The following is a 57671-nucleotide window of genomic DNA, read 5'->3' as shown; positions in this document are numbered from 1 at the left end:
ATGCGCCTGCGTATCCGTTCATGGTGCAAATCGTCTTGGTGGTAATTCATTACTGGATTTGGTGGTGTTTGGACGGGCAGCTGGTTTACATGTTGAAGAGCTATGGCAATCCAATCAATTGCCTGATATGCCTTACATTAGTGAAGATGATATCGCGGCATCAATGACTCGATACGAGCGTTGGGAGCATTCAACAGATGGTGAAAGTCCTGCAACGATTCGGGATGAAATGCAACGAGTCATGCAAGAAGATTTTGGTGTATTCCGTACTGGCGAAGTAATGGCTTCAGGATTAAAACGGCTACAGGCACTACGTGAACGACTGGCTCATGCTAAACTGGATGATAAAAGTCATGTATTTAATACAGAACGAGTTACTGCGCTGGAGCTGGATAACTTAATGGCAACTGCTTATGCTACTGCGCAATCTGCCATTGCCCGAACTGAAAGCAGAGGAGCTCACAGCAGGGAAGATTATCCTGCTCGTGATGACGTCAACTGGATTAAACATACGCTGTATTTTGAGGAAGGTGAGGTACTTGATTATCGTCCAGTGAATACATCACCAAAATACGTCGAGCCCTTTGAGCCGAAAGAACGCGTTTATTAAAGAGGATATATAATGACTGATAGTAGAAATGTGACCCTGTCGATATATCGTTATAATCCCGAGGTGGATGACAAACCTTATATGAAAGATTATGAGATAGCGATTCCGGTGAAAAGCGATCCAATGATACTTACCTTGCTTGAGCGCTTGAAAGCAGAACAGGATCCTTCAATCACCTATAGACGCTCTTGTAGAGAAGGTGTATGCGGTTCTGATGGCATGAACATTAACGGAACCAATGGACTGGCATGTATTACGCATTTATCTCAGTTAAATACTGATAAAGTAGTCATTCGTCCTTTACCCGGATTTCCTGTAATACGTGATTTAGCTGTTGATATGAGTCAATTTTATCAACAATATGAACGTATAGAGCCCTATTTACAAAATGATGAAGTGGCTCCCGCTCAGGAACGTTTACAATCTCCTGAAGAGAGAGCACAACTTGATGGACTGTATGAGTGCATATTATGCGCTTGTTGTACCAGCTCTTGCCCATCGTTCTGGTGGAATCCGGAAAAATTTGTTGGCCCTGCCGGGCTTTTACAGGCAAGACGCTTTTTAGCTGACAGTCGTGATACAGCAACGCAACATCGTTTGGATAAATTACAAGATCCATTCAGTGTATTTCGTTGTAGAACGATTATGAATTGCACTAATGTGTGCCCGAAGGGACTCAATCCATCGCAAGCGATTGCTAAAATTCGCACGCAAATGTTGACACAGGAAACTTGATATAAGAATCACCTCAGAACAGTTTAACTATTTGCTTTGAATGCAGATTGAGCGCTTAACAACATATAAAATAAGAGTATTTGGATAAGTTGTTAATCGTTCAATCGGATTCAATAGGCGTGTTAAAAAAGACTGGGTAAACCCTTTGGAGAGAACAATGAGCAGTTCCAATCTGCAAAATGAATGGGCTTCTTCCTATTTATCTGGTGGAAGTATGGCTTATGTAGATAGCCTTTATGAGGATTATCTTGCTGATCCGAACTCGGTATCTGCCGATTGGAGAGCAATCTTTAGTGCATTGCCTAAAACCAATGGTGCTGATAGCGACGTATCTCATAGAGATATTCGCGAATATTTTTTGCAGAATGCTGATAAGAAAGTAAGTCATGTCATTCAGTCAGCGGATAGCCAACAATATCAGGTTGCCAACTTGATCAATGATTTCAGATCTTTGGGGCATCTGGCAGCAGAGCTTGATCCTCTTGGTATGGTAGAACGAACTCATGTTTCTCGATTGGAATTAGCCTATCATCATCTCGCGGAGGTAGATAAGAGCCGCTCCTTTTTTGCAGGTACCAGTTTTAATGGTCCCGAAATGCCATTATCCGAAATTTATAAAGCGCTTCGTGACACTTATTGCCGAAGCATTGGAATTGAGTACATGCATATTTCGGATAGCGAAGAAATTGAATGGCTGCAACATCGTATGGAGTCTGTTCGCGGGCGTCCCGATTATAATCCGCAAAAAAAGGTAGGTATCTTAAAGGATTTGATTGCTGCTGATGGTTTGGAGCGCTATCTGGGCACCCGATATGTAGGTCAAAAGCGTTTTTCTCTGGAAGGTGGTGATTCTTTAATACCCATGATGAAAGAGATCATTAATAACGCTGGCAGAGATGGAGTCAAGGAAGTTGTAATTGGAATGGCACATAGAGGCCGTTTAAACGTATTGGTTAATGTTTTGGGCAAAGAACCAGGACAATTATTTCAGGAGTTTGAAGGGAAAGTTAAATACGAACGAACTGGAGATGTAAAATACCATCTTGGTTTTTCGTCAGATATCAAGACTGAGTCTGGGTCAGTTCTGCATTTGGCTTTGGCTTTCAATCCATCTCATCTGGAAATTATTGGACCTGTTGTTGAGGGTTCTGTTCGCTCACGTTTAGAGCGACGTAATGATTTGTTGGAAAAAGATACGGTAGTTCCAGTGGTACTTCATGGTGATGCTGCTTTTGCAGGTCAGGGCGTCGTGATGGAGACCTTTAACTTTTCTCAGGCCAGAGGTTATTCCACAGGCGGTACTATTCACATAGTAATCAATAACCAGATTGGATTTACCACAAGTAACCCATTGGATGCACGCTCTACTTTATATTGTACCGATGTTGCGAAAATGGTTCAGGCCCCTGTACTCCATGTTAATGGAGATGATCCTGAGGCCGTTGTTTTTGCAACTCAAATCGCTTTTGATTTCAGAATGAAGTTTAAACGCGATGTAGTCATCGATTTGGTCTGTTACCGACGTAATGGACATAACGAAGCAGATGAACCTGCCGTAACTCAACCAGTAATGTATAAAAAAATTAAATCGATGCGTCCATTGCGTGAGATTTATGCCGATCAGTTAATCAATGCGGGCATACTTACCAAAAATGATGTAGATAAATTTGTTGATGCTTATAGAGATGGTCTGGATCACGGCAAAGCTGTTGTTGATGTGGTTCATGAGGATTATGAAGGGAAATATTCTATAGACTGGACTCCTTACATGAATGCCAAGTGGACGGATAAAGCCAATACAACGATTAGCAAAACCGAGTTACAGAAACTGACCAAAAAACTTAATGTTCTTCCTGAGGGCTTTGAGTTGCATCAAGTGGTTCAGCGTTTACTCGCTGAGCGTGAGAAGATGTCTACTGGTGAAATTCCCATGAATTGGGGTTATGCTGAAACCATGGCTTATGCCAGTTTATTGCAGGAAGGATACGGAGTGAGATTATCCGGCCAAGATTGCGGTCGTGGAACTTTTGCTCATCGACATGCGGTGTTACATGATGCTGCAACGGGTGAAACTTTTGTTCCTTTAGAGCAGATTTCTACAGATCCTAAACGTACGTTCACTGTTATTGATTCAGTATTATCTGAAGAAGCAGTTTTAGCGTTTGAATACGGTTTTGCTTCATCTGAGCCAACACAATTGGTTATTTGGGAAGCTCAATTTGGCGATTTTGCTAATGGAGCTCAGGTTGTTATTGACCAGTTTATAAGTTCAGGTGAACAAAAATGGGGGCGTTTGTGTGGCCTTGTGATGCTGCTACCTCATGGTTATGAAGGGCAGGGTCCTGAGCATTCATCTGCACGTTTAGAGCGCTATATGCAACTGTGCGCCCAGCATAATATTCAAGTATGTACTCCAACAACTCCCGCACAAATCTTTCATTTGTTACGTAGGCAAGTGATTCGTAATTTCAGAAAACCCTTGATTGTTATGACTCCAAAGAGTTTATTACGCCATAAATTGGCTGTTTCTCCTTTAGAGGATTTAACAAAAGGCAAGTTTTATACGGTCATTCCTGAAATTGATGATTTGATAGCACCCAAAGTAACAAAAGTGGTGTTATGTTGCGGTAAGGTTTATTATGATTTATTGCAAATGCGACGTGATAAAAAGCTGAATCACGTAGCCATAGTGCGTATTGAGCAACTTTATCCATTTCCCAAAAAGGCATTAATGGCCGAATTGGATAAATATCCACATGCCAATGATGTGATTTGGTGCCAGGAAGAGCCTCAAAATCAGGGCGTTTGGTTTTCATCTCAGCACAATATACGGGATTGCTTACGTCCAGAACAAACATTGGTTTATGCAGGTAGAGAATTTGCCGCCGCTCCGGCAGTGGGCAGTCCTGCTCTGCATGCTCAACAACAAATTACTTTGGTTGAGCATGCTTTATTAGGTAATAAATGAGTTTAAACACTATAAAATGAGAAGGTATAACCATGTCTATTGAAGTCAAAGTACCTGTTCTACCCGAGTCTGTAGCTGATGCAACGGTAGCTGCGTGGCATAAAAAAGTGGGTGATAAAGTAGTTCGCGATGAAAATTTGGTGGATCTGGAAACAGATAAGGTAGTTCTTGAGGTTCCTGCTCCTGCAGATGGTGTCCTTACTGAAATTGTGTTTCAAGTGGGTGACACTGTTGGCTCCGGTGAGCTGCTTGCTAAAATTAGTTCAGGTGCAACTGCTGCAGCTGCTCCTGCTCCAGCAAAGGAAGCAAGTACTGCGACAAAAGAACCTGTTAGTGCAAACGAAGATAAATCGACCAGCCCAGTAGTTCGTCGCATGATGGCAGAAAATGATTTGCAACCCGGCCAAATTCAAGGTACTGGTAAAGATGGACGGATTACTAAAGAGGATGTCATTTCTTATATAGAATCCAATAGAGAAAAATCTGCTAAATCTGTTGAGCCTAATAAAGAGCAGCGTGCTTCCGCTGTTCCCATGGGGGCTAGAGAAGAAAGACGTGTTCCTATGACTCGACTACGAGCCAAGATTGCTGAGCGTTTACTACAGGCACAACATAATGCTGCCATGTTAACCACATTTAATGAAGTAAACTTGAAAGCAGTAATGGATATGCGTGCTCAATATAAAGATAATTTTGAGAAGAAGCATGGAGTAAAACTGGGTTTCATGTCATTTTTTACGAAAGCTGTAGTTGAATCTTTGAAGCGATTTCCTGCAGTAAATGCTTCTATAGATGGTCAGGATGTTGTCTACCATGGATTTTATGATATTGGAATCGCTGTATCTACTGAAAGAGGATTAGTAGTGCCAGTGATTAGAGATGCAGATCAAATGAGTATGGCTGAAATAGAGCTGGCCATTAATGATGCTGCAACCAAGGCCAGATTAGGTAAATTGTCAATGGAAGAGATGCAGGGCGGTACATTTACTATAACTAATGGTGGCGTATTCGGTTCATTACTCGCGACACCAATCATCAATCCACCACAGACGGGTATTTTAGGAATGCATAAAATAGAGGACCGTCCTGTTGTAGAGAAAGGACAAATTGTAATTCGTCCGATGATGTATGTTGCTTTATCCTATGATCATCGTTTGATTGATGGTAAAGATTCAGTACAGTTTTTAGTAAGTGTTAAAGAATTGCTGGAAGACCCGGCCCGTCTTTTACTTAATGTTTAACAAGCGCATTTAACTGCATGACCCGTGTAGACGGGTTTTGCTTTTTTAGAAAGGTAATCACAATGAATTTACATGAATATCAAGCCAAGCAATTATTCGCAAGTTATAATTTACCGACTCCTCGTGGTGAAGTGGCTTATAATGTGGAAGATGCGTTACAGGTAGCATCACAATTATCTACACCCAGATGGGTAGTTAAAGCCCAGGTTCATGCTGGCGGACGGGGTAAAGCGGGTGGAGTTAAACTTGTTTCTACCAAAGATGAGTTGGCAGCAGTAGCCAAATCATTATTAGGAACTCATTTGGTGACTTATCAAACTGATGCTAAAGGTCAGCCCGTTAATTCAGTGTTAGTCGAAGAAACTTGCGATATTGCACGAGAGCTGTATCTTGGTGCCGTAGTTGATAGAGCAACTCGTCGCGTTGTGATTATGGCTTCCACTGAGGGTGGTGTTGAGATTGAAAAAGTTGCCGAAGAAACACCTGAAAAAATATTTAAGGTAATTGTAGATCCTTTAGTCGGCGTTATGCCGTTCCAATGTCGTGATACTGCTTTTAAATTGGGTTTAGAAGACGACCAAATCAAGCAATTTACCCACTTAATGATGGGATTAGGTAAAATGTTTGTAGAGTGTGATTTAAGTCTGCTTGAAATCAATCCATTAGTTGTGACTAAAACAGGTCAGTTAATCTGTTTGGATGGCAAAATTAATATTGATGGCAACGCGCTATATCGACAGCCTAAATTGAAAAGCATGCGGGATACAACCCAGGAAGATGAACGAGAAAATCGCGCCAGTGACTGGGAATTAAATTATATTCCTCTAGACGGAACGATTGGATGCATGGTTAACGGTGCGGGATTAGCTATGGCAACCATGGATGTAATTAAACTGCATGGAGGCGAGCCTGCAAATTTCCTTGATGTTGGCGGTGGCGCTACCAAGGAACGCGTCAGTGAAGCGCTGAAAATCATATTATCTGATGAACAGGTAAAAGGTATATTGGTTAATATCTTTGGCGGTATCGTTCGTTGTGATCTGATTGCGGATGGGATTCTTGCTGCAGTGAAAGAAGTGGATGTAAAAATACCTGTAGTTGTTCGGCTTGAGGGTAATAATGCTCAATTGGGCGCAGATATTTTAAATAAGAGCGATCTGAATGTTATCGCTGCTACGAGTTTGACCGATGCGGCCAAGAAAATAGTGGCGGCTGTAGCTTAATAGAACAACTTTTACTGAGTTTAATATAAAATTTAGAGTTACTGCATCAATAGAACTGAGGTTGGGTTTATTACCCAACCTGAACTGGTGATGATAAATAGTATTCATGATTGTGACGCATTGGGCCGGGTTTCTAATCAGCATTTGAGAGTACTATTGATGCGGTAACACCACAAAATTACGAGGTTAACAATGAGTGTATTAGTTAATAAGCAAACCAAAGTGTTGTGCCAGGGATTTACGGGCAAACAGGGAACTTATCATTCCGAACAAGCTCTCGCTTATGGTACGAAAATGGTTGGGGGTGTTACACCTGGAAAAGGTGGACAGCTTCATTTGGGATTGCCTGTATTTAATACCATGCGAGAAGCAGTTGAAGTAACCGGGGCTGATGCCAGTGTTATTTACGTTCCTGCTCCATTTTGCAAAGACTCTATATTAGAAGCTGCCGAAGCTGGGATTAAACTGATTGTATGTATTACTGAAGGTGTACCTGTATTGGATATGCTGCAGGTAAAAGTTTATCTGGAAAATAACACCGATGCTCGTTTAATTGGACCTAACTGTCCCGGGATTATTACTCCTGGAGAATGTAAAATTGGAATTATGCCGGGTTCAATACATTTACCTGGTAAAGTCGGTATTGTTTCTCGTTCTGGTACTTTAACTTATGAAGCAGTGAAACAAACTACAGACAAAGGATTTGGTCAAAGTACCTGTATAGGAATCGGTGGCGATCCCATTCCTGGAACTAATTTTATTGATGCCTTGGCTTTGTTTGAACAAGATCCACAAACACAGGCAATTATCATGGTTGGTGAAATTGGTGGTTCTGCTGAAGAAGAAGCTGCTGAATACATCAAGGCTCATGTTCGTAAGCCCGTAGTTTCTTATATTGCCGGTGTGACAGCCCCTGCCGGTAAGCGTATGGGTCATGCTGGAGCAATTATTTCTGGTGGTAAAGGTACTGCAGCAGAAAAATATGCTGCGCTTGAAGCTGCTGGAGTAAAAACGGTGAGATCTCCTGCTGACTTGGGTGATGCAATCGCTGAAGTTACTGGTTGGTAAATACATTTGGTAGTAACTTAATATTAAGTTGCTACCATTTCCCATTATGTTCAATTGTAACCATCTGTAGCTTTTCATCAGCATTTTAAGCCATGGTGCACGATTACAAAAATTCATTTATTAATTTCACAATTTCTTTTCTCGCAAATTATTAATTCCAGAGCGTATAATTGTTTCCAATCTTAATTGGAATGGTGTTTTATGAGTAACTTTAGAAGTCTTGCGGATATAAGACGGGATTATGGTGAATTGAGTTTGAGTGAGGAATCAGCTCAGCAGGATCCTATTGCTCAATTTAAACTTTGGTTTGAAGATGTCTTGCAAAATGAAAAAAATGATCCCACGGCAATGGTGCTGGCAACTGTTGATGAAAAAGGATGTCCAGATTCTCGAGTGGTTTTATTAAAAGGTTTGGAAGATGGGAATTTTGTGTTTTACACGAATTACCATAGCGCAAAAGCTCTGCAAATGAACAACAATCCTTATGCGGCACTTAATTTTTATTGGCCTCAAATGGCAAGACAGGTTCGTGTTCGAGGACGAGTAAGAACAGTGAGCAGGGAGCAATCTGATGCTTATTTTTCCTCTCGACCTGTTAAAAGTCAGTTTAGCGCGATAGTATCGCCGCAAAGTAGGGAAATTTTAAATAGAGCCTCCTTGGAAAATGCATTGAATGAATTAATCCAGCAACATGGTCAGGCGCCCATACTCAGGCCTGAAAACTGGGGTGGATATATGGTTATTCCCGACGAAATCGAGTTTTGGCAAGGACGTGACAATCGATTGCATGACCGAATCCATTATTATCGCGACGGAACAAATTGGATGCTTAGAAGGCTTGCCCCATAACCGGCAGAAATTGCCGGAAGCTGGAACATTTTATGTAGAGGTAAATATTACTCTAAAGTTATAGTGTAAAAGGTGCTCAGCAATCCCCACAAAATTGAACAGGCATACCCATGGTACTGCAATAAGTAAATTGGATTGCTAACCTTTACACGTGTGAGCTGAGGTATCCCCTCATAATTCTTCCGAGGAGGATTATCTACTATTCAGTATCAATTTTCGTCTTCGGTTTTATAAATGAAGAGGGGATTACTCAGTTTGAGCGTGCAGTGAAGCTCTCGGGCTTCTTTTCAAAATTCCTCGCCTGTATTCTTTGGATTTTACCGCGTTTGCGCAGGTAGTCAGTCACTTTGATTGTTAAATATACTTGAGCAAGTTTTCTGATAATTGGGTTTGTAATTCCTGCTAAATGTCAAAATAAACAACAACTTAAAAAGTTGGCCTGATAGTTGCTTATTATAAATAAAATCAAACAATATTTGTAATCGTTGATTTTTATTTTCAGGATAAATAAAAGATTTTTGTCAAGAAAATGTAAATAATTTATCTTCGAAAGCAGGGTGTATAAATAAGTCGTAAAATTGATTTAAGTGTGAGAATTCCATGTTTGTAATTCATGTGAATGAGGCACATAGTTTTAATATAAACAACTAGGAGTAGACGGAGTTGAAGATAGTACATTATATACTGGATACATAGCGAGGGGATTATTATGAACGACACAACAGCCTTATTACCACACATTAAATTACGATTTAACATTGAACATCCAAGTTATGAAGAGTGTTATATCTTTGGTTATGAATGTGCACTTTCAGAGGTCGAAGAGGAAGATAATCCGTTCCGTGCAGGCTCTCAAGAAGCAGAACAATGGCTAGAAGGTTGGTGGGCCGGAGCGTATGGAGAAAAGCCATTATTTGATATGGCTAGTTTGGATGATGGGGATATAATTCTTGATAAAGAATTAGCTGCAAACGATCAACAGTATTGTCACAAACATAGTTTTTTATCTTTAGTCTTTGAAATTAGCGGTGCGATAGCTGCTTCAGCAATAGTTGGATACCAATTACTTGAACTGGTAGCGTGAACGTTCGCATTCAATTGAAGAGCATGAATTAATGCTTCTTCAATTGGATCAGAACTTACGAAAAATGAACTTATTATAAATACTTTTGGTTCGTCTTTGGGGTTTTTCGTATACCTTGCGGAGATGAATTTAATCTTTAAATAATTTTAAAATCATTGATCGCATTCGTGCTGTTTCAGCAGGAATAAATTCCTTATAGTGTTCACTTCCAATATCAAGACAAACGGTCACATTCTCACCAATTCCTTTGAGCAAATCTACTCCCGAAAGTTTAAGCAATTTTATACGGGTACTTATTTCTGCTGCCCAGGCATCCAGATAGCTCATTTCAGTGAACACAGGAAGAAAGGTTTGATTGTTTTCTACCAGAAACAATACCTCTGGACTTTCGTCCTCTGAGTCATGTTCTACAGGTATAATAAAGTTTGCTTTTATAAATTCGAGGTAGGCTTTATTTGCCTCTTTCATATTGCCAGAAGTATCTAGTGCCTCTTTAATTGCTAAGTTCAGACTATTCATTTTAAATTTCATAAAAAAAAAATGATTATACCTGACTCTGGTTTGTATCGCTAATAACAATAAAATGAAATCAAACTATGTGTTGAAATAACTTACAACAACAGTATAATGTACGTTTGATTTTGCTAATTATTTGTCCAGTGTTGAAATAATTATGGCATTTGATTGTTTTCTTTTGGTTCAATATGAAACATTCAAATCCTGATGTAACAGGATAATAATCAGATTTTTGGCTAGCCCTTACGGGTATCAGGAAGAGTATTTGCAGCCTGCTATTTTAATGTTGACAGTTAGAGATGACTCAATCCCGCTTGATACCATTGGAAATTGCACTGGACTGTTATAAGTAGAGAGCTTATGAACAAAATGAATGCATCTAAAGTGGAACTTTATAACCGTAAAAACTATTTGGGATTCGCCTGGTTAGTTTGGGGCTTGGCTGCTGCTTTTTATTTTTCTGATTATTTAGCACGTGTTGCTCCCGGTGTAATGCACCGCTATTTGCAAATTGATTTTGGGATAAATGAAGCCGGTTTTGGAATCCTGACTGCATCTTTTTATATACCCTACATATTTATGCAGATCCCTGTTGGATTAACAGTAGATAGATTAAGTATCCGATGGCTATTAACCGTAATGTCTCTGGTAACGGCTTTTGGTTGTTGTGTTTTTGGTCTTGCAGACGGTTTGATGATGGCGTCAATAGGCAGAATGTTAATTGGTTTTAGCGCTGCCTTTGCGTTCGTGTGTTCACTTCGTTTGGCGACTTCATGGTTTCCTCCTACCATGTTGGGGTTATTAGCCGGTTTAACCCAATCTCTGGGTATGCTTGGCGCTGCAGCTGGAGAAGCACCTGTTTCATTTTTAGTGAGCAATGTTGGTTGGCGGCACAGCATGTTAATTATTGCTTTTTTATTTATTGCACTGGCTGGGTTGTTATATCAATTTGTGCAAGATAGACCAGGCTCCCAACGGCATGAAGTGCGATCAGTTAATAGAATCAGCATATTACAAAGTTTAAAAATTATTCTTTCGAGTCGTCAAACCTGGCTTAATGCTTTGTATGCGGGCTTCTTGTTTGGGCCAACGGCAGTAATAGGCGAAGCGATTGGGCCTGCTTATTTGCAATTTGGCCGGGGATTGGGAGCGCACGCCGCAGCTTTTGCAACGGGTCTGATTTTCATTGGCTGGGGTATAAGCGGTCCTTTATCCGGTTGGTTATCAGACAAAATGGGACGGCGTAAACCTTTGATGATTCTATCTGCTGTGTTCGGAGTGATATTTACTTCCCTGTTTGTTTTTTATCCTGATATGAACCAAACTACAGCATACTTGTTATTTTTTGCTTTCGGATTGACCAATACTGGTGTCGCCATTGCCTATGCGGTATCAACTGAGTTACATGATAGAAATGTGGTTGGTACTTCTATAGCGTTTACCAATATGACGTCGATCTTTGTTGGCGCTCTGTTACAGCCTCTGGTTGGTCGATTAGTGGATATGGTTTCCGGATCACGAGCGTACAATGTGGAATCTCTGTTGCTTACTGATTTTCAGGCCGGCCTAAAATTATTACCCATATGCTCTCTAGTAGCGTTAATTTTATCGTTTACAATTAAGGAAACCTATTGTAAGCCAGTTCGATAAAAACATGTTTATAACCAATTGCTCCAGTACATGTATTTGAATTAATTTATTCACATTCTAGAGTATCAACTATCTAAGTCCATTGATTTTATATAACAAAATCCACCTGCGTATTTGCAACTTCCTTTCCAATTTATGTTTAACTAAGCGATGCTGAATAACACACAAGTTCCTTGTGAAAAAATGGAGATATGTAATGAATGGAGTTACACTGATTTAGAGAACTCATTGCTACTTTGTGCTGCATTTGTGGGAAAACGGGAAACCTCAAGCACTGGCCTATCCAATTGATTGAGACGTGGGGGAAGGATTGTTATATGTTTATCCAAAGGAAAAGGACGTCACGCAATAGCTTCACGAGATACTCGAAAATTCATTTCATATTGATAATGAGTTTTTCTTTGATAATACAGAGTCCTGTATATGCTAGAGAAGCAAGAGCTAATCAACAATGCTTTATTAAGGCTTATCCTTCAGCTGTTGATCAAAATGGTGAATTTGTTCAAACCATGTCTGGTAAAACTCTGGTTTGGAATGACGGAAAATCAAAATCATTTACTGAGATGCTGAATTCACCAGATTTGAAGGATATGCAAACTCTTGCTTATCCTGCATTTCGTTCCATCAATGTACCCCCTGCTTATAATGAAGATCCAGGAAGAATTCGTAATGAACCACTGTTGAAATTAGTCTATGGCAATACAAGAGGAGAAGTACGTAATAACCTGATCTCCATCAATTGGGTTTCGAATTCCAATGTAAAAGGGGTTCAATTTAACAAACAAAACGGTGCTGCCCAAGCCTTAAAACAGGTGGTTCATGCGTTAGAACAGTTGCCTGCCCCCTATCACAAGTATTTTACAAATATCGGTGGAACCTTCCTCTATCGCAATATTGCTGGCACTCATCGTTTAAGTCCGCACTCTTTCGGTATTGCAATCGATTTGAATGTCGATTTTGGGGATTACTGGTTTTTTACCCAAAATAATTCATTAGCTTCCAGGATTCCTTACAAAAATCGAATGCCCCAAGCCATCATCGATATTTTTGAACGCCATTGTTTTATATGGGGCGGCCGTTGGTATCACTATGACACCATGCACTTTGAATATCGCCCGGAGCTTTTTTGCGGTCGTTGCGTGATGTAGCGCCGCGTCTTTTTATAGGTCTTATTTTCTGGTTTTGAATCACAAAATAATCGTGATGAATTTAACTTTTGGGAGAATCAAACGGAAGTATAAAATTTTTACTTATATTAATCATTTCGTTATGTTCTTCTGTGCAAAATTTAAACAGGTGTCTGCTATAATGTAGTCTGTAACATTGATTTGAATATGATATTAATCATTTCATGGAGAACTCAAATGGATACATTGAAGATACTGTGTTTAAGTATTGGACTGGCATTTTGTTCAATTTCAGTCAATGCCCAGGCTGTAACCAACCTCAACGATCTCTTACAATCATGCGTGTCTGATGAATCGAACGAGCAAATTTTTTTACAGGGTATCCAGCTGGCTCATGATACAGGATATCCGCATTATCATGGCAATCAAAGCAATACATACAACGCTAGTGGAAGAATCCATAGCTATGAGTATTGCAGTAAAAATGTATTTGAACCGTGCAGACGAGCAGGCGGATCCTACTGTTATTGCAACACGCAACATCATTTGTGCACCTACGGTCACACTCGGAATTGCAGTACGTGTTGTTAATCTGGAATTAGATGCCTGATTTGCCCAGCTTTGAATCCAGACCTGTCAAACCACCCTGTAATAAATGTGGTTGAAACTTGCAGATATGAAATCAGGTCCGAGGCGTTCATTAAAGGGCATAGGCGGAGTAACTTCATATAATACGCATTTTAAATCACCATCCCGATACAAATATGGTCATGAAGTCGAGATTCAATCTCACTTTTTTCTTTAAGATTCAATCTTCTTTCAACAGATTGTCGCACTCTTATATTATTTACTGCTATACTTTGCCCAGCGCTTTGCTGCAATAAAGTAACGCTAGTCGCAAACTAATCACATGGAGATAATAATGAAAAAACTTACAGGATTAATAATTATCCTGGCTGTTTTAGTCCTGGGCGGATATTATGGCATGGGAGTTCTTACTGAAAGAACCATTAAGAACAACGTACAAGTAATTAATCAATCTAATGGTCTTTTTGCTGATATTGAGCAGTACAATAGAGGTTGGTTTAGTTCTGATGCCAAAATAAAATGGCGTTTGCATGTTCCTGAGCGTGTTGTTAAAGATGCTGATGGTAAATCTCAAACAGTTGCAGCGCAAGATTATCAAATGGATATGCCGATTGTAATTCACCACGGCCCATTTATTCTTGCTGATAAAAGTTTACGTTTTGGTATGGGATATGCTCAAACCGTATTTCCATTTCCTGAGCAATACAATAAACAATTTGATGAAATGTTTTCTAAAGATTCTATGAAGCCTCAATTGGATTTAAGTATTTTTGTAAACTACTTAAATCATAGTACCGTTGAATTGTCCCTTCCGTCCTTCAAATTAATTTCTAAAGATGGCACCGGTAATTTTGATTGGATGGGTATGGAAAGCACAACGTCAATGTCTTCCAATATGAATAAAGTAGATGGTGACATAGTAATTTCTGGTATGAAAATCGCTAAAGACGATACAAAAATCACCTTGGGTAAAGTAACCAGCGAATTTGATTTACATCAAACTCCTGCCGGGTTATATCTAGGTGAAGCCAGTTTTTCATTACCTGCTTTTGATGTTTCTGTAAAAGATCAAAAAATGTTTGAAATAAATGAGCTTTCATTAAGCTCAAGCAGTGATATTGAACAAAGTCTCTTTAGTACTCACTTTAGTGCTGATCTAAAATCTCTATTTGCTAATGGAAAGTCTTATGGTCCAGGACAGATTGAGGTTTCTTTACGTAATCTTGATGCAGATGTTCTTGCTCGTATTAATCAGCAGGCAACAGCAATGCAAAATGGAACAGATGCTGAACGCCAACAGGCGATGATGGCTATGCTTCCCGAGTTACCTAAATTATTCACCAAGGGTGCTGAGTTTGAAATTTCAAAACTAAGTCTCAAGTTACCTGAAGGTACTATTGACGGCAGCTTATTGGTTACTCTACCCAAAGGCGATACCACCAATCCTTTTGAATTGATTCAGAAAGTTCAAGGGAATGCTAAATTAAGAGTTCCAACTGCTGTGGTTAAACAATTGATGCAGCAATCATTAATGCAACAAATGGCAAATCAGCCTGAAATGCAACAAGCGTTGATTCAACAACTGCAAGGTAATACAGCTCAGGCAAATTCAACTGCGCCAACATCAGAGCAACTGGCTGCTATGCAAACTGACAAGCAAATTGCAACTCTGGAGCAATCCGGTTTGATTACAGTAGATGGCTCTGACTATGTTGTTGAAGTCAGCCTGGATCAAGGTAAAGTCACAGTTAACGGCAAACCATTTGATCCATCCATGTTAAAATTTTAATACCTGCTTGAACCTGGATAAGCTGTTTATTACAGCTTATCCGATTTTATAGTTAGAAAGGATTTCTGAAAAAGCAATTGTTGATGGTGGTAACATTAAATATTGAATTTTAATATAGTTTTTGGTGTTCTGCCCTTGTCTCGAATTGCTCAATTCGGTAATATACTGCTTTTAAAAGGAGGAGCTAATAATAATGACAACAATCAGTAATGATGCAGGGGATACCACTGCTTCACTAGCCGAGAGCGTAACTCACTCAGTACAAAAATATTTTTCAGAGCTTAAGGGAACTGATCCTGTTGACTTATACCAGTTTGTACTTGAAGAAATTGAGACCCCTCTCTTTCGTGCAGTTATGGAACACTGTAAGTACAATCAGTCCCGCGCTGCTATTATGCTGGGAATTAGTCGTGGAACATTAAGAACAAAATTACGACGTTATTTTGATGATAAATATGTTGGAACTCGTGATTAAAAATATTTAAATACAAAAAAGGGAGCTTGGCTCCCTTTTTTGTTTCTGGAGGAGCGCTCTGCTTCTGAGTATTCCTTGAATGTTAGACCAAAGGAAAAATGAAGAAGATTAGAAGTGACGCATTTAGCTTCCCAGGTCGTTCTTTAGGCATCCAATTAGTTACTTCATCACCTAAAATCTGTCCGAATTTATTTACTCAAATCATAAAATATTCTTTAAGTTATATTAATTTGACCAACTCATGGAGTGTGCTGTATTAATAGCTAATTGATTGAAATCAATGAATCGTATTGAATATTTTGTAATGATGTACAGTGATTAGTTTTATGGTATGAACGAAGTATTGATAAAGAAATCAGGTTTGCCCATTCAGATAAATTAAGTTACTCTCTGCGAGCTAATATATTTGCCATGAAGAAAGAGTCATCTTTATACCATTTGAACTAGGGAATCGTTTTATCTTAAACGAATTATTTTAAGGAAAAAATAATGCAGAAAGATCAGAATAGGTTATTAATTCTATCCAGCTTAGGCGGAGTTTTAGAGTTTTATGATTTTATTATCTTTGCATTATTCGCAAGTTATATTTCAAAGGCTTTTTTTCCCGCAACCAACGAGCTTGTAAGCCTGTTAATCACTTTTGCAACTTTTGCCATAGGCTATTTGGTAAGACCTCTTGGCGGCGTGGTTTTCGGTCATTTTGGCGACCGTATCGGAAGAAAAGTAACTTTTACCATATCCATACTCATGATGGCACTAGCTACATTGGGAATCGGATTCATTCCATCTTATGAACGAATAGGGATAATTGCACCGGTTCTTATTATCAGTTTACGAATTATCCAGGGACTCTCAATTGGAGGAGAAATTCCAGGAGCAATAACCTATGTCAGTGAGTCATTTACTCAAAATAAAGGTTTTGCCTGTGGCATTATATTTGGCGCGTTAACCGCCGGTATCGTATTAGGATCCGTAGTGCATGCGTCGATTATCTCGCTATTTTCCGATGAACAAATGCAGTTGTTTGGATGGCGAATCCCATTTATTATTGGTGGTTTTTTTGGATTATTAAGTTATTTATTGCGAAAAGATTTGCATGAATCCGCACAATTTTTACAAATTGAAAATAAAGTTGAAAAATTTCCCATTATCACCGTGTTTAAAGAGCAATTTACAGTGGTAATTGCCGGTACTTTTTTTGCTGCAATGTGCGCGGTCATAGTGACTTCTCTGTTTTTATTTATTCCTGCCTATTTCACAAAAGTACTTCATTTACCAGCAGATGCTTTTGTCTGGGAAAGAACATTGGCGATAGCGATTGGTTCAGCGATGAGTATTTTTTTTGGTTATTTAACCGATCGTATTCCTGTAAGAAAATTGGTGATGGCGCTTGGAATTCTGACGGCTGTAATTGCCTATCCCATATTTTCCATTTATGTTTATTATCCCCAGTTTTATACTCTGGCCTTTTTGGCAAGTGCATTTTTACTAGGTTTATCTGCTGGAATAATACCGCGATTACTCAGTGAATTATTTCCTACGACTATTCGATATAGTGGAATAGCAGTGAGCTATAATCTTGGATTTGCTTTATTTGGCGGATTAACTCCATTTATTTCTTTATCACTCATTTACTATAGCGGCATGGCGACGATACCTGCTGTTTATTTGATAGCAGTTTCAGTCATGTCGATTATTTCTCTAATGCTTATTAGAAATAAAGAACAGGGTATTCATCAAGTATGTTCGCAATGTATGCCTCAAATTTAATCAAGTAGGACGGGTGTTTATTTTTGAAATAAGGATATTTGCTGGATGATTTGATCCCTGATGAGTTGTTGCGTAACTCTTGTATCTTACGATTCACAAGAAATGTAATAATTTATATTTATTAAATTAATTTGTATTTTAAACTACAAATCATCAGCAATATTCTTAAGTTCCTTCATGTTTTTTTTGAGATTGTATCTTATTCCAATGTATAAATTTTCGTCTATATTTATTTGTTACAATACACACAGATGAAGATTGTCTCATGATTTTTTTTCTTTTGGACTTATTTTCTCTTAGCGCCACTTTCGAGGAGGGAATCGGTGCATTCATAGGGCGCTGATACTTGTATAGGATGCTGATACTTGCATAGGGCGCCCATTCTTATAGAGGATGCCAATACTTGCTTAGAGCATCGGTGTTTACACAGGATGACTTTGCTTGTAAGGATGGCAAATAACTCCCCAACTTCGTCACCCTCCGCGAAGGCGAAGGGTCCATTATTCGTCTTTCAGGCGCACCATTCCTGGACCCTCCGCCTTCGCGGAGGGCGACGGTGCATGCATAGAGCTTTGATACTTGCATAGGGCGTCCATACTTATATAGGATGCCAATGTTTGCATAGAGCACCGGTAACTTATACAGGATGACTTTGCTTGTAAGGATGGCACATAACTCCCCAACTTCTTCACCCTCCGCGAAAGCGGAGGGTCCATTATTCACCTTTAAGGCGTACCATTCCTGGACCCTCCGCCTACGCGGAGGGCGACGGGGCATTCATAGGGCGACGGTGCATGCATGGGGTGCTGATACTTGCATAGGGCGCCCATTCTTATAGAGGATGCCAATACTTGCTTAGAGCACCAGTGCTTACACAGGATGACTTTGGTTTAAGGATGGTAAATAACTCTCCAACTTCGTCACCCTCCGCGAAAGCGGAGGGTCCATTATTCATCTTTAACGACAAATATCTAGGTACAAATCGTCCCATTTGGGATTGATGGACTCAATTAGGTTTATTTTCCAAGCCCTAAGGTATTTTTTTAATCTTTTTTCTCGTTTTATTGCCTCAAGGATATCGGTGTGTTGTTCATAATAAACCAGACGTGTACAACCATGCTTGCTTGTGAAACCTTCAGTAGCTTTGTTCTTATGTTCCCATACTCTCTTAATGAGATTTGATGTGATTCCAACATATAAAGTTCCGTTTTTTTTATTTGTTACAATGTACACATACGAATATTGTTCCATATTTTTTCCATTTGGACTTACAATTCCTGGGCCCTCCATCTTCGCGGAGGGCGACGGTGCTTTCGCTTGCATAGGAAGTTGATGCTTGCATAGATCGCACGTGCAAACACAGGACGACTTTGCTTGCGAGGATTGCGCATCACCCCCAACTTCGTCACCCTCCGCGAAGGCGGAGGGTCTATTATACCTCTTTAAGGTGCACCATTCCTGGGCCCTCCGCCTTCGCGGAGGGCGACGGTGCTTTCGCTTGCATAGGAAGTTGATGCTTGCATAGATCGCATGTGCACACACCGGACGACTTTGCTTGCGAGGATTGCGCATCACTCTCCAACTTTGTCACCTTCCGCGAAGGTGGCAATTTTCCTGATGTGGATCATCACATAAATACATTTCATTTTCTATTGCGGAATCGCCGCTGCAGCTGTAGATGTAATCAAAATAATAAACACGGTTACATTTTTTAAAAAGGCTCTGAAGATTGTATGAAATAACTTCATCAGTGCTACCTGCAACGATAGGTTATCATCTTGAATTACATAATCATTTTGACGGGATTATTCAGGTATATTGAGGCTAAGGTTTAAGAGTTCTTAACAGATCGTGTACCCCGCATCTGATTGTTATCATTTGCGGGATTCTACTCAAGTGTACTAATTTTATTCGGCAAACATTGAGCTGACGGACTCTTCAACATTCACTCGTTTAATCGCTTGCGCTAGCATGTCAGCAAGACTGACTACACGTATTTTTTCACAACTTTGAGCTTCGGCAGATAAAGGGATGGTATCGGTCACAACGACCTCGTCAAGACCAGAATGTCGTATATTTTTAACCGCAGGACCAGATAATACTGGGTGCGTGATATAAGCTCTGACACTTTGAGCCCCATTTTTTTTAAGTTCATGTGCGGCTGAACACAGAGTTCCTGCTGTATCCACAATATCATCAACGATGATGCAGTTTTTGCCTGCTGGCTCACCAATAATATGCATTACTTCAGATTTATTGGGGCCGCTGCGACGTTTATCAATTATGGATAACTCAGCATCATCCAGTCTTTTAGCAACAGCTCGTGCTCTTACTACGCCACCAACATCAGGTGAGACAATCATGATATTATTCAGATTTTGTTTTGCTATGTCTTCAATAAGAATGGGCGTTGAGTAGACGTTATCAACGGGCATGTAAAAGAAGCCCTGGATCTGATCGGCATGTAAATCAACAGTCAGTACGCGACATATTCCTACCGATGCCATCATGTCCGCAACTACTTTTGCTGTAATTGGAACACGTGCAGAACGAACCCGTCTGTCCTGGCGAGCATAACCAAAATAAGGAACGACAGCAGTAATACGACCCGCTGAAGAGCGTCTTAGGGCATCTGCCATAATCAGCAGTTCCATTAGATTGTTATTGGATGGCGCACAGGTTGATTGAAGAACAAAAACATCTTTACCACGGACATTTTCTAATATTTCGACCATGGTTTCCCCATCGCTGAACGTACCAACGGTCGCCTGACCAATAGGTATTTGTAGATGAGAGGAGATTTTAAGCGCCAATTCAGGGTTAGCATTCCCGGTAAAAATCATCATCGTGGACATGTGTAAAAAGCCTTAGATTTAGGTTAATCGCTTAACTTAAACACATAGCAGAAGACAGCCAGAAAGATATTATTATTATTTGAGCGATACGAAGAACGCATCCTTCCAGGGTATCTTCTGCCGTCTGTTTACTTGTACCTAGATTCAACTACTTTTCTAGGTTGAATCAACAAGAAAGTGGCAGGGGTGCTAGGATTCGAACCTAGGTATGCAGGGATCAAAACCCTGTGCCTTACCGCTTGGCGACACCCCTAAAATTTGTAGATTCTTACATCGTCCATGAGATAAAACTGCTATCATCCCTGCAATGTGCTGCGTATTTTGCAGTGGTTTTTGGATGATGTCAACTTTAGAAAGCAAATAATTTATTAAATTTAAATTCAAATGACTTTTTAACCTTTTAGCAGCAGCAGAAATGAGCTGGTGTACTCATCGATAGTTACCCGCAAATAGTACTTATTTTGCGGGTAACTTAATTGTTTATGCTGTTAAACGGTCCAGTTCTTTATTACAACTTTAATCATAACACCATTTCCTTCAAGACGAATCATGCTGGGCAGATCGATGCCTTTCACAGAAGTATATTTTGTGAAATCAATGGTATACCCATTTTGTCTTAATTGAACCAGATGATTGTATTGATCATGTTTCTCAGATTGAACCCCGCCAGGAGCCGGTAATCCTCTAACCCAATAGTACAGGTTATTTACTGGAAGACGAATTCCAGTTTGTTTCAGGAGTAACTCATCTGCATTACTGGAGGTAGATGTTTTTGGCCCGTCCTGGAATGTGACCGTGCCGCCGCTTTTGTTAATCAGCACTGTACCACCACCTAAGGGTCCCATCAATCGAATCTGGTATGATCCAGGGCCATGTTGTACCCAATTCATGGTAGCTGACCAACCTTTTGTTTTACTTTTGGCAGCTAAAGCACCTTTAATGTCCCATGAAGAAACTGTAGCAGTTTCTGCTTTACGCTCAGCCAGCGGAATAACTTTATTCGTTGGAAGTTCTTCAGCAGGGCGTGGCGGCGCGCACGCAGTTAGAAAACAAACAGATACAATCGCACAACGTTTTAATGCATTCATTGCTCACCTCAATTCCATTTCTGTAGTTTTTCAATTAACAATACGCTAGACTGCATTTATATGCAATCAGTGTTAAAAGATATGAAACAAAAAGCAATATACCCAGGCACATTTGATCCCGTAACCAACGGTCACATAGATATTATTTCTCGTGCCGCGCGAATTTTTCCAGAACTTACAGTGGCAGTAGCAAGCAATAAAATGAAACGACCTTACCTTGCTTTGGAAACACGAATTCGCTTACTGGAAGAAGCTGTTGGTCATTTCCCGGGTGTTCAGGTGGTGGGATTTGATAGTTTATTAATTGATTTTGTTCTTGAACAAAACGCAGGTATTATTTTACGTGGATTACGTGCTGTATCTGATTTTGAATACGAATTCCAACTAGCCGGTATGAATAGAAAACTTTCGAAGGAGGTAGAGACATTATTTTTAACTCCCTCTGAAAATTTAATGTTTATTTCATCTACTTTGGTACGAGAAATCGCTGCTTTAAATGGTGATGTTTCCCAATTTGTTCCTCCCGGCGTCGTTAAGGAACTAAATAAGAGACGAAATGAAACTCAAGACTAAATGGTTTAATAGTTTACTTCTTTTAATTTTTTGTACCTCTCCGGTATGTTCGGATACATTACCTAATCAACCCCCTGGTTATGCGATAGCAAGCGCTCATCCTTTAGCGACCAATGCTGGCCTGGAGATTCTGGCTGCAGGTGGAAACGCATTTGATGCCGCTGTAGCTGTTACTGCGGCTTTGGCGGTAGTCGAGCCTTATCATTCTGGATTAGGGGGCGGTGGGTTTTGGTTATTGCATGAGGAACGTACCCATAAAAACATTTTTATTGATGGTCGAGAAGTGGCTCCCAAAGCAGCTTCAAAGAATATGTTTCTGGACCAGGACGGTAGTGTTAAACCTGGATTATCATTAAACGGAGGGCTGGCAGCTGCAATACCTGGAGAGCCTGCTGCCCTGGTTTATATCGCCAAAAATTTTGGTCGTCTTCCGCTGACTAAAACCCTGGCACCAGCGATTAAATTGGCGAAAGAAGGTTTTCCCGTTGACGAACGATTTATCGATTTTTCAACGATGTTTGATCGGATGGATCAATTAAAAAAATATCCTGCGAGCGCAGCCATATTCTTAAAGAACGGTCAACCTTATGCCCTTGGTGACCGACTGGTTCAAACTGATCTGGCACACACTCTAAATCTTATAGCAGAGCATGGCGAAAAGGGATTTTATCAAGGTGAAACAGCGCAACGATTGGTTAAAGGCGTTAATGCCGCTGGTGGAATCTGGACCCTGGAAGATTTGGCTCAATATCAAATAAAGGTGAGAGAGCCTTTAATTGGGGCCTATCATAATATGTTAATTATTACTGCTCCTCCTCCATCAGCAGGGGGAGTTGCATTATTAACCATGCTCAATGTTTTAGCTAATTTTCCATTAGATACCTTTAACAAAATTCAATGGATACATTATGTTGTTGAATCAATGCGCTTGGCGTATTGGCAAAGAGATCAGTTTTTAGGGGATCCTGATTTTGTAACAATCCCTGTAGATAACTTAATTAGCGCAGAAAATGCGAAATCATTAAGTACATTAATTTCTCCTGATAAACCAATTTCCAGTAAGGCATTAAAGGGTGAAACTTCTGCACAAAAATCGAAGACAACGACAACACATTTTTCAATTATTGATGCTGAAGGAAACCGAGTTGCTGCAACAATGACGGTGAATTTTATTTTTGGTTCCAGTGTCGTTGCCGAGGGAACTGGAGTTTTACTCAATGATGAAATGGATGACTTCTCAACCAAAACCGGAGTTGAAAATGTTTTTGGTATCGTGGGTAGTGATAAAAATGAAATAATGCCCGGTAAAAAACCCTTATCCAGCATGACACCTACTTTTCTTGAACTACCTGGTCGCGTCGCTATTTTAGGTACTCCCGGTGGGAGCAGAATCCCTACCATGGTATTAATTGCCTCATTACTTTTTAATGATGGATATGGAGCGATTAGTATGGTTTCTGCCATGCGTTTTCATCATCAATATTTACCCGATCTGGTTCAATTTGAGCCGGATACGTTTCCGAAATTCATCCAGGAGGGATTAAAGTCAATGGGCTATCAATTAATGCCACTTGATCAAAATTATGGTGATATGCAGGCCATCACCTGGGATAAAGAAAAAAATGTGTTAACCGCAGCTTCGGATCCAAGAGGAATTGGTTTATCGGCGAAAGTTGCAACTACTCCAAAAGGGTATGGAGTGAACTATTAATTATCTTTTTCTCCTATCAGTTCTTTAATTGCCTGATAGGTTTGATTAATCAATTCGTCTTTATTATCAACTGTAAATTCTGACGCTTTTATTGGTTTGCCGATATGAATTTCTGCTTTCTGATTTAGATTAATCTGAAATGATCGGGCAGGAAGAATATCAAAAGCTCCTCTGATGCCTATAGGAATTATTGTAGCTTTTGCTTGTATGGCAGTAATGAATGAACCTTTTTTAAACGGAGCCAGTTTACCATCCTTAGAACGCGTGCCTTCTGGGGCAATCCAGATAATAATCCCACTTTCCATTAGCTGTTGTGCATAAGCCAGATCTTTAATTGCCTGATATCTGTTTTTTCTATCCACGAAAGGAAATTCAGCTGCTTTCATTCCTTTTCCGAGTATGGGAATCCTGGACAATTCTCTTTTGGCCAGCATTCTGATCGAATTATTTGGAAAGGCTTTGAATCCCAAGGGGATATCGTAAGCACTGGAATGGTTGCACATCAAGATAGTTGCCTCTCCAGGCTGAGGCTGGACGTTAAAATCATTGATAACTTTGTAATCTACTTTTACTTTATTTAATAATTGATCTATCCAATGATGAATGGTTTTATCTACCCAAGGTCGGGTTGGTGTACTGAAATAATATTTAAATATAGAACGCAGACTCACTACTGTTGTATAAAAAAATAATGCGAGGACTATCCAGGCAGTTCTTAATCGGCTTATTTTCATTATGATTGCGTTTGGTTTATTGACGGGTAATCATACAGCAAGCCAATTAAATTGCCTAGATGAATTATGAGAGTAGAGATTGTTAGTCAATCTTGTGTCATCAGGATCCAAATATACGGCTTAATCGTGACAATACATCGTTATCTACTGCTTCAATATTATGGATATCAAAACCTTCAGACATGACGCGTGTCTCATTCCATCGTTCTTCCATCCACATGTTGTATTTTTCCGTATTTAAAAAAGCCATTTCTTCTATTTCGGTTCGAACATCATGACGTCTCTCGTTTTCAGCAAGCTCATAATAACGTAATCGATAATAAGGATTTTCGGACATTACCTCTGCCGCCTTTTTAAAATAAGGGAGAGCTTCTTGTCTATTACGAGTATAGAAGTGAATTATATCTCCTTTGATATAATAGATTTTTCCTAGTACGGCCCTAATATCTTTCCCGGGTTTATGTTCATTCAGAGTTATGAAAGAAGAGAGATTTTGGTGTAATAAATCCAGCCATGGTTTAATTTGTGGAACAACTTCTTTTCTAACGTGTGAACTGTCATTAAAATCTATGGGAACGCGGATTTTTTCAATGATACACTCGATTTTCCGAAGCAATAATTCATTATATCGTTGTTTATGCTGAGGTACATTTTTCGATAGATTGCACCTATCTAACAATTTTTGAGCCTCATCTAATGCGTCAAGGTTTGCATCTTTCACATCAGGAAACATTTTTTTATCGATTTCTATCAGGGTTCTTGCATAGTCAATGGTCACTGCAATCAGTGGATTATCCTGGGGTGAGATACGGGCAATTTGCTCCGCCAGATAAATATTCAGCTTTGCTGCTTCTTTTGCCTGAGGGCAATTCAAATGCTCCAATTCTTCTCTGATTGTTTCCTGATTTTCTGTTAATTCGGTCAGATAATAAATTTTTAATGTATTCAGATTATTCCTATCGAATTTAATGCTGGTGTGAGACTCGAATAACGTTCTTGCCTCTTTGAAATTCCTTTCTCTAATGGCTTCATTAAACAGATAAGTAATCCATTCTTCTTTTAAAACAATATCCTGCATTGAAAGATCCTGATCTAATATATCAGGTGCAAGTTTTACCGCCTGCGCAAGGAGGGTTATAAAATTTGTTCCAAACAGTAATTTGCTTATGGGGAATCTGCTTTTTTCTTTTTTAGCATCCTGTAAATAGGATTGAGCTACAGATTTCCTTAATTCAGAATCAGGTTCCAAATGGGTTAATTGTTCGGAAGCATCTAAATTTTTTTTAATATAAGCGACCGATTTGTTTTTATCTTCAATTTGTGGTGATTGAAACAAAATTTCCAGGAGTTCAATTGCGTCGTTTATGGCGTTATATAAACTGTGTTTTCTAGATAAATAGAATTTAATATAGTGTTCTGGAAATTGATATTTGATGTCTTTATGCCAGTTTAATGCATCGAGATACTGTTCTTGGTTCACCAGATAGATTGCATAATATTCTGCAAAACGACTGTCAGTTAAGCACTCCTTTATTGCAAGCCGTTGACGGCGATTATGTAATCCATTGATTGCACTAGAAATCACATAATCATCCTGAGCATCAATGCCAGGAACTAATTGGTACAATTCATCGTTGACAAAGCTGGTAAATGTTTGTCCAAAAGAGTGGGCAGCATGGAGAGGGGAACCCCATCGAGTGATTTGATCGGAGTGAGTTATATAATAACTCAAGAGCACTTGCTGCAATTCTGCAGAATTCTTGTTCTCTCTTTGTGTATTAAGTAATGATTCAAATCGTTCAGAGATAATGGGCGGGTCAAAACTAAATCGATTTTTTATATGAAAGCCTTTCAGATAACCTTGATAGGCGATCTTGGCCAGAGTCATTTCTACTTTATTGGCCTGGCAATGGTTTTCAAAGCCGAGCCATCCCTTAATGGTCTGAAATAAAGACTGTAACCAACTGACTCGAAACACCTGTATTCCATCAGTATACAGCTGGCTTTTAGGGTGTTTTTTAATATTATTCCAAAAAGTTAAATATTCTGCTTCATCAATGTCGTAAATGATAAAATCAGGACGATAAACGACCCCTCTGTCTTTATAACGCCTGATAATATGGCTTCCTAATTTGATACGCAGCATTAAGTACCTTTATTAGTTTTTAAAAGAGTGTCATTTTACAGGAATGCGCGTTATTGTTCAAATTATTTCTAATCTGGCTTTAATTGTCACATTTTATTGTGGTTATAGGATGCCTTTTATCGGTTGGCATTGAGGACAAAATGCTGAATGGCGACCAGCGATTACGATGCTCTCGATGATAGAGGCGCAACGATTACACGGTTGTTTTTTTCTACCATATACTTGCAGTGATATACTGAAGTAGCCTGGTTTGCCATCGAAGGTATAAAAATCTTTTAATGTGGTTCCACCTGCTGCTATAGCTGATTCCAGCGTTTTTTTGATATGGACAGTTAACTGACTTAAACTCTTTTCTGATATATTCTTGACTGGGGTTAATGGATGCAATCCTGCCAAATAAAGACTTTCCGTGGCGTAGATATTGCCGACACCTACTACTATTTCATTGTTCATTATGAACGATTTAACTGGTTGATTTTTATTCTTCGCTCTTTGGAGTAAATAATCAGGGTTAAAATCTTCAGATAGAGGCTCTGGTCCTAAATGACTCAGGAGTGAGTGTTGATGCGGGTTGTCTTCTATATAAAGGAACAAACCAAATCGTCTGGGGTCACAGTATCTCAGTATTAATCCATTAGCAAGAAGCATATCGATGTGATCATGTTTCTCTGCTTTTGTTCCATCGGGCACGATTCTTAAATGACCCGACATGCCTAGATGAATCAGTAAATACCCCTCATCAAGGTGAATCAACAGGTATTTAGCTCTTCGTGTGATGGCTAATATCTTTTTACCAATACACAGCTCATCAATATTCGAAGGAACTGGCAGTCTGAGCGAGTAATTACGAATAATGACATTCTTGATTATTTGATCCTTCAGATGGGGTTTAATTCCTTGTTTTGTGGTTTCAACTTCAGGTAATTCAGGCATTATTTTTTATCATCATGCTCAATGATACGTCCTTGTTCCTTTTTAGTAGATTCACTGGGGAAAAAATACTGTTTAGCCAGGGCAGCTAGATATAAAATGCCACCGATTACCACGCCCCAGATAGCGACATAGAAAAACATAAATAATAATCCGATAACAATGGCGATTCCAACTCCAATAACTATGAATGGAACTAAATTTTCAAAAATCTTTTCTAGTTTATTGCTCATGACTTCATCCAGAAGAAAGTTATTTATTAATTATCGGCTACATAATCAAATCATGCAATGTTATCATTGAAAATGTGTTATCATTATACTATATGGATATAATGTTTTTGAAATATTACTTCCAGATGGTGGATGTACTATTTTTTTATTACCAATTTTTATCTAAAGCGGGGTTTCTATGGTTTTCGGATTTTTAAACCTGTCCTTTTGGGGGTATGTTCTTGCAACTGTAGTTTTAACACAAATAACTATAGCTGCAGTAACAATTTATCTTCATCGCAATCAAACGCATAGAGCGTTGACATTGCATCCAATCATCAGTCATTTCTTTCGTTTCTGGTTGTGGTTAACAACAGGTATGGTTACAGCTGATTGGGTTGCTATACATCGTAAACATCATGCTACAACGGATGTTGAGGGTGATCCTCATAGTCCTGTGGTTTTAGGCATTAAGAAAGTATTTTGGCAAGGAGCTGAACTGTATCGCGCCGCTCGAAAAGACAGAGATATGGTTGCGAAATACTCACACGGTACCCCTGATGATTGGTTGGAGCGTAATGTTTATGCCCGTCATTCCGCTAAAGGTATTACGTTGATGTTGTTCATTGATTTATTTTTATTTGGCGCTCCTGGATTGACCATCTGGGCCATACAAATGATATGGATTCCATTGTTTGCTGCCGGAGTAATTAACGGTATTGGGCATCATTGGGGTTATAGAAATTTCGAATGTCTGGATGCAGCAACCAATATCATCCCCTGGGGATTTTGGATTGGTGGTGAAGAATTGCATAACAATCACCATACGTTTGCGTCATCTGCCAAGTTTTCTGTTAAGTGGTGGGAGTTTGATATTGGCTGGATGTATATTCGCGTACTTTCATTTTTAGGTTTGGCTAAAGTTAAGAAATTACCGCCAAAACTGGCTATGGATGAAGGTAAGCTGCAAGTGGACATCGATACAGTTAAAGCTGTAATTTCCAATCGCTTCCAAGTCATGTCCAATTATTATAAAGCGGTAATCAGACCGATACTCAAGCAAGAAAAAAGTCATAGTATCGAAACTAAAGAAGACAAAAAGCTATTTCAACGTGCTGGGCGATTGTTACGTCGTGAAGATAAGTTACTATCAACCAAGGCTAAAACACGGCTGCAAACTTTGTTGGAAGCTCGTGAGCAATTACGTGTTGTTTATAGTTACAAACAATCTTTACAGAATGTTTGGATGAAAACTGCTACGTCACAAAAAGAATTAATCGACGCGCTACAACAATGGTGCCGTCAGGCTGAAGAGTCCGGTCTTGATGTATTGAGACAGTTTGCTCAACAGTTAAAAGGTTATGTTCCAGTTTATGTTAAGTAGTATTCAAATAAGAGTGTGGTTTTGATAAACCACACTCAATATCTCTTTAAAGCCTATCCTATTTATCTCGACAAGAAATCACTTTCTTAAAGTTAAACCATAGTAGCCTGTATTAGCGAAGCGTAATACAGGATTTAAGTGGCAACAAACTTCATTGTTTCCCCGTATTACGCTTTGCTAATACGGGCTACGAAAAAGCTAATCTACAATAAATATTCCTTATCTTAATCGCTGTGAGCCAAGGAATAAGCATCAATTCTAGTTATTACAAATAAAATCATTTGGAAAAACTACAGATACACTGTTATTAGAACCGTTCAAAAATACATTGCCAGCCTTTAACATGCATTGACCAATTTGTTGGCTATTTTTTGTTATCATATTCGGCAGGGTATAGAACTGGGTGGCGCTTATTGTATAAGGCATAGGAGAGCAAGTTAATTTTCCTATGGTTTTAGGCGAACTTCCACCTTGCAAAATGATTGATTTACTAAGACCGTTGTCATTAGTGACGTTAAAAGCAACACTTTGATCGGGTTGAATTGGGGGGCTGGATACTGCAACCTGGATTTCGCAAGAATCATCATTTGCATGGGCATAGTGTGGGATGGTCAATGCAACAAGTGAAAGAGTTGTAGCCAGTAATTTATTTATCATAGTTCCCTCATTAAGTGAAAATCATTTTTCAATACCAGTAACTGATCAATAAGTCCGGAAAACATCATCTCGAACGGAGTGCGAGAGTTCCTGAAACTGGCATGTTGCCTGCATTAGAAGATCCTTCATTGCGTTCAGGATGATGAAATTCTCGAGGTTGTTGAGAGGTTACCAAATCATAGAGTAACTGCTTGAAAGAAATAGATTTCAAAGCCTGGACAGGGTACATTTAATCAAATTTTAATGCAAGATTATCAGGGACTATAAAGGCTGTGCCTCATTAGGCTTAACTTTAGTGATTAATGGAACTTTGACATGATGAATCAAGCACGGATATTTATAAACAGACTGGTTCTATTATCAGTAGGCATTTTATTCTGGTCTGGTTCGGTATGTTCTGCCGTAATAACTCCTTCCTGTATGAATAACGCAGCAAACTTTGATTTCGAACTACAGCAACCATTTCACTCGGATCGAATGGTCAAAGGCTGGGGTCCAAAACCGAATACCCTGCAATTAAGTTCAGAACTGCTCAAGTGCGTTGTTCCTGCTAACTTAGGTTGGCAAAGGCAGCGTATTCTTGCCGCAGCTGATTATTGGATTAAACGAAAGTTAAATTATTGCCATCATTATGTGCCCGATTATCAAACTCCTGAAAGAGAACGAAATTCCAAGCAGCATAAAGGGGGATATTGCAGTGTTGCCAAAAATATTATGCCCGGTTCAACCTATTATCAGCAGCAGATCAGATGGAATTATACGGGAGTCGGCTCTGAAACGTTGGTCAATTGGGTTAATAACACGATGTGGTACGGTTTGGATTGCAGTAATTACACTGCTTTTTTATATAATTTTGCTTTGGGATTAAAATTCAGTAGTAATATAAAGTATCAGGCAGGACAACGTTCTGATAAATCACAAATTAATTTATCTCCAAATCAACAATCGGGTACTCAGGTTCTGGATAATCCAAATGCAGCAGGAACATTGGTTTGTAGAGACAATACGCTTGAGGCAAACCATTCCTGTGCAGGGCATGGCGGGTATTTATCGGTAATTGATCAATTCGGAGCAAAGCATCCAGGCAGTATTCGTGCCTCGGATTTGGCGGCTTTACACCCTGGAGATTTATTGTTTATTTCCACTCCGCGAGCTGACGCTACAAACCCATCAGCCGTTGTGCATGTTGTGATGTGGACTGGCCAACAAATCAATGACGATGCGAAAGGTATTCATCCAGAGCAGATTGCGCCTAACGGATTCTGTTCTCAAAAGGAGTGGATGCCCCATTTGGGCGATTGGATTATCACGGACAGCCATTATCAAGGGCCAGACTATCGAATCGTCACCCCATGTTATTATTTAAATAATTTATGGGGCGTCAGAAGGATAATTTATTAATCCCGAATGATAATTCCCTTTTTATACAAATCAGGTATGCATGTTGAGAATTGGTTTTTGAATATCGATTTTAAATGGATCAAAAACAGTTTGAAGTACTTCACCGGTGATATTCAAGTTCTCTGTCTTGATGCTCGAGTGATTTTTGTATAACAATTAAGCTACAGTTTGCGTAATTGTTTGAAAATGTTATTATATGCCCCTTTGTTATTCAGTGTGAATGTTTGAATGAAACTTGAAGAACTTTTTATGCGTGATCTTGAAGAGCAAAAAGTGAGCGCTGTACGTGATATTGAACAAAGAATCTCCTTTAGTGTTGGAATATCAATGTTTGGATTTTTTGCAAGTGATAAGTCCAGAGCCGAAATTCCTAAAATCAGGAAGATGGGTCAGTCTCATATAGCCCAAGTTAATACACATTATGAACAGGAACGATCAATCAAAACATCCTGGTTGAATAACCATACGGCTGTTCTGAGTGAATTAAAACAGAAGGTTACTGAACTTCCAGAACATGAAAGCAGGGTGCCACATTTATAATAGGAAATTTCTTTGTACATGACTGATTTTTTGTCACGTACAAAGAGGAAGTTTATAGAAAGCTAACGAATATTCATTATTACCAGGGAATCACACCACCATCAAAACGATGCAGTTTATCGGCGTGGCTCCTGGATAGTTCTTTTTCAGCTTGAGCGAGCATACCTGTAACACTGGTTTGAACATCAATTAACGCGTCAGGCCCACCCAAGTTTGTTTTTACCCAGCCCGGATGAATAAGCATTACATGAACTCCTTTATCTTTTACATCTATGGCAAAGCTGTGCATGGCGCAATTTAAAGCTGCCTTGCTGGTACGATAAGCATAGGATCTGCCTTGGTCATTATCTGCGATACTTCCCACTCGAGAGCTGATGACTAAAATACTTTTTTCCTGACTGGCCTGAATGTTCGGTAGCAGGGCATCACTTAATTTAACAACACTAATGCAATTGACGTTTAATACATTGATAAAATTGGATCTGTTAATATTGCCTGTAGTGACACCTTGCTCCCCGGTTATCCCAGCATTATTTACCAGCAAATCAATGGGGCTGTTCTTGAGTGATTGCTGCAAAGAAGCTATGTCATTATCCTGAGTGACATCCAATTGAATGATCTCATCAGCATATTGGTTCAATTCATTTGCTTGTGCAGGATTTCGGCAGCAGCCAATCACATAATAGCCCTTTCCTTTTAGTTGACGAGCTAGTTCAAGACCAATTCCTCGATTAGCTCCTGTGATCAATGCCGTTTTCATATGAGTCTCCATTCAATTAGACCTATTCCTTTGAAACCAAATGAGTCTGTTTTGCGATGTCTTATATTCTGAACAACCACAAGGGATTTCAATTGATGAATTATTGCTGTTCAAAATATTGGTACAATTCATTTCTATCATGAGTAGAATAATAGACAAATAAATCGCTGTATAGGATAAAAATCTGTCTTATCTGTGAAGAAGGCAAACATTTATCTCTATAAACCAAGTTTCAAGTCAAACCACTGATGAATAGTGTGCTCAATATAGTTTATTTTGTATCGTTATCCAAAAACAGATTGTGGTACTGGATGTTGTATCGCGTTAGTTAAATCCATGATGTTTTTAGATAATCCGGATCGGGTTGAACCATAGGCGAAGAATCCCGCACCTGTGAGGACGCTGGCAACACCTACCGCGGCAATACTGATACTTAGCGGTGCAGCAATACCCAAGGTACTGACACAAAGCGCAATCCCTGCGGCAGTTGCGATTGCAGTACCTAAACTCATCATCAGGATTCCTGCTGTTTGCCATAATTCAGAAGGATGCCCTTTTGCACCATATCCCGTAGCGATAAGCTCATCTATATCCGATTGTTTTGGTTGGTTATCTTGAGTAGGTAATGCGTTGTGAATGACAACTATAGTGTGAAGGAACTTTCGTGGATCACACTGAGTCTCCCTGGAATTTCTTAAGCTGCATAGTAGTTTATAAACAGATAATGCCTGATTCTGTATGGAGAATGCAGCATTCTCATCATCACCCATTTTAATAGAGTTAATTTTCGTTTTCAGACCGTGCAATTTAAGATCACAGATTTGGAATAGACTCTCATTAAATTCCTTTTGAGTGCCTACTTTGAGTCCGTTACGAATTGAGTCAACCGATATGCCGCTGTCTATTAAAGCCTGACAATTGGCGGGTGTGTTCAGTCTCTTTTCAAACAATTTTTGCATGTAAATAAATAATACATCTTCACGACAGGCACTTCGCATCATAAGGCTAAAGTCGGCTGGTCTTAACCAATGGCAAGCAGAGAGCCAATTATTCAATGTTTCCGCGCAGCTCCGCTCATTCATATCTGGACCGTTTACGGACTCTGTATGCCCATTTGCACTAATTTCCAATTGAAGGGTACCTGTTTTCAGTCGCAGAGGAGCATTGATGACTTTCTCAACTAAATCCTTGATGTTTGTTTTTGTAAGAAGACGTCTTCTATTCATATAGATGAAACATTGAGCTACTAATTCAATATCCCTTTGATCCAGATTTGCCGTGGTGATTCGGCAAATGCCATCAAAAGTATCTTGATTCAATACAGAAGGAGTTTCTGAAGCTAATCTAGTGATGGCTAATTGAAAGGCTAGAGGTCTCCAGGAGACTTGCTGACCGTTATAATTGCCTGTAAAAAAATGCGCATCCCGAGCTACTCTCATTAGAGATTCAAGATTGTTTAGATGGCCTGGTTTTAATAACGACGGACGGGCATGGATTAAGTGTTCACAAACAGCGAGAATTGGGTTGACTACGTGTTCGTCATCTTTTATCTCAGCAGGTATTTCATACGGCATGTGATGGGTTTGTAAAAATTGAGATAATTGTTGTCGCGCGCTCACCAATTGCTCCAAATATAAATTCCATGTGCATTATAACAACTAATTTGTTTAAATAAAGAGCATGCGAAGTTATTTAATGTGTTATTTATGGTGTAAAAGAATAAGGGAATTTATTATAAAGTATTGGTCGCAATAATTTTTAAAAAAGGTGCTTGCATGATTATTAAGGAAATTCATATTGCGCAATTGACCATACCACTGATTCGTCCATTTATTACTGCTGTAAGACGTACAGATTGTGTTGATGATGTGGTGGTGATGATCAAAACAGATCGTGGCAATATAGGCTATGGGTCAGCAGCATCAACTCCAGCGATTACTGGTGACAGTACCGCATCTATTGTGACCGCAATTAAAGACATTCTTGGGCCTCAATTAATTGGACGAAGCATTTCAGAGTTGAATTTATTATTGCAGATGAATAACCAGAACTTAGCCGGTAATTCTTCCGCAAAAGCGGCTATTGATATGGCTCTTCATGATTTATTTGCCCAAAATTGTGGTTTGCCACTGTATAAGTTATTGGGCGGTAATAGTAACAGCATTAATTCGTGTATTACCATAAGCGTTAATGCCGTTAATGAGATGGTGAGTGATGCAATGGATTGGGTCAAACAAGGGCATCGCACTATAAAAATAAAATTGGGATTAAATCCGATTGACGACATCCAACGGATTCGCACAATTCGTAAGGCAGTGGGTAATGGCATTACCTTGCTTGTTGATGCGAATCAAGGATGGTCTTATGACGATGCGCTTGAGGTGATTGATTCATTCAAACACCATCAATTGAATATTCCTTTAGTGGAGCAACCTGTTGATGCTTGCGACCTAGCTCATTTGAAGGCTATTAGCGACCGGGTTGATTGCTCCATCATTGCTGATGAAGCGTGCTTTTCACCCGAAGATACACTGAATTTGGCAAAAATTGATGCATGCGATGGAGTCAATATCAAGTTAATGAAATCAGGTGGTATAGAAAACGCTCAAGCGATATATAACATCGCTAAAGCAGCAAGGATGGACATAATGGTTGGTTGTATGCTGGAGTCACCTATCGGAGTAGCTGCTGTAGCCAGTTTTGCTTTAAGTAAACCGGATATCTTTTATGCTGACCTCGATCCCATTTATTTGATTCGCGACAATTATATTCTTGGCGGCGCACAATGCCTTGGTACTCAAATTATTCTTTCAGACAAGCCGGGTTTGGGTATTGAAGGGATCTCGCAAGGATTAAATCGGATTGGAGAGATCCGCTAATGTCTTATTACATTCAGTTAGCCAGTTTATCGATTATTATTCTTTATGCCGTGATGTTATTTCGCAATGTAGATCCTCTGGTGGCTACGGCACTTTGCGTTGGATTAGGTTTTTTGTGGAATCTGAGCAGTCCAATTGCCATTGGCAATACCATGGCAGATGCTTTAGGCTCCTTTATGGCGCTAGTTGGTTTTATCATCATGTTGGGTCGAGGATTGGGAGAGGTGTTAACACACACTCAGGTCAGTCATACTTTAGTCCATCAAATCGTTTATGGAATAGGAATTAATACGCAACGACGCGCAAAAACGGGTATTGTGCTCTCTTCCTTTATCATTGTGGCTTTACTTGGAACATTGGCTGGAGGATTAGCCATTCTTGCTCCCAGTTTGCGCCCGGTTGCCGGTTCCGTCGGATTATCACGTCCAAGCCTGGCTGTATTAATGCAGGCTTCTGCTGAAGAAGCCTTAATCCTGGGGCCTTTTGCTCCTCCGGTGGTTACTTTATTGGGTGTTACTGGTCTTAGCTATGGGACTGTGTTTCTTTATGCTGCTCTTCCAGTGGCTTTGGTTACTTTAATTACTACCTGGATTATGGCATCACGATTACAAAGACAGTATGCTCATGAACTCTGCGAAAATGAAGACAGCTCTGAACCCTTTATTCCCAGTAGGCAGCAAAAGCGAACAACATTAATTTTTTTATTCGCTTTTTTTGTTTGTGTAGTCTATGGTTTATTCGCTCAGGCCAAAACCTCTTATGTTATTTTTGTAATGTTATTTTTAGCGTTTATAACTGGATTCATGACTAAATTAAGTATGAAGCAGATATTTGGTTTGATAGTTACGGGGATGCAAAAAAGCCTGCATTTGTTTTTTTTATTTATATTATTTGATCCTTTTATGTCGTTGATTCATCAGGCAGGAGGATTTGATGCTCTCACCCAACTTTTAACGCCTTTGATTCAGTTGGGTGGCAAACCGGTATTGTCCATGTTAATAGGGTTCACCGGTGCTTTTGGCATGCCCGGAGCTGCTGAAGCAACAATCAAAATGTTGCATCAGCTCTTTTCTCCATCGGTTATTTTGTTGCAATTGCCCATGATCTCGTTTGCGTTATGTATGTTATTTGCCACCCGTGTGACAAATTATGCCTATCCGGGAGCTAATATGTTTGCTGCAATGGGCTTTGCAGGTAGTGAAAACGTCAAAGCCATGATCCAAAATGGACTTACCGTCACTGCAGTGCAGGTTTTATTTTTAATTGTATATAGTTTATTCATTTGAATAAACTGAGGGAGCAGCCATTGACAAGTGGCGCAATTTACTTTGTAGTAATGTCATTCAGTAGTCATTTCAAAACAGGGAGTTGTTATGGAACAAATGATAGCTGTTGTTACCGGAGGAACCGGTGGAATAGGGTCTGCAATAAGTCAACGTTTATCGACGGATTTCAAGGTTGTTGCTTGTTATTTTAAGGATGGACGCCACGAAGAAGCAAAACAATGGCAGGCAGAACAAAAGCAACTGGGTTATGATATTGATATAGTTTATGGCGATATTGCCCAGTACAGTGATTGTGAAAAAATTACTACGCTGATTATGGAGCGATACGGTCGTATCGACGTCCTGGTTAACAATGCAGGCATTACTCAAGACTGCAGCCTGCGAAAAATGACTCCTCAACAATGGCAACATGTATTGGATGCCAATCTGACCAGTGTATTTAACATGACTCGTAATGTCATTCCTGTAATGTTGGAAAAAGGCTATGGCCGAATAATCAGTATCTCCTCTATTAATGGGCGAAAAGGACAATTTGGTCAATGCAATTATGCTTCAACCAAGGCAGCGTTGTTTGGATTTACCAAGAGCCTTGCATTAGAAGTAGCAAGTAAAGGGATTACTGTGAATACGATTTCTCCTGGATATATAGAAACCCCAATGCTGGCTGCTGTTAAAGAAGAAGTGCTCAGTTCGATCATAGCAAATATTCCGGTTGGTCGATTAGGATATCCTCGGGAAGTAGCGGATGCAGTCGCATTTTTGTCTTCTCCTGACAGTGGATTCATTACAGGTGCTAATCTTGATGTAAATGGTGGCCAATACATGTAAATAGATTCTGGCATGTAACAACAGAGTGCTGTGTACTTTGCCAGAAGTATTTGAAACTTTTGAGCCTATTGTCATAATTAAAAAGAGAATTTCATGCAGAATAATAATGTTGTATTGATTACAGGTGGGACAGGCGATATTGGTACTGCGGTCGCAAAAGAATTGGATGCGAGTTATAAGCATGTCATTGCACTTGACCTGATTTCGGACGAAAAAGGAAAGGCCTGGAAACAAGAATTGCGTGAACAGGGCTATAAAAATATATCATTTCGGCATATGGATGTTACCGATTTTGATCAATGTCAGGAAGTGATTAGTGTCCTCATAAAAGAATTGGGACCTATTGATGCATTGATAAATAACGCGGGTATTACTCGCGACGCCGTATTTACTAAAATGACGAAACAACAATGGGATGAGGTATTACGCGTTAATCTTGATGGTATGTTTAATGTGACTCGACAAGTTGTTGAGAGCATGAAAGCACAGGGTTCCGGGCGGATCGTCAATGTATCTTCAGTAAACGCTCAAAAAGGCCAATTTTCCCAGGCAAATTATGCTGCATCAAAAGCTGGCGTCTATGGTTTTACTAAAAGTCTGGCTCAAGAGTTAATGAGTAAAAATATTACTGTAAACAGTATTTCTCCTGGATATGTCAATACACGATTAATGCAAGGGATCAGGCCCGACATTCTGCAAAGCATTATTGAGTTAATACCGGCAAAAAGATTGGCTGAACCACAGGAAATCGCTTGGGCTATAGAGTTTTTGATCAGTGAAAAAAGTCGTTATATGACAGGTGCAAATCTCAGCGTTAACGGTGGATTACATATGTATTAAACTATAATGCATTTAACTTTTGAGATTTCTTATGACCCGTTTAATTAAAAAATATAAAAATCGTAGACTTTATGATACTGAAACCAGTCAATACATCACTCTGGAACAGTTACAACGTTATGTAGTAGATGGCGTTGCATTCAGAATTGAAGACTCAGAAACTGGGAAAGATCTGACTAATTCAGTATTGCTGCAGATTATTGTCGATATGGAAGCGGGTCCTACTCAATTTCTATCTCCTGAAATTTTGCGACAGATCATTTCATTGGCAAACCATCCCATGCATGTTTCATTAAAAGCTATGATGGAACAAATGTTTCAGGCTATGGATAAACCCTTACAAAATAATCCATATCAACAGGCAACAGAAACCTGGAATAATCAAATGCAGCAAATGATGCAGCAATGGCAGAAACTATTTAAAGGGTAAACTAATGGTGCAGTGCAAAAATATATTTTAAAATACATTGACAATTATTGTATATAGGGCCTATTATTAAATTGTGCAATGCAACATATTGGAGAAAATCATGAACCAGGCAAATTTTGATAAATGGAGTGAAATGGCCAAAAAACTACAAGAGCCTTTTCAAGCTATAGCGGAATTGAATGTTAAAACCTTACAAGGTCTGAGTTATCTAAAACCTGATGAACTTGCTCATGTTAAAAAACCTGAAGAAGTTCTGGAAAAGCAAATTAATCTGGCTGTTGAAAATGGTCACAAAGCTTTAGATTATATGCAACAGTCTTTTCAGATTATTGAAAAAGCAATGTTAGGATTAGTTAAAGAAGCTAAAAAAACAGCTACTGAAACTAAATAATATCCGAAGATTCGATGAGAACATCATAAAGGCTTATTGAAAATTCAATAAGCCTTTGTTTTTTTTAACTCTATTTGTCCAGTAAATGATTATTGGTGTAAAGAGAACTGTAGGCCCTAACCAAAGGTAAATAGAGTGTTCAATAGTAATATTGGTGACCAGGAATGCAGTAAATACAGCAATAGTTCCTCCTAACATTGCTCCTAAATGTCGGGTAATTCTAAGTTTATATGGAACTTGACCTTTATAATAAATCAATGCATCACTAAAACTAAAATTGCCTCCTAGTAAACCAAAAATTAATAGAACTGCGGATTGAACCTTATCGGTATTAAAATACCAAAATCCCATGATGATCATCATAATGGACGCTAAGATCATAGCCGAACAAATTATCCAGTCTGATTTTGGTATAGCTGGTTCACGTCGTCTGGCATAACGAAAACCACTATAAGCCAGGTAATAGCTAAAAATGGCGATTAAAAAAAGAAAAATATTGGATTTGATCATGGCCATTGGCAACGCCGTTAGAAAAATTCCTGTCATTCCATAAAAAAAATAACGACCATACTTTTTGTGGGTTTTACTTCCTTTGGGAGTGGCAATGGCTGCTACAGAGCAGGCTAAGGAAATACTGCCGCATAGAATATGTATCACCAATAAAAAGTAAAATATCATTCAACAGTTCTTAATAGCAAATAGGAGGTAGAGTTCATTATCTTATGAGATGTTTTATAAAAGCAATCTGTTTACCAAGGCGTAGAACGCTAAAGTAGAGTAAATAAAATCTACTATGTAATTGGCGGCGCATCTTGCCTTTTGATCGTTGTGGCATCTTAGTATGGATGATTGGCAAAATGCTCTTGTCCCTAATGAATGAGTTCGATGCATTTAAGGTGTTTTGCAACCTAGCCTGTAGCAATCTCGCCCAATTTAAGACTTGAATAAACGATACTGGGAGCACGATGGAACAGGAACACAACATCAATAGATTGTATTCAGAACCTAGTTCGTTTTTGGTATAAAACCTACGGACAGAATACCAGAAATGACAGAATGTTCATCATTATCTGATGTATCCCCACTTGCTCCGGCAGCCCCTATAATTTCATTATCACTATTGACAATAAGTACACCGCCTGGAGCAGCAATAAGTCGTCCTTTTGAAGCAATAATAGCTCCCTCCATTAAGTCCGGAATTTCATGTGCCTTGAGTGCTAAACCTCGCGAACCTATGCCCATACCCAGAGCACCATAGGCTTTAGCAAACGCTATATCAAACCGCAAAATACCTGCTTTATCTTGACGTTGGAATGCTACAAGATGTCCACCGGCGTCAAGAATTGCAATTGACATTGGTTGCAGCGATAATTTCATACTTTCAATAAACGCCGCCTCAATAATGGCATTTGCTTTTTCCAGAGTTAATCTATTCATGATATATCCATTTAAATTGAAGGCACTTGGTGTTTAACCTTATGAACACTTCATTAATCTGATCACATAGTGATTCTCTTATTGTTTCTATTTATATATCAAAAACTCTGATATTGCATGTCGAATATTTTTCACTAATTCGATTAACACACACTTATTGCTACTATTACAGGACATCATAAAACATAGAGACTACTTCATTTTCAAAATGGAGAGGATTATTCAATGATTCGTTTTAAGCCGGCTTAGGCTGAGATTAGGCCCCATAGGCCGTATTTCAGTTTCCATCGTGATTGTGCAGACTGGAGTATTACAAGAAAATTGGGGATATGATGGTGTTGAAGGAACGTTTGGAGATAAAATGAATGTGGAATGTAAATCAGGTATAGGGTCTGTGGGGCTTAGTCCCAGGATACGCTTGCTGAAATTGAACCCCTTTATCTCTTGCTACCTTAAATAGTAAAGATTGCGATAATTCATAATTACTGGAGTAATAAATAAAATGAAAGATCTTTTCATTAATAAAGAACCTGTTGAACTCTTTAAAATTCTTAAATTTGAAGGTATCGCATCGAGTGGAGCAGAAGCTAAGGATATGATCGCTGCGGGCACTGTATCGGTAAACGGCGTAATAGAAAAACAGAAAAGAAAAAAGATGGTTGCAGGAGATACGATTGAATTGAAAGGTGAGATCTATCGGTTAAAGTTGAGTGCCAATTAACATGTTTATACACTTAGCCCCTAGTAATATGGGTGAAAATCAAAATGGATTACAGTGATCCAAAGATATTTGCATATTCTGAGAGTAGTAGGGTATTTTGTTGCAAAACAGTCAATCGGGTTATAATCAACGTATAGATCCAATAGTCAGGACTTATTAGCTTTGGTACATCTTTAAATGAAACCACCGTATTTGACATCGCAAGTACGGCGGTATAAGTGCTTGGATTGTGAGAATCCTATGACGCGATTTCACTATCAATTAGTATTCAAGCATTGTTAGATTGTACTTTTCTCCATTCAATATTATTGTTCTAAAAACCAATGTTCGAGCAAAAAAATTAATTTATAAGACAGGCCTCTTCTTCAAGAGCCCCACTTAATACAGAATACTCTCCATTTACCCAATGAATCATTGCGTTGCCAGATTTTTCACTGGGTCTATATAAACGGCTAGTGACATGCTCTAAATATCCTGGATTAGTAAATATGGCCACAGCGATGCGATTCCTTAATAATTTATAGTGTCCATTAGTGTACATTAAAGAAATTTCGCCATCTCTTGTAACATTCGCGCCTATGAGCACGCCCATGGGATAGCCATCGATCTGAGTAAATTGAGTAGAAAATGGGCTTGCAAATTGAGTACTTGTATTAAAATCAATTTTCAACTCGTGCATCCCATATTCAGCTGGCCATAGAATATGACCTAATCCTTCTTGTTTGCTGAGTGTTCCTGATGAGTTGAAAACCAGTATCCCTTTATCCCGCTCTACATCATCAACAAATACTCGAGCCTGCCAAGTACCCATAACCATTTTTGATGATTTAATAGTTACGAGATGTCTGTTTGATAGAGAATCATAGATGTCTATAAAGTTTTCATACTCACTACCATCAGTTGCCGAAGCTGGTAAATTGATGCTGATGTGAATTTTGCTGGTTGCCTTAGGCGCCAAATTTTTTATAGGAATCTTGATTTTACTCAAATGCTTAGCATCTGATTTTTTTGTTACCGCGAGTAGATAGTCGCCTTCATCACTGCGAATATAGTAGTCTTTGTCCAAGAACATTCGTCCTAAACGAGTGAACAATAATTCACTGTCTTTTTTGCCACGAGATACAACAAAATAGCCTTTATTCGTCAAAGCAAGATCAAATGGGTTATCCGTAACTGAAATAGGGCATTGATTAATAGTTAACGGCTCTTTAGTTAATTTAAATAGAGTACCGGCATACAATTGGTGTGAAATAACTAGGGCTGCTGCCACTAGCATCGATTTAATGTGCATGTTAATTCCTTTTAAATGAATACACTAGTTTAAAGAAAAAGAACTTTTCTTTACCCCAAAACCATATCATTTCAATTATCTTGACTCAATCTAATTGTTCTGTGGAACAAATGTAACTTACAAAGCTCATATTGTTCCTGGCTTCCTAATGCAAAAAATTAAAAACATCAAGGGCATCAAGAGGGTCAGGGCCTGACCCCGTTAGATATTTATGGTTATGAGAGTAGCTTGAGTAATGCTTGGGCGGCAGAAGTTGAAGATGCAGGATTTTGCCCTGTAATTAGATGGCCATCAACGATTACAAAACTTTGCCAATTAAGTTTTTTTTCAAATAGACCTCCCAATCGTTTCAATTCATCTTCTACGAGAAATGGAACGACTTCCGTGAGCTGTACTGCCTCCTCTTCACTGTTAGTGAAGCCTGTCACCCGTTTTCCATTGACTAGAGGAGCCCCTTTATAATTGACATGTCGCAAGACTCCAGGAGCATGACATACTAAAGCAACAGGTTTTTCAGAGTTATAAAACGATTCAATTAAACGGATTGACTCAGCATTTTCGGCAAGATCCCACAAAGGACCATGACCACCTGGATAAAATATCGCATCAAAATCTTCTGCTTGCACATGTGCAAGTTTGACCGTTTGGGATAGCTCTTTTTGGGCCAGTTCGTCATGCTTGAATCGCTGCGTAGCCGAAGTCTGATTTTCAGGTAAATCGCTCTTTGGATCAATAGGAGGCTGCCCACCTTTAGGTGAGGCTAATGTGAGTTCAGCACCGGCATCTCTAAATACAAAATAGGGCGCAGCAAACTCCTCCAACCAGAATCCTGTTTTATGCCCCGTATTGCCGAGCTTATCATGTGAGGTCAGCACCATTAATATGTTCACTCACTTCTCCTTTTTGGAATGCTTAAGATGACAAAAGTTTATTTAGTATAGTTCAAAGCTAAGCTATATATCGAACCCTGAGCGTGTATAAGTTACGTAGCCAATTAATGTGTATAATAGCTGCTTATAGAGACAAACCAGAATAATTAAGGTTTAAACTAGAATAAACGACTGTTAAAAAAATGTGCAAAGGTATTGAAATTGAAATTAATGAGGTAACTATGACAGAAGAAACACAAAGAGAGTTCATACAAAATAATCTGGAATTAATCCAAAAATTTCTTGAGGAATCGAAACCGCACGAAGATGAAATAAGTGCCAGTATTCAAGCAACTATCGCCCAATTTTTATTAAACACACGCATTGAGTTAAATAAACGTGCAAATGGTCAAGAGTGGATCAGTACAGAAGACATTATACAAGCACAAATATCAGTGTTGAGGCGTTCAATAGTTGATTTAGAGCGTTATTATTTAACACTGGGGGATGGAGAAACTTTGCAATGAATCAATGATGAGCGACGCTACAATTCCCAATGGGGAAAAATCCTGAATAGTTGAATAAACCCATAGGTAAAATATCGTTGAAATCAGTCGGATTAACCAGTACGCCAATCAGAACATTGAGAGCAAGAGGTCTTCTGGAAAAATCCGTACAGAAGGAAAAAAAGATTCTTACTCTATAATCCAACCCAAATGCACACAACCTTGAGGGACAGGCTGTGAAAGGTGAATTATGCTGTAATTTCCTAAATTCAATATTCAAGGCTTGATCCCCTAAGTAAGTGATTTTCTTGTTTCAACAAAGAAATATTATACTGTTCTTCTTTAGTAGGCCGGCCTTGTTTTAAATGCTTGCGTCCCCTTGGGTTTCGAGCTGTTTTTTACATCTATATAATTTATTACGCCATATGCCTAGGGGGTGTTTAGAATTCCGATTTCGACGTTCCGCGACTTGTTCGCGGGATCCATTTCGAACTTGATGAACATCTAATGTTCGTTAATGATACTGCATTTCTGGATCCCGCGAACAAGTCGCGGGACGTTGGGAATAAATTGATGAATTGTCAACAAACCCTAATATCGCTCAAGAAAATATTTTCCATCTTGACCTAAATAATAGATCTGTCTTTGTTTTAAATAGACACTCACGTATACAATTCCAGCTCGAGCAATTTCCTTATGAAATGTCACAACCGATATTTGGTGGTGATCGAATTTATCCAAAGCATTTTTGAGTATGTCTAAGTCTAAAGATTCACCAAAGGTAAACGAATTTTTATCTATGGACTTATCGATTTCTGCTGCGGGAAAATGGTACAGCATGGAGTTTTTAGAATAAAAAGCAAGTTCATCATTAGTGACATCATAAGTTTGTCGGACAACACCTAATTTCATTAATTTATCGGTAAATTGAATAAAGTCACCCGGCGCTCGATATCTATCAACGCAAAGCGCTTTTATCTGTTTTTGGACATTATCGCCACGAGCAAAAAGTGTGGTTGAAATGAGTAATAAAATTAAGAAACACCCTTTTAGAAGTTTAGAGAGCATCATGTGTTTTTTATTTGGGCTAATAAATGGTAAGTGATGTTATCACAATCCATATAACGAGTGTACGCAGAAAATAGGGCAGGCATTTCATTAAACGATGGATTTGTGAATCCGTAAAAAGGATGTTCAAAAATTTGTAATTCACTTGAGAAGCTGGTTCGAAAACTGTATCCATTAATCAAGGTTCAAATTAATACCAAAATAATTGAATTAGTGGAGGGTTTTACCTAGAGGTTTCGTTGGCTTGAGATGTGATAAAAAGCGTAATCAATTCTGATTACATCTAATGGCAATAGTGAATGGTGTTCCGAGGAGGCAGACCACATCCTTGTGGTAGTGCATCGTCCTTGATGCGTTCAAATAATCCTTAATAAGACATCCGCTGTCCTTCCTCGTACTGATTTAAGCATAGCGAATAATTTTAATGAGTTATACTCAAAATAGCGCATAATCATGTAAGAAATCTCTTAATTTGAGTTAGAGGGCCTAAAATGGGCAGCGATTTTAATTTATCTGAGAAGTGGTAAAGGTTTTCTTCATTCAATGAGGTACACTCTATTGATAGAAGGTTTTATAAAAAATAATTCATCGTGGACAACATTTATGGATAACTTGGTTGAGTATGGAAGGATTTAAAGTCTTCTGCCCTAATAATGTCGCAAAAATCTTCTTTAGAGGAATAGATAATAATAGCGTCGCCAGAAACCAGTTTACTTAAATTATCTTAAGAAAAATCCTAAACACATCAATGATTTTCCTCAAACATCTTTTATGTTGGCTCGTATCTTTTTGGTTTAGACTGGATTAGGGCTAACCAGATTATCTGGATACTCTTGTTGTGAGCTTTTCTCATTCAAGCTTTTAAAAAAACCAGTCATTTTATTCCTATGCTCTCTTAAACCGGTTTCAATTTCAGCCCTTAAAATGAACTCCCCATCCTCACCTAACATTTTAATATCTGCAGCAGGCAACATATCCCATCTTTGCCAAGAATCACTCCAAACATCAACGGATGGGTTAATCACATTGACAACCCTTTTTATCTGACTGGTGTTATTTCTTTCCGTCGTTTTTTTAAACAAAGAGGCCGGATAAAAGTAACTTCTATGGCCATTGCTAGAGATAATTTGTTCTATTTTTTTGACATCAAGGACCATTTCATTCTCAATTTGGCTCAACACTTCATTTAATTCGATAATTCCTTCTGCTAAGTTACCATCAGCTATGAGTACGGAATATTTTAAATGCGCATTATCTTTAACATGGATGTAAATAGTATTTTTTTCTGGTTTTTTTTCCTCGGATACTTGTTCCCAATCATAATGGGAATGGCTGCCTTTCCATGCATCAACCACATAACATTCAATTCCCCACTCATCCGGCTTATCTAATGCGCTATCCTGGTTTCTATTAATAAGAACAATAGTGTGATCGCCCTCTAACTCAACGATTTCGATGTTATTAATGAGAAGATTCTCTTTATTCTCGCACTGCCATTGCTATAAGTAATCAGCAACAAGATGGGCATGCAAACCACAATTTCCGAATCGCGCGAGATGCGCAATAGCTACAAAGGCCTCATGAGGCGTTATTTCAATAACTCCCTTGATTTCATTTGTATTATTTAAGGGATGAGGAAAAAATTTAAAGGTAGTAGATGGAAACTCAACAACTTCTGTACGCCATTTTTTCCCTTGTTGTGGTTCGGAGTGATAAGTATATGTATTATATTGATATTTATTGGAAGTTGATAACTGCGAATAATATCTTTTAGATGCTTCTAGAACAAATTCACCGGTTTTTTCAATATTATCTCTATGATTTGTGGATCCTAAAACTAAAGTGATATGCGTTTTATTTATGGCTGTATTTATTACTACTTCTAATGACTTTTTCATATTGCCCTAGGAAACATTTAAGACGATTTTGAATTTCTTCTAAGCAATAATTGTAACGCCGATCGTCAATGTGATCAATTAATGATTCATTTGTAGGGGCGGGACTTGAATTGTGACTATCAATAAATTCATAATTCAAGCCCTGACCCCTTCTTGCTGTGTTCATCTCAGTCTCCTGGCATTCCCTACAATGAGGTAACCTTGCTGTTTTATATTACAGCATCTTGTATTAGAAATATTAGTTTACACCCGAAATTAGGGTTTGTGCCTATCTGGGACGAGCCGTGCATTTATAGGATATGCAATAAGTGTATGGGCCATACAATAACTCAAGAAAAACTGTCATAGTTCGTTAATTTTAATCACTTAGAATAAAAATTAAACAAAGATTGCTCTTTGTTAATGCGTACCAGGAACAAAACGTTCAATTTATTCGAGGTGTATCATGAGTAAAAAGTTGACAGACTCAATCAAGCAAGAGATTCATAAAGTAATGCGTACAAAGTGTGATACTTCAGATTTTGGCGTTCGTGACGCGATCACGTTCTTTGGTTGCATTCCAGGAGTTAATACCAATGTGACGGATATTAAGAACAAATTTCATGAGCAACCCCCTCATGTCTTGAAAGTAATAGAGCGTTGCCGAAAAGCGGAGGAAGCAATTCAAGAGGATCGGGATTATAAAAAACAGGGACCAAGAAAAGGTCAGGGCATTGAGCATCCACTGACTCATAAAGAAGTACTGGTTAGGGAGTCAATGGAAAAAACTGCTCAAGTAGTTCAATCTGACAAAGCGGGTGTCTGTCATACTCTGGCACAGTTTGCTTTTGTCAATTTAATGAAGGAATGTACATTGAATGGCAGGGCATTTGATGATGGGGATCCCTCAGAAATTCCTTCGATCAGGATAGTAGCACACAATCCCCAATCCAATGGAGCAAATGCAAGGTTACGTGCTGCCGGTACTCATAATTTTATTATAGTTGGTCTCGATGAGGATTATGATCTTACATACGAACAGATTGAAGAGGAAAAAGAGAACATTCTTATTATTGATCCCTGGTATTTTGCACTAGGGAATGAAGGATCTAAATGGGGACATGGAATTTATACCTGGGATGAATATCCAAAAGGATTTTTACATAATTTATCATGCACTTATGATAATCAAAAACCTTTTACCCAGGAAGATTTGGAAGCTGCCAGGGAGTTGAGTCAAACTCAGAGAAAAGAGAGTTTCAAAGCAATCAAGATGGATTGGCAAAGTGTAAAGCAGGTTAAAACTCTTGAGGAAAGTCTTAATACTATGAAAGCTAAACTGGCAAATTTAGAGGATGAGTATATGACTCTTAGTGATGACAGTGGGGATGACTGGGATTTAGAGGACGATGATATGAGTGAACATGATAAAATGGAGAAAATGAAGTCATTAAATCTGGAAATAGCAAGTTTAAAAGAACGAATCAATACAACACGAACCAATATGGATAATTTGACGCAAAATGACGAACAAGAGGCGTGCACAGAGCTTCAAATGAGCTGAGGATACTTTTTATTATGGCATAGCCATCTAAACAAATTGTAATCGATAATTGAACTTCTAGACCAAACCAAGGGAGGCCAGCATCGTACATCAAGAGGGTCAGTGCTTGAAATGTGAATTATGCTATAGTTTCGTGAATTCAAAATTCAAGCCCTGACCCCTTAAGTTGCTTTGGTTTGGAAAGCGTATGAATGTGGGATGTAAACCTGGGATACGGCCTTTGGAGCCTACTCCCAGGCTACTCTTGCTAGAAGAAGAACTGAACTCCTTTGATATTGTTGTGAGAGTGTTGAATAGGTCAGGTGTTCAAATACCTTAACTTTTTTTATTAGCTTAGAAGTGGTTCTTTGTCTCCTGCTTTCCAGGGCGAATATTTTTTCATTACACTTAAAAAAAGAGGAGATTCTAAAAAAAACTCGAGCCAATAAATTAGCCGATTAAATTGAGATTGCATAAACCAATCTTTATCAACCATGCAAAATTGACGGATAAAGGGAAAAATTGCGATGTCAGCCAGACAAGGATTATCGGAAAACAAATATTGAGAATTTAATAGTTTTGCATTTAATTCATCAAGAAAAACTAGTGCTTGTTTTCTATAAAATAGTGGATCACCAACCCCCGATTTTTGAGGATATTTGTAACCATCTAAGATGGGCTTAAACTCAAAGTCATTATATTGAATTATATTAAAAATTTGTTGGTGCGAATCAGGCTTGAGCCAATTATCACGGTCAGATTGTTCAATTGCCCACAGCATAATGTCGAGGCTTTGATCAATTACTTTGCCTGAATCTGTTACCAGTACCGGCACCGTGGCTTTTGCTGATGCCATAATCAATTCTATAGGCTTATCACTAAGCTTTACTTCGCGTATTCCAACTTCTATTCCTGCATATTTAAGTGCCATACGCGCACGGATTGCGTAAGGACAACGTCTAAAACTATACAAATAATGCAATGTGATACACTCCTAAATATGTATTCTAACTGTCTAGGATATTAACAAAAAGATAGAAGGGCAGATCGTGCTTTTTGCTTTTCTCAATCTTAAAACAAAAAGCACGATTTGACCCTCTTATGCTAAATAACTGATGATCTTCGGGGGTTGCTGTCTTAATGTCAACATCAAGGTCTAATCAAATGATTTGGGTGAAGTATCCTCAAAACACACCCGAATAAGTGGAAAATAAAATTAATTGTTTAATTGTTATAAATGATATGCACTAGCCATTGACTCATGTGTAAACTAATTTTTTTAATTAATAAGGATATTAGATGATTTATACAGACGTATTAGAATTTTGGTTCAACACTTTATCTCCTGCCGACTGGTGGAAAAAAGATACCAATTTAGATGACTTAATCAAAAGTAAGTTCCTTGAATTACATCGTCAGGCTTCAAATGGTGAATTATTTGAGTGGCGTGAAACCCCTTTAGGTTCACTAGCAGAAGTAATTGTATTAGACCAATTTTCACGTAATATTTTTAGAGATACGTCGCGAAGTTTTTTCTTTGATGGTATGGCACTTGTATTAGCGCAATGTGCTATTAAAAATCATTTTGATAAAGAACTTGAGCCTACACAACGAGTTTTTCTCTATATGCCATTTATGCACAGTGAGTCGGCAATTATTCATGAGCAAGCAAAGCAACTTTTTAGCCTGCCTCAAATGGAAGCTAATTATGAATTTGAGCTGAAGCATGCTGCAATTATTGAGAAATTTGGACGATATCCTCATAGGAATTTAATTTTAGGCAGGGAGTCTACGCCAGAGGAATTAGAGTTTTTAAAGCAACCAAACTCTTCTTTTTGAATGAATTAATAGATTTTTCAAAATCGTTAGGTGGCCAACTTCAGGTAAATAAGAGCGATGATACAACAGGCTACGAAACGCTGAGCGAATTACTTGAGGCACCTACGACAAAGACAAGCCAAACAGTGGAATCAGAAAAAAGTCGATCTAGTTGCTCAATAAGTTAAATAGGGCAGTTCAAACGGCTTTGTCGACAATTTGGGGGAGCAGTGCCTTTGTGTGGCGATTTTTTAGTTACAACTTAATAAATCTTAAGTTCTGGACGGCTCCCAACTGCATAGGCCAAATTGTTCATTAACAAAAGACGCTTCAGTCCGTGCTCCGTACATCCAAAGAAATAAGAGGGTCCAGAAAACGCTTTATTGCTTGCTATAAACAATGATCCTGAGCATGTGTTAGCGGCATTAGCAAGTTGACGCTTGACTCTGCTTAACTGTCGTGGATTTAGTGATTCCTGGTTGATATGGAGCCCGATCTTTAAAATAAATAAAATCTACTATAATCATTGAGTAGGATCAAACAATGATCTAGGGACAGGCTCATGGCTCATACCGATTTTATCAGACGCAATGGAATACTTATTTTGGGGCTGGCTCTGCCTATTCTTGTTATGGCTTTCTTTTTTTTGGCTAGCATCATGCCATTACATGTCGCCAATCCTCCATTATACGATATGATTTTTACTGTTCAGGATTATTCATCTAATAGCCAACCTCCAGAGCTTATATTGGTTACTTTACAGGACAACATTTCCCTCATACGCTCGGTTGGCGTCTTACACTCATAGTGATGGGATTCATTCTGATTATTTTTAGTGCCTGGATTATTAAGTTAAATCGTCATTACCTTAAATCCTGATTTCTTTTCTACTCCATCTGACTATTACGATATGCTCTACACTGTTGTATAATGTGTTTTTTTAAAGCAATTAACTTTGCATGTATTTAAGAGAAGTAGTGTGGAATTTGAATTGGAACATCAATTGGAACTGGGTAAGAAATCTGAATATGAGGCACAATATAATGCCGATAAATTATTTCCTATTCCTCGAGAGGGTAAGCGTCTTGAAATAGGGATTAATCCGGATCAGTTGCCGTTTTGGGGATTTGATACCTGGAATCATTATGAAGTGTCCTGGCTTAATGCTAAAGGCAAGCCCATAGTTGCTGTGGCGGAAATCGTTTATGATTGCCATTCTCCTAATATTATTGAATCCAAATCATTAAAACTGTACTTTAATACCTTTAACAACACTCAATTTGATTCGATCGCTGATGTGGAACGAACTATCATTAACGATCTGAGTCAGCGTTTAAAATCTGAAGTTTCCGTTACGATTCAGCAGTTAGGGAATAGTAAAACAATAGCTTTTCAGAATTCATTCGATGGTGAATCTATTGATTCTTTAGATATAGCCTGTTCCGTTTACTCAGTTGACCCTTCATTACTAACCGTTGAAGACCATCTGGTGGAAGAAACTTTATATTCCGATTTATTAAAATCCAATTGTTTGGTGACGTACCAGCCTGATTGGGGAAGTGTACAAATTAGTTATAAAGGTCCCAAGATAAACAGAGAAGGCTTATTAAAATATATTGTTTCTTTTCGTAATCATAATGAGTTTCATGAGCAATGCATTGAACGAATCTTTGTTGATATTATGAATCAGTGTAAGCCAGAGAAGTTAACAGTCTATGGACGTTACACCCGTCGAGGTGGTTTGGATATTAATCCTTATCGTTCAACAATTAAACCGGAGCCGAATGCTAAAAATATAAGGCTTGTTCGACAATAGAGTTATAGGTTCTCTGATTATTCAATTAGGGTTGGTGGTGTATTAATAATGGAACGAATTAATACGACACCAACCTTGTCAGGCAGTCTGTTTTGAAGTTAATGAGTAATAAAGGTACGACATCCTTGTGTGCTTGGTTTCCTGGGTAGCACTATTTGAACATTAATTCCTTTTATAGTAGGACTTACAAGAGCTTCTTTGAGGTAATCAATTAAGGGTACATCGACTACTTTTCCAAATTGGGAGGAGGCTTGTCTGAAATATAAATGGTTATTAATCTTTATCGCAAATCCCAAGTGCGAAATATTTAATGCCGTACCTATTTTTTTACGTAAGTCCCAATTTGGGCGAACAATTTCTATTATTGAACCTGATGGAATTTGGGAAAAGAGATACAGATTGGGTTCGCCATTTTTTGAGAATAATGCACTTAATGGGATGTAAGGAATTGTTGAAAGAGTTGTTTGTAGAGTACTGCCTTTTTGTTTTAATTCGGCTAAACGTTTAGCTTGTTCTGATTTATTCTCATGGACTAATCTGATGGTATCCTGGGTTTTATATGCGTACCAGCCTGGTTTGTTAATCAGTGCCTTGGCATATAGAGCGACGGATTTTTTTTGTTTGTCTTTGATGGTCAGAGTAATATCTTTTAGTAATCCTCGGCGTTGATTATTGCGATTCCAGTCTATGGAAGTAAAGTGATTGCGGTTGATGTATGAGACCTTACCTTCGTAATAGCGGGTGTATTTTAAGCATTGTTGAAAAGTTTCAAGTGAGTTTGCTGTAGCCAATGCAAGGACTGTATTGACATAAGTATCACAGTCAAAACCATCGGTCCGATAGCGCGGGAACTGATCATAGCGTGCATTTGCTCCTTCACCCAATGAGCCCAGGATGTAGGGGACACCTTTAAATTCGCTGCTTATCCAATCTATTCGTTCAGTCATGGAAGAGTTCGGCATGGTGTTAAGTGTATGATATAGTTCCTTAATTGAAGAATTGGCCTGTTGTTCAATCGCATTAGAATCAATTGCATAACAGGAATAACCGGTTATTAAACAGATAATAATAAATAAGAATTTTAAGGGAGTGGGTGTGTATTTCATAAGTAGTTTTAGATGGTTTAGGTCCGGTATAAGGTACATGCTACTCCTTTTTAAGTCTTGGAGGCAAGAATGCTCAATATAATCTGGTTAGGAATGATTTTGATTGCCGTAATTGTAGGTATTATTGAAGGGCGAATTGATGAGGTCGTTCGAGCAGTAACTGATTCGGCCAAACTGGGCTTTGAAGTGGCAATTGGATTGACGGGGATTATGGCTCTATGGCTTGGAATCATGTCCATCGCAACGGAATCAGGGTTGGTCTCATTATTGGGAAAACTACTCAAACCCATACTCAGACGCTTATTTCCTGATATTCCCGTTGAGCATCCTGCGATGGGAGCTATGGTAATGAACATCGCTGCAAATATGCTGGGTTTGGCAAATGCGGCAACTCCTTTTGGTTTACAGGCTATGAAGGAATTGCAAACTCTGAATAAGCATATGACTGTTGCAACAAATTCTATGTGTACCTTTTTAGCTATCAATACCTCCAGTGTTCAATTGATTCCTGCTACCGCTATCGCGTTTTTGGCAGCTAATGGCAGTACCAATCCAAGCAGTGTGATTTTCAGTTCTTTGATTGCAACTTCAGTTTCTACCATTGTTGCAATCATTTCTGTTCGGCAATTTGCGACTTTTAAACGATTTCAAATTCAAAGGGCGGACAGCTTATGAGTGGATTAGCCAATCAATTATCCAATTGGATGTTTTTAGCCTTTATAGTGGGTATCCCTTTATATGCGGCAATTAAGAAGATTAATGTATTTGATGCATTTATAGTAGGAGCTAAGCAGGGATTTGATACGAGTATTAGCATTATTCCCTATTTAATTGCGATGATGGTAGCAATTGGAATGTTAAGGGCATCAGGATTTTTTGACTTGCTCAATCAACTGTTGGCCCCTTTGTTGACCATGATTGGGATGCCACCAGAAGTTCTTCCTTTAGCTCTGATTCGACCTTTTTCAGGAAGTGCTTCTACGGGAGTTATGGCAGAATTAATTCATCAGTATGGCGGAGATTCAATAATTGCCAAAACAGCGGCAACCATGATGGGCAGTACGGAAACAACCTTTTATGTGATTGCAGTATATTTTGGTTCGGTTGGGATCAGACGGACTCGTCATGCAATCCCCGTTGGGTTATTAGCTGATTTTGCAGGCATTATCGCTTCAGTATTAATATGTCGGTATTTATTTGGATAAACAGGATAATCGTGCCTGCAATATCATTTTGCGCGTATCTTGTTTTCATTGATTCTGTAAGACTGACGAATTAACCTACATCAATATTCTTTTTACCTGAAGCGGCAAGATTTGCTTGTTCAATTAGTTTTAAACGAGCCAGCAAAGTACCCGCTCTAGCTTTGAACGAAGCTAATTCTCGTCCAGATATTGGAGAAGCTGTGGGCAGCGAAATGGTTGTTGGGTTTCTTGGCAGATTATTCACATGCAATTCATAATGACAGTGGGGACCGGTAGCCAGCCCAGTTTGCCCTACATAACCTATTACTTGTCCTCGTTTTACCTTGCTGCCTTTTGATAGTCCTTTTTGAAACTTGAGCATATGACCATAGATTGAGCTGTACGTTTTATCATGTTTGATTTTAATCATGTTGCCGTACCCATTATGTCTATCAATTATTTGTATTACTCCATCTCCTGTAGCCAGAATGGGTGTGCCAATCGGTGCTGCCAGATCAATCCCTTTATGCGCTCTTTTGTAATGCAGGATTGGATGATTTCTCGATAGTGCAAAAGTTGAACTGATATGACTGAATTTAATGGGGTATCTGGAAAATGCCTTCTTAAAGCTTCTACCCTGAGGCGTGTAATAATCATGATCTCCATTGGCTTTATTATGCCGAACAGCTTGAGCTGTTTTACCACGATTAGTGTAGGATACTGCTTGAATATCTCCAATCTGCACCATTTTATCGTCAATGTAATAGGCATTGTATACTATAGAAAATTGATCTCCGGCGCGTATCGATCTGTTGAAATCAACTTCCTTACTCAGTATTTCGGTCATTTGACGTATTAGTTTATAAGGTATGTTCATTCTTTGTGCGGTAGTAAATAGAGAACCTTTAACAGTTGCTGTGATATAAAGATCCTGGCTGGTCATTTTTTTTGAATCAATTTTATTTTGATATTTTGGTCCTACTCGATAAACCGTAAGTGTCTGAATATTGTTCATAGGTATAATCAGTTTTTCGAGTTTGTTCTTACTGATTAAAAATTTAATTTCCTGATTGAGCTTGATATTGGTAAGTGCTTTGGCGTGTGGATTTTTATCAAGCACTGCATGTAAATTTTGAGCGCTCAAGCCCAGTCTGCTAAAAATGGCTCCCATGGTATCGCCCTGTCGTGGCTTAATAGTTTGCCATACATTATCTTTAATCACCGCTACTTTTGGAGGGGCCTTCTCTACAATCTTTGGAATATCTACTGGTTTTGACGCGACGATTTCCTGAGATTTTATTATGAATTCTTTTTCAGGGAGTTTAGGCAAGGTTAAGGTTCTATTGGTATAATCTGTATTTTTACGATGCGCGAAATTCTTAACTAAATAATAGGGTAATGAAAAGGCAATAATTAACGCAAAAGCAGTTAATAGCTTGGATGGTTTACCAGAGTGTCGTTTTGAGATATTTGGTCTTTTTGCCATTGGTTGCCTATACTGCTGTCATTCCTATGAATGCTGTAGTTCTATTATTAACTAATGTATCACACTCAAGGAATGCGCGTGACCACTAACTCAAGTTAATTAATATAACCACATATTTAGATAGTTTGTATTATTTTTCTCAATTTCGTGTAACAAGTTATCTTTAATTACATAATTTGGTATAGCAGGAATTTGCTAACCGGGCTAAGATACTCGCTGTGAGAAGATTGGTCAATCATTTATAAAGGTTTTAATGTATGTTAGAAACAATTTCAGAGTGCCAACTAGAATTAATGCGAGGTTGCGAGGAAGTACTTCCGCAGCATGAGTTAACCAAAAAATTACAAAAGGAAGTCCCCTTAAAAATTAAAGCGGGCTTTGATCCTACTGCACCTGATTTACACTTGGGACATACTGTATTACTCAATAAATTAAGACAGTTTCAATTGTATGGCCATGAGGTGATTTTTTTAATCGGTGATTTCACCGCTATGATTGGCGATCCTACCGGAAAAAATGTAACCCGCATGCCATTAAGTGAAGAAACAGTTATTGAGAACGCAAAAACGTATCAGCATCAGGTTTTTAAAATACTCGATCCGGACAAGACGACCGTTGCATTTAATTCGCAATGGTTAAACAAATTTAATGCCGTTGATTTAATTCGTTTGGCATCGACACATACAGTTGCGCGGATGCTAGAGCGTGATGACTTTAATAAACGATATACAACAGGTCAGCCTATAGCCATTCATGAGTTTTTATACCCTCTATTACAGGGTTATGATTCGGTAGCCTTGAAAGCAGACGTGGAGCTTGGGGGTACAGATCAAAAATTCAATTTGTTAATGGGACGGGAGTTACAGAAACATTACGGATTTGAACCGCAGGTTGTAATGATGACACCATTAATCGAAGGTTTGGATGGTGTGAAGAAAATGTCTAAATCTTTGGATAACTATATAGGTATTAATGAACCTGCTGTCGACATGTTCGGTAAAATAATGTCCGTATCTGATGAATTGATGTGGCGCTACATTGACCTTCTCAGTTTTAAAACAGGTAAGGAAATTCAAAAGTTAAAGAAATCTGTGGAAGAGGGATTAAATCCCCGTGATGTAAAAATAGAATTTGCCAAGGAAATTGTAACTCGTTTTCACGATCAAAATCAGGCCGAAACCGTACACAAGGAATTTATAGAGCGATTTCAAAAAGGTGTGATCCCCGAGAATCTGGAAGAGTTGTCATTAACAGGTGATGATTCCGTTAATCTTGCACAGTTATTAAAACAACTGGATTTGACAGCAAGTACTTCAGAGTCTATAAGAATGGTGAAGCAAGGTGCGGTAAAGATTAATGGTGATAAGGTTTCTGATCCCTCCTTAATATTACCTTCAGGTCATACATATATAATACAAGTCGGTAAGCGTAGAATTGCCAAGCTGCGTTTACAAAAAGCAGACTGAAATAAATTTTAGAAAAAAATGCAAAAAGTATTTGACACTGATACGGAAATCAGTAGAATACGCAGCACGCCTTCGGGGCAGGTTCATTAAGAATTGAGAAGACAAACTGTGTGGGCGCTTTGAAGAAATTTGAGTGCTTAATAAA

The 57671-nt window shown here is 38.7% G+C and carries 55 protein-coding genes and 1 tRNA gene (1 of these 56 running past the window's edge); 34 read left to right on the top strand and 22 right to left on the bottom strand.

Going from position 1 to position 57671, the window contains the following annotated elements:
- The 8 genes from sdhA to Lqua_RS02725 all read left to right on the top strand — a co-directional run.
- A protein-coding gene (gene sdhA / locus Lqua_RS02760; RefSeq protein ID WP_058472764.1) for a succinate dehydrogenase flavoprotein subunit crosses the window boundary here: on the top strand, positions 1-610 show its 3' portion. 1160 nt of this gene lie to the left of the window's left edge; the window shows 610 of its 1770 coding nt (coding positions 1161-1770); its start codon lies beyond the left edge, outside the window; the stop codon is at positions 608-610.
- 12 nt (positions 611-622) lie between these two features.
- Positions 623-1345, top strand: coding sequence for a succinate dehydrogenase iron-sulfur subunit (locus tag Lqua_RS02755; RefSeq protein ID WP_058472763.1), 723 nt, complete (start codon positions 623-625; stop codon positions 1343-1345).
- A gap of 157 nt (positions 1346-1502) precedes the next feature.
- Positions 1503-4313 carry a 2-oxoglutarate dehydrogenase E1 component gene (locus Lqua_RS02750; RefSeq protein ID WP_058472762.1) on the top strand — a complete coding sequence of 937 codons (2811 nt, stop codon included), beginning with the start codon at positions 1503-1505 and terminating at the stop codon, positions 4311-4313.
- Positions 4314-4345: 32 nt separating this feature from the next.
- Entirely contained in the window at positions 4346-5554 is a 1209-nt protein-coding gene (gene odhB / locus Lqua_RS02745; protein ID WP_058472761.1) for a 2-oxoglutarate dehydrogenase complex dihydrolipoyllysine-residue succinyltransferase, read from the top strand.
- A gap of 62 nt (positions 5555-5616) precedes the next feature.
- On the top strand, positions 5617-6777 hold the full coding sequence (sucC, locus tag Lqua_RS02740; protein ID WP_058472760.1) for an ADP-forming succinate--CoA ligase subunit beta: 1161 nt from the start codon (positions 5617-5619) through the stop codon (positions 6775-6777).
- 192 nt (positions 6778-6969) lie between these two features.
- Entirely contained in the window at positions 6970-7845 is an 876-nt protein-coding gene (gene sucD, locus Lqua_RS02735) for a succinate--CoA ligase subunit alpha (protein ID WP_058472759.1), read from the top strand.
- Positions 7846-8046: 201 nt separating this feature from the next.
- Positions 8047-8694, top strand: a complete 648-nt coding sequence (gene pdxH / locus Lqua_RS02730) for a pyridoxamine 5'-phosphate oxidase (protein WP_058472758.1) — start codon at positions 8047-8049, stop codon at positions 8692-8694.
- A gap of 709 nt (positions 8695-9403) precedes the next feature.
- Entirely contained in the window at positions 9404-9778 is a 375-nt protein-coding gene (locus Lqua_RS02725) for a hypothetical protein (RefSeq protein ID WP_058472757.1), read from the top strand.
- A 129-nt stretch (positions 9779-9907) separates the two neighbouring features.
- Here the strand turns inward: Lqua_RS02725 and Lqua_RS02720 are convergent, their stop codons facing one another.
- Entirely contained in the window at positions 9908-10297 is a 390-nt protein-coding gene (locus Lqua_RS02720) for an SseB family protein (RefSeq protein ID WP_058473061.1), read from the bottom strand.
- 366 nt (positions 10298-10663) lie between these two features.
- Here Lqua_RS02720 and Lqua_RS02715 point away from each other — a divergent pair, with 366 nt between their 5' ends.
- From Lqua_RS02715 to Lqua_RS02690, 6 genes are all read left to right on the top strand, one after another.
- Complete coding sequence (locus Lqua_RS02715) at positions 10664-11944, top strand: MFS transporter (protein ID WP_115148846.1); 1281 nt, start codon at positions 10664-10666, stop codon at positions 11942-11944.
- Positions 11945-12345: 401 nt separating this feature from the next.
- Positions 12346-13092, top strand: a complete 747-nt coding sequence (locus tag Lqua_RS02710; RefSeq protein WP_058472755.1) for a M15 family metallopeptidase — start codon at positions 12346-12348, stop codon at positions 13090-13092.
- 328 nt (positions 13093-13420) lie between these two features.
- Positions 13421-13681 (top strand): hypothetical protein, encoded by a 261-nt coding sequence (locus Lqua_RS02705; RefSeq protein WP_058472754.1) that lies wholly within the window; start codon positions 13421-13423, stop codon positions 13679-13681.
- A 312-nt stretch (positions 13682-13993) separates the two neighbouring features.
- Positions 13994-15448: a YdgA family protein gene (locus tag Lqua_RS02700; RefSeq protein ID WP_058472753.1), complete on the top strand. Its 1455-nt coding sequence runs from the start codon at positions 13994-13996 to the stop codon at positions 15446-15448.
- 193 nt (positions 15449-15641) lie between these two features.
- Positions 15642-15923: a helix-turn-helix domain-containing protein gene (locus Lqua_RS02695; protein ID WP_018576070.1), complete on the top strand. Its 282-nt coding sequence runs from the start codon at positions 15642-15644 to the stop codon at positions 15921-15923.
- 489 nt (positions 15924-16412) lie between these two features.
- Positions 16413-17693: an MFS transporter gene (locus Lqua_RS02690; protein WP_058472752.1), complete on the top strand. Its 1281-nt coding sequence runs from the start codon at positions 16413-16415 to the stop codon at positions 17691-17693.
- Between the two features lie 957 nt (positions 17694-18650).
- Here the strand turns inward: Lqua_RS02690 and Lqua_RS02680 are convergent.
- The 4 genes from Lqua_RS02680 to lolB form a co-directional block, all read right to left on the bottom strand.
- Positions 18651-18944: a GIY-YIG nuclease family protein gene (locus Lqua_RS02680; RefSeq protein WP_058473060.1), complete on the bottom strand. Its 294-nt coding sequence runs from the start codon at positions 18942-18944 to the stop codon at positions 18651-18653.
- A gap of 656 nt (positions 18945-19600) precedes the next feature.
- A complete protein-coding gene (locus tag Lqua_RS02675; protein WP_058472750.1) occupies positions 19601-20548 on the bottom strand; it encodes a ribose-phosphate pyrophosphokinase in 948 nt (315 codons plus the stop codon).
- Positions 20549-20726: 178 nt separating this feature from the next.
- Positions 20727-20801 (bottom strand) — tRNA-Gln (locus tag Lqua_RS02670).
- A 235-nt stretch (positions 20802-21036) separates the two neighbouring features.
- Positions 21037-21636: a lipoprotein insertase outer membrane protein LolB gene (lolB, locus tag Lqua_RS02665; RefSeq protein ID WP_058472749.1), complete on the bottom strand. Its 600-nt coding sequence runs from the start codon at positions 21634-21636 to the stop codon at positions 21037-21039.
- A 60-nt stretch (positions 21637-21696) separates the two neighbouring features.
- Here lolB and coaD point away from each other — a divergent pair, with 60 nt between their 5' ends.
- Together coaD and ggt are read left to right on the top strand one after the other, a co-directional pair.
- Entirely contained in the window at positions 21697-22209 is a 513-nt protein-coding gene (gene coaD, locus Lqua_RS02660) for a pantetheine-phosphate adenylyltransferase (RefSeq protein ID WP_058472748.1), read from the top strand.
- Positions 22193-23920: a gamma-glutamyltransferase gene (gene ggt, locus Lqua_RS02655; protein ID WP_058472747.1), complete on the top strand. Its 1728-nt coding sequence runs from the start codon at positions 22193-22195 to the stop codon at positions 23918-23920. Before coaD ends, ggt begins: the two co-directional genes overlap by 17 nt.
- On the opposite strand, the gene Lqua_RS02650 is transcribed toward ggt, so the two are convergent.
- From Lqua_RS02650 to Lqua_RS02635, 4 genes are all read right to left on the bottom strand, one after another.
- Positions 23917-24654: a lysophospholipid acyltransferase family protein gene (locus Lqua_RS02650; RefSeq protein WP_058472746.1), complete on the bottom strand. Its 738-nt coding sequence runs from the start codon at positions 24652-24654 to the stop codon at positions 23917-23919. The two genes, ggt and Lqua_RS02650, sit on opposite strands and share 4 nt — an antisense overlap.
- A 100-nt stretch (positions 24655-24754) precedes the next feature.
- Complete coding sequence (locus tag Lqua_RS02645; RefSeq protein ID WP_058472745.1) at positions 24755-26800, bottom strand: hypothetical protein; 2046 nt, start codon at positions 26798-26800, stop codon at positions 24755-24757.
- A 102-nt stretch (positions 26801-26902) separates the two neighbouring features.
- Complete coding sequence (mutM, locus tag Lqua_RS02640) at positions 26903-27733, bottom strand: bifunctional DNA-formamidopyrimidine glycosylase/DNA-(apurinic or apyrimidinic site) lyase (protein WP_058472744.1); 831 nt, start codon at positions 27731-27733, stop codon at positions 26903-26905.
- Positions 27733-27963: a hypothetical protein gene (locus Lqua_RS02635; RefSeq protein WP_058472743.1), complete on the bottom strand. Its 231-nt coding sequence runs from the start codon at positions 27961-27963 to the stop codon at positions 27733-27735. Before Lqua_RS02635 ends, mutM begins: the two co-directional genes overlap by 1 nt.
- A 178-nt stretch (positions 27964-28141) precedes the next feature.
- Here Lqua_RS02635 and Lqua_RS02630 point away from each other — a divergent pair, with 178 nt between their 5' ends.
- Positions 28142-29326: a DesA family fatty acid desaturase gene (locus tag Lqua_RS02630; protein ID WP_058472742.1), complete on the top strand. Its 1185-nt coding sequence runs from the start codon at positions 28142-28144 to the stop codon at positions 29324-29326.
- Between the two features lie 258 nt (positions 29327-29584).
- Here Lqua_RS02630 and Lqua_RS02625 read toward each other — a convergent pair whose 3' ends face one another.
- Positions 29585-29983 (bottom strand): hypothetical protein, encoded by a 399-nt coding sequence (locus Lqua_RS02625; RefSeq protein WP_058472741.1) that lies wholly within the window; start codon positions 29981-29983, stop codon positions 29585-29587.
- A gap of 315 nt (positions 29984-30298) precedes the next feature.
- On the opposite strand from Lqua_RS02625, the gene Lqua_RS02620 reads away from it, so the two are divergent.
- Together Lqua_RS02620 and Lqua_RS02615 are read left to right on the top strand one after the other, a co-directional pair.
- Complete coding sequence (locus Lqua_RS02620; RefSeq protein WP_058472740.1) at positions 30299-31384, top strand: hypothetical protein; 1086 nt, start codon at positions 30299-30301, stop codon at positions 31382-31384.
- 228 nt (positions 31385-31612) lie between these two features.
- Positions 31613-31924: a hypothetical protein gene (locus Lqua_RS02615; RefSeq protein WP_058472739.1), complete on the top strand. Its 312-nt coding sequence runs from the start codon at positions 31613-31615 to the stop codon at positions 31922-31924.
- Positions 31925-32003: 79 nt separating this feature from the next.
- Here Lqua_RS02615 and Lqua_RS02610 read toward each other — a convergent pair whose 3' ends face one another.
- Together Lqua_RS02610 and Lqua_RS02605 are read right to left on the bottom strand one after the other, a co-directional pair.
- Positions 32004-32684 carry an SDR family oxidoreductase gene (locus Lqua_RS02610; protein ID WP_058472738.1) on the bottom strand — a complete coding sequence of 227 codons (681 nt, stop codon included), beginning with the start codon at positions 32682-32684 and terminating at the stop codon, positions 32004-32006.
- Between the two features lie 284 nt (positions 32685-32968).
- On the bottom strand, positions 32969-34303 hold the full coding sequence (locus tag Lqua_RS02605) for a hypothetical protein (protein WP_058472737.1): 1335 nt from the start codon (positions 34301-34303) through the stop codon (positions 32969-32971).
- A gap of 156 nt (positions 34304-34459) precedes the next feature.
- Here Lqua_RS02605 and Lqua_RS02600 point away from each other — a divergent pair, with 156 nt between their 5' ends.
- The 6 genes from Lqua_RS02600 (at position 34460) to Lqua_RS02575 (ending at position 39338) form a co-directional block, all read left to right on the top strand.
- Positions 34460-35563 carry a dipeptide epimerase gene (locus Lqua_RS02600; protein WP_058472736.1) on the top strand — a complete coding sequence of 368 codons (1104 nt, stop codon included), beginning with the start codon at positions 34460-34462 and terminating at the stop codon, positions 35561-35563.
- The gene (locus tag Lqua_RS02595) at positions 35563-36849 is read left to right on the top strand and encodes a Na+/H+ antiporter NhaC family protein (RefSeq protein WP_058472735.1); all 1287 of its coding nucleotides are present in this window, start codon (positions 35563-35565) and stop codon (positions 36847-36849) included. Before Lqua_RS02600 ends, Lqua_RS02595 begins: the two co-directional genes overlap by 1 nt.
- An 87-nt stretch (positions 36850-36936) precedes the next feature.
- Positions 36937-37677 carry an acetoacetyl-CoA reductase gene (gene phbB / locus Lqua_RS02590; protein WP_058472734.1) on the top strand — a complete coding sequence of 247 codons (741 nt, stop codon included), beginning with the start codon at positions 36937-36939 and terminating at the stop codon, positions 37675-37677.
- Positions 37678-37770: 93 nt separating this feature from the next.
- Positions 37771-38517: an acetoacetyl-CoA reductase gene (gene phbB / locus Lqua_RS02585; protein WP_058472733.1), complete on the top strand. Its 747-nt coding sequence runs from the start codon at positions 37771-37773 to the stop codon at positions 38515-38517.
- Between the two features lie 31 nt (positions 38518-38548).
- Complete coding sequence (locus Lqua_RS02580) at positions 38549-38947, top strand: polyhydroxyalkanoate synthesis regulator DNA-binding domain-containing protein (protein WP_058472732.1); 399 nt, start codon at positions 38549-38551, stop codon at positions 38945-38947.
- A gap of 100 nt (positions 38948-39047) precedes the next feature.
- Positions 39048-39338: a phasin family protein gene (locus Lqua_RS02575; RefSeq protein ID WP_058472731.1), complete on the top strand. Its 291-nt coding sequence runs from the start codon at positions 39048-39050 to the stop codon at positions 39336-39338.
- 33 nt (positions 39339-39371) lie between these two features.
- On the opposite strand, the gene Lqua_RS02570 is transcribed toward Lqua_RS02575, so the two are convergent.
- Both Lqua_RS02570 and Lqua_RS02565 read right to left on the bottom strand, forming a co-directional pair.
- Positions 39372-40016, bottom strand: coding sequence for a hypothetical protein (locus Lqua_RS02570; protein ID WP_058472730.1), 645 nt, complete (start codon positions 40014-40016; stop codon positions 39372-39374).
- A 327-nt stretch (positions 40017-40343) separates the two neighbouring features.
- Positions 40344-40775, bottom strand: a complete 432-nt coding sequence (locus tag Lqua_RS02565; RefSeq protein ID WP_058472729.1) for a GlcG/HbpS family heme-binding protein — start codon at positions 40773-40775, stop codon at positions 40344-40346.
- A 502-nt stretch (positions 40776-41277) separates the two neighbouring features.
- On the opposite strand from Lqua_RS02565, the gene Lqua_RS02560 reads away from it, so the two are divergent.
- Positions 41278-41496, top strand: a complete 219-nt coding sequence (locus tag Lqua_RS02560) for an RNA-binding S4 domain-containing protein (RefSeq protein ID WP_058472728.1) — start codon at positions 41278-41280, stop codon at positions 41494-41496.
- Between the two features lie 340 nt (positions 41497-41836).
- On the opposite strand, the gene Lqua_RS02555 is transcribed toward Lqua_RS02560, so the two are convergent.
- Together Lqua_RS02555 and Lqua_RS02550 are read right to left on the bottom strand one after the other, a co-directional pair.
- Complete coding sequence (locus tag Lqua_RS02555; protein ID WP_058472727.1) at positions 41837-42787, bottom strand: flagellar hook-basal body complex protein; 951 nt, start codon at positions 42785-42787, stop codon at positions 41837-41839.
- Between the two features lie 215 nt (positions 42788-43002).
- On the bottom strand, positions 43003-43677 hold the full coding sequence (locus Lqua_RS02550; RefSeq protein ID WP_058472726.1) for a type 1 glutamine amidotransferase domain-containing protein: 675 nt from the start codon (positions 43675-43677) through the stop codon (positions 43003-43005).
- A 221-nt stretch (positions 43678-43898) separates the two neighbouring features.
- Between Lqua_RS02550 and Lqua_RS02545 the strand changes: the two genes are divergently transcribed.
- Positions 43899-44183 carry a hypothetical protein gene (locus Lqua_RS02545; RefSeq protein ID WP_133141077.1) on the top strand — a complete coding sequence of 95 codons (285 nt, stop codon included), beginning with the start codon at positions 43899-43901 and terminating at the stop codon, positions 44181-44183.
- Between the two features lie 570 nt (positions 44184-44753).
- Here the strand turns inward: Lqua_RS02545 and Lqua_RS02540 are convergent.
- The 3 genes from Lqua_RS02540 to Lqua_RS02530 form a co-directional block, all read right to left on the bottom strand.
- Complete coding sequence (locus tag Lqua_RS02540) at positions 44754-45233, bottom strand: DUF1398 family protein (protein WP_058472724.1); 480 nt, start codon at positions 45231-45233, stop codon at positions 44754-44756.
- 791 nt (positions 45234-46024) lie between these two features.
- Positions 46025-46585 carry a hypothetical protein gene (locus tag Lqua_RS02535; RefSeq protein ID WP_058472723.1) on the bottom strand — a complete coding sequence of 187 codons (561 nt, stop codon included), beginning with the start codon at positions 46583-46585 and terminating at the stop codon, positions 46025-46027.
- Positions 46586-46729: 144 nt separating this feature from the next.
- Entirely contained in the window at positions 46730-47128 is a 399-nt protein-coding gene (locus Lqua_RS02530) for a hypothetical protein (protein ID WP_058472722.1), read from the bottom strand.
- Positions 47129-47573: 445 nt separating this feature from the next.
- Here Lqua_RS02530 and Lqua_RS02525 point away from each other — a divergent pair, with 445 nt between their 5' ends.
- A complete protein-coding gene (locus tag Lqua_RS02525) occupies positions 47574-48671 on the top strand; it encodes a hypothetical protein (protein WP_058472721.1) in 1098 nt (365 codons plus the stop codon).
- A 328-nt stretch (positions 48672-48999) separates the two neighbouring features.
- Here the strand turns inward: Lqua_RS02525 and Lqua_RS02520 are convergent, their stop codons facing one another.
- Complete coding sequence (locus Lqua_RS02520; RefSeq protein WP_058472720.1) at positions 49000-49632, bottom strand: glutathione S-transferase; 633 nt, start codon at positions 49630-49632, stop codon at positions 49000-49002.
- Positions 49633-49949: 317 nt separating this feature from the next.
- Between Lqua_RS02520 and Lqua_RS02515 the strand changes: the two genes are divergently transcribed.
- The 3 genes from Lqua_RS02515 to queF all read left to right on the top strand — a co-directional run bounded on the left by Lqua_RS02515 (position 49950) and on the right by queF (position 52284).
- Positions 49950-50489, top strand: a complete 540-nt coding sequence (locus Lqua_RS02515) for a DUF924 family protein (protein ID WP_058472719.1) — start codon at positions 49950-49952, stop codon at positions 50487-50489.
- A 541-nt stretch (positions 50490-51030) separates the two neighbouring features.
- Entirely contained in the window at positions 51031-51276 is a 246-nt protein-coding gene (locus Lqua_RS02510; protein WP_058472718.1) for a hypothetical protein, read from the top strand.
- A 171-nt stretch (positions 51277-51447) separates the two neighbouring features.
- Complete coding sequence (queF, locus tag Lqua_RS02505) at positions 51448-52284, top strand: NADPH-dependent 7-cyano-7-deazaguanine reductase QueF (protein ID WP_115148785.1); 837 nt, start codon at positions 51448-51450, stop codon at positions 52282-52284.
- Between the two features lie 98 nt (positions 52285-52382).
- On the opposite strand, the gene Lqua_RS02500 is transcribed toward queF, so the two are convergent.
- Entirely contained in the window at positions 52383-53390 is a 1008-nt protein-coding gene (locus Lqua_RS02500) for an N-acetylmuramoyl-L-alanine amidase-like domain-containing protein (protein WP_058473059.1), read from the bottom strand.
- A gap of 69 nt (positions 53391-53459) precedes the next feature.
- Between Lqua_RS02500 and Lqua_RS02495 the strand changes: the two genes are divergently transcribed.
- A complete protein-coding gene (locus tag Lqua_RS02495; protein WP_058472716.1) occupies positions 53460-54065 on the top strand; it encodes a nucleoside recognition domain-containing protein in 606 nt (201 codons plus the stop codon).
- Complete coding sequence (locus tag Lqua_RS02490) at positions 54062-54595, top strand: spore maturation protein (protein WP_058472715.1); 534 nt, start codon at positions 54062-54064, stop codon at positions 54593-54595. The genes Lqua_RS02495 and Lqua_RS02490 overlap by 4 nt, the downstream gene beginning before the upstream one ends.
- Positions 54596-54665: 70 nt before the next feature.
- Here the strand turns inward: Lqua_RS02490 and Lqua_RS02485 are convergent, their stop codons facing one another.
- Positions 54666-56060 carry a peptidoglycan DD-metalloendopeptidase family protein gene (locus Lqua_RS02485; protein WP_058472714.1) on the bottom strand — a complete coding sequence of 465 codons (1395 nt, stop codon included), beginning with the start codon at positions 56058-56060 and terminating at the stop codon, positions 54666-54668.
- A 257-nt stretch (positions 56061-56317) separates the two neighbouring features.
- Here Lqua_RS02485 and tyrS point away from each other — a divergent pair, with 257 nt between their 5' ends.
- Positions 56318-57526 (top strand): tyrosine--tRNA ligase, encoded by a 1209-nt coding sequence (tyrS, locus tag Lqua_RS02480; RefSeq protein ID WP_058472713.1) that lies wholly within the window; start codon positions 56318-56320, stop codon positions 57524-57526.
- The last annotated feature ends 145 nt before the right edge of the window (positions 57527-57671 follow it).

Origin of the sequence: Legionella quateirensis, assembly GCF_001467955.1 — a bacterium.
GTDB classification, from domain to species: Bacteria; Pseudomonadota; Gammaproteobacteria; order Legionellales; family Legionellaceae; genus Legionella; species Legionella quateirensis.
The sequence above is the reverse complement of the archived record's forward strand: the minus strand, read 5'-3'. Positions and strand labels throughout refer to the sequence as shown.

Coding starts and splice junctions, on each gene's coding strand:
- Lqua_RS02755 (WP_058472763.1), top strand. CDS start 623: ATGACTGATAGTAGAAATGTGACCCTGTCGATATATCGTTATAATCCC.
- Lqua_RS02750 (WP_058472762.1), top strand. CDS start 1,503: ATGAGCAGTTCCAATCTGCAAAATGAATGGGCTTCTTCCTATTTATCT.
- odhB (WP_058472761.1), top strand. CDS start 4,346: ATGTCTATTGAAGTCAAAGTACCTGTTCTACCCGAGTCTGTAGCTGAT.
- sucC (WP_058472760.1), top strand. CDS start 5,617: ATGAATTTACATGAATATCAAGCCAAGCAATTATTCGCAAGTTATAAT.
- sucD (WP_058472759.1), top strand. CDS start 6,970: ATGAGTGTATTAGTTAATAAGCAAACCAAAGTGTTGTGCCAGGGATTT.
- pdxH (WP_058472758.1), top strand. CDS start 8,047: ATGAGTAACTTTAGAAGTCTTGCGGATATAAGACGGGATTATGGTGAA.
- Lqua_RS02725 (WP_058472757.1), top strand. CDS start 9,404: ATGAACGACACAACAGCCTTATTACCACACATTAAATTACGATTTAAC.
- Lqua_RS02720 (WP_058473061.1), bottom strand. CDS start 10,297: ATGAATAGTCTGAACTTAGCAATTAAAGAGGCACTAGATACTTCTGGC.
- Lqua_RS02715 (WP_115148846.1), top strand. CDS start 10,664: ATGAATGCATCTAAAGTGGAACTTTATAACCGTAAAAACTATTTGGGA.
- Lqua_RS02705 (WP_058472754.1), top strand. CDS start 13,421: ATGAATCGAACGAGCAAATTTTTTTACAGGGTATCCAGCTGGCTCATG.
- Lqua_RS02700 (WP_058472753.1), top strand. CDS start 13,994: ATGAAAAAACTTACAGGATTAATAATTATCCTGGCTGTTTTAGTCCTG.
- Lqua_RS02695 (WP_018576070.1), top strand. CDS start 15,642: ATGACAACAATCAGTAATGATGCAGGGGATACCACTGCTTCACTAGCC.
- Lqua_RS02690 (WP_058472752.1), top strand. CDS start 16,413: ATGCAGAAAGATCAGAATAGGTTATTAATTCTATCCAGCTTAGGCGGA.
- Lqua_RS02680 (WP_058473060.1), bottom strand. CDS start 18,944: ATGGAACAATATTCGTATGTGTACATTGTAACAAATAAAAAAAACGGA.
- Lqua_RS02675 (WP_058472750.1), bottom strand. CDS start 20,548: ATGTCCACGATGATGATTTTTACCGGGAATGCTAACCCTGAATTGGCG.
- lolB (WP_058472749.1), bottom strand. CDS start 21,636: ATGAATGCATTAAAACGTTGTGCGATTGTATCTGTTTGTTTTCTAACT.
- coaD (WP_058472748.1), top strand. CDS start 21,697: ATGCAATCAGTGTTAAAAGATATGAAACAAAAAGCAATATACCCAGGC.
- ggt (WP_058472747.1), top strand. CDS start 22,193: ATGAAACTCAAGACTAAATGGTTTAATAGTTTACTTCTTTTAATTTTT.
- Lqua_RS02650 (WP_058472746.1), bottom strand. CDS start 24,654: ATGAAAATAAGCCGATTAAGAACTGCCTGGATAGTCCTCGCATTATTT.
- Lqua_RS02645 (WP_058472745.1), bottom strand. CDS start 26,800: ATGCTGCGTATCAAATTAGGAAGCCATATTATCAGGCGTTATAAAGAC.
- mutM (WP_058472744.1), bottom strand. CDS start 27,733: ATGCCTGAATTACCTGAAGTTGAAACCACAAAACAAGGAATTAAACCC.
- Lqua_RS02635 (WP_058472743.1), bottom strand. CDS start 27,963: ATGAGCAATAAACTAGAAAAGATTTTTGAAAATTTAGTTCCATTCATA.
- Lqua_RS02630 (WP_058472742.1), top strand. CDS start 28,142: ATGGTTTTCGGATTTTTAAACCTGTCCTTTTGGGGGTATGTTCTTGCA.
- Lqua_RS02625 (WP_058472741.1), bottom strand. CDS start 29,983: ATGATAAATAAATTACTGGCTACAACTCTTTCACTTGTTGCATTGACC.
- Lqua_RS02620 (WP_058472740.1), top strand. CDS start 30,299: ATGATGAATCAAGCACGGATATTTATAAACAGACTGGTTCTATTATCA.
- Lqua_RS02615 (WP_058472739.1), top strand. CDS start 31,613: ATGAAACTTGAAGAACTTTTTATGCGTGATCTTGAAGAGCAAAAAGTG.
- Lqua_RS02610 (WP_058472738.1), bottom strand. CDS start 32,684: ATGAAAACGGCATTGATCACAGGAGCTAATCGAGGAATTGGTCTTGAA.
- Lqua_RS02600 (WP_058472736.1), top strand. CDS start 34,460: ATGATTATTAAGGAAATTCATATTGCGCAATTGACCATACCACTGATT.
- Lqua_RS02595 (WP_058472735.1), top strand. CDS start 35,563: ATGTCTTATTACATTCAGTTAGCCAGTTTATCGATTATTATTCTTTAT.
- phbB (WP_058472734.1), top strand. CDS start 36,937: ATGGAACAAATGATAGCTGTTGTTACCGGAGGAACCGGTGGAATAGGG.
- phbB (WP_058472733.1), top strand. CDS start 37,771: ATGCAGAATAATAATGTTGTATTGATTACAGGTGGGACAGGCGATATT.
- Lqua_RS02580 (WP_058472732.1), top strand. CDS start 38,549: ATGACCCGTTTAATTAAAAAATATAAAAATCGTAGACTTTATGATACT.
- Lqua_RS02575 (WP_058472731.1), top strand. CDS start 39,048: ATGAACCAGGCAAATTTTGATAAATGGAGTGAAATGGCCAAAAAACTA.
- Lqua_RS02570 (WP_058472730.1), bottom strand. CDS start 40,016: ATGATATTTTACTTTTTATTGGTGATACATATTCTATGCGGCAGTATT.
- Lqua_RS02565 (WP_058472729.1), bottom strand. CDS start 40,775: ATGAATAGATTAACTCTGGAAAAAGCAAATGCCATTATTGAGGCGGCG.
- Lqua_RS02560 (WP_058472728.1), top strand. CDS start 41,278: ATGAAAGATCTTTTCATTAATAAAGAACCTGTTGAACTCTTTAAAATT.
- Lqua_RS02555 (WP_058472727.1), bottom strand. CDS start 42,787: ATGCACATTAAATCGATGCTAGTGGCAGCAGCCCTAGTTATTTCACAC.
- Lqua_RS02545 (WP_133141077.1), top strand. CDS start 43,899: ATGACAGAAGAAACACAAAGAGAGTTCATACAAAATAATCTGGAATTA.
- Lqua_RS02540 (WP_058472724.1), bottom strand. CDS start 45,233: ATGATGCTCTCTAAACTTCTAAAAGGGTGTTTCTTAATTTTATTACTC.
- Lqua_RS02530 (WP_058472722.1), bottom strand. CDS start 47,128: ATGAAAAAGTCATTAGAAGTAGTAATAAATACAGCCATAAATAAAACG.
- Lqua_RS02525 (WP_058472721.1), top strand. CDS start 47,574: ATGAGTAAAAAGTTGACAGACTCAATCAAGCAAGAGATTCATAAAGTA.
- Lqua_RS02515 (WP_058472719.1), top strand. CDS start 49,950: ATGATTTATACAGACGTATTAGAATTTTGGTTCAACACTTTATCTCCT.
- Lqua_RS02510 (WP_058472718.1), top strand. CDS start 51,031: ATGGCTCATACCGATTTTATCAGACGCAATGGAATACTTATTTTGGGG.
- Lqua_RS02500 (WP_058473059.1), bottom strand. CDS start 53,390: ATGAAATACACACCCACTCCCTTAAAATTCTTATTTATTATTATCTGT.
- Lqua_RS02495 (WP_058472716.1), top strand. CDS start 53,460: ATGCTCAATATAATCTGGTTAGGAATGATTTTGATTGCCGTAATTGTA.
- Lqua_RS02490 (WP_058472715.1), top strand. CDS start 54,062: ATGAGTGGATTAGCCAATCAATTATCCAATTGGATGTTTTTAGCCTTT.
- Lqua_RS02485 (WP_058472714.1), bottom strand. CDS start 56,060: ATGGCAAAAAGACCAAATATCTCAAAACGACACTCTGGTAAACCATCC.
- tyrS (WP_058472713.1), top strand. CDS start 56,318: ATGTTAGAAACAATTTCAGAGTGCCAACTAGAATTAATGCGAGGTTGC.